This is a genomic window from Nocardioides sp. GCM10027114 (assembly GCF_042659625.1).
Lineage (GTDB): Bacteria > Actinomycetota > Actinomycetes > Propionibacteriales > Nocardioidaceae > Nocardioides.
In genome coordinates this window covers 162,136-215,938 of the sequence record NZ_JBHSSS010000026.1, presented here as the reverse complement: position 1 = coordinate 215,938, position 53,803 = coordinate 162,136, and the positions used below count along the sequence as shown (strand labels likewise).

Sequence of the window (53,803 nt, the reverse complement as noted above, 5' to 3'; positions counted from 1 at the left end):
GGGCCTGTGACAGGGTGCGGCTTCACCACGGTATGTGGGCCTGCCCGCACATCCCCCGGTGCACACACCACGGGATGTGCGGGTCCACCGACATACCGTGGTGAACCCGCATGGACGAGGCTCAGGCCGAGCCCTCGGCGAGGGCCCGGGACCGGTCACGGGCGGCCTCCATGGCCTCGAGGAAGGCCGCGCGCACCTTGTGGACCTCGAGCTCGCGCAGCGCGGCAGCGGTCGTGCCGCCGGGCGAGGTGACCTGCTCGCGGAGCACGACGGGGTGGGTGCCGGTCTCGCGCAGCATCTTGGCCGAGCCGACGACGGTCTGCACGACGAGGTCGGTCGCGGTCGCGCGCGGCAGGCCCAGGTGGACGCCGGCCTCGATCATCGACTCCACGACGAAGAAGATGTAGGCGGGCCCCGAGCCGGAGATGGCGGTGACGGCGTCCATCTGGCGCTCCGGGATGCGCAGCACCTTGCCGACCGAGGCCATGAGGGCCTCGGCCTCGGCGAGGTGGGCGTCGTCGCAGTGGGAGCCCGGCGCGATGGCGGCCATCCCCTCGTCGACGAGGGCGGGCGTGTTCGGCATGACCCGCACGACCGCGACACCGGCGGGCACCCGCGACTCGATGAAGGCCGTCGTGATGCCGGCGGCCAACGAGACGACGAGCTGGCCGGGTCGCAGCTCGGGGGCGATCTCGTCGAGGAGGTCGCCCATGTCCTGCGGCTTGACCACGATCGCGACCGTGTCGGCCTTGCGGGCCGCCTCCACGTTGGAGGCGACGGCGACGCCGTAGCGCTCCTCGAGTTCGCGCGCCCGCTCGGGACGCTTCTCGCCGACCAGCAGGTTGTCGACGCGGCGGCCGGCACGGACCAGGCCGGACAGCAGGGTCTCGCCCATGACCCCCGCACCGAGGATCGCGGTCTGAGCCACGGCTCCGCCTCTCCCCCGGTCCCGCGACCGGGCTACTTCTTCGAGATCAGGGACTTCACGAAGAATGACAGGTTCTGCGGCCGCTCCGCGAGGCGTCTCATGAGGTAGCCGTACCACTCGAGGCCGTAGGGGATGTAGACCCGCACGGACTCGCCGTTGTCGGCCAGCCGCTTCTGCTCGGCAGGGCGGATGCCGTAGAGCATCTGGAACTCGTAGGTCCCCTTGGCGCGGCCGAACCGGCTGGCGAGGGACGAGGCGATCTCGACCATCCGGGGGTCGTGGGTCGCGATCATCGGGTAGCCCTGGCCGGCCATCAGCACCTTGAGGCAGCGGACGTAGGACTTGTCGACGTCGAGGCGGCTCTGGAAGGCGACGGTCTCGGGCTCCTTGTAGGCGCCCTTGCACAGCCGCACCCGCGAGCCCTCGTAGGCGAGCGCCCGACAATCGGCCTCGGTGCGGTGGAGGTAGGCCTGCAGCACGGCGCCGGTCTCCGGGAAGTCCTTGCGCAGCTCGCGCAGGATAGCCAGCGTCGAGTCGGTGGTGGTGTGGTCCTCCATGTCGAGGGTCACCGTCGTCCCGGCGTTGCGGGCGGCCCGGCAGATGGTGCGGGCGTTCTCGAGCGCGACCTTGTGGCCGTTCTCCGGGAGCGCCTGGCCGATCGCCGACAGCTTGACCGAGACCTCGGCGCGGCGGGTGAGGCCGCGGTCGGAGAGCTGCTGGAGCAGGTCGAGGTAGGCCTGGACGGTGGCCTCCGCCTGCTCGAGGTCGAGGGTGTCCTCACCGAGGAAGTCGAGGGTGGAGTCGAGACCGTCCGCGGCCAGGGCGGCCGTGGCGTCGACGGCGGACCCGGTGGTCTCGCCGGGGACGTAGCTGGTGACGATGCCGGACGACACCGGCAGGGTGCTGACGAGCTTCTTCACCTGCTGGCTGCGCGCCAGGAGCAGGATCGGCTGACGGAGCAAGGACATGACGCACAGGCTACGTCCTGGCCGGTCGAACCGACGAAGCGGCGGCGACGGGCCGACACCGCCACCTCGGCGCGCCAACCCCGCCACTTCGCGGGGCCAAGCCTGCCACTTCGTGGTTCAGGCGGTACGACGGCGCAGGGTCGCCGCGCCGAGCGCGAGGCCGGCGAGCGCGAACCCGAGCACCACCCCCAGGTCGGCCCACACCGGCCCGGTGGCGGCGGAGCGGGTCAGCTCCTGCATCGCGTCCACGGCGTACGAGAGCGGGAGCAGGTCGCTGATCGCCTCGAGCACGTCGGGCAGCGCCGGCCGGGGCACGAACAGCCCGCACAGCAGCAGCTGGGGGATGACGACCACCGGCATGAACTGGACGGCCTGGAACTCGGTCCGGGCGAAGGCCGACACGAAGAGGCCCAGCGCCGAGCCGAGCACGGCGTCAGCCACGGCCACGAGGGTGAGCATCGAGACCGGTCCCTCGACGTCGAGGCCGAGGAGGGTGACGCTGAGGGCCACCGCGAGCGCGGACTGGACCGCGGCGACGAGCCCGAAGGCGAGCGCGTAGCCGAGGAGCAGGTCGAGCTTGCCCAGCGGCATCGCGAGGAGCCGCTCGAGGGTGCCCCCGGAGCGTTCGCGCAGCGTCGTCACCGACGTCACCAGGAACATGATCGTGAACGGGAAGAGGGCGAGCAGGCCGGGTCCGACGCGGTCGAAGACCTGGGGCGAGGAGGCGTCGAACATCCACCACAGCAGGCTGATCAGCAGGCACGGCACCACGAGCAGCATGGCGAGGGTGCGGTGGTCCCGGCGCAGCTGCCGCAGGACCCGTGCGGCCACGGCGAGGGTGATGCGCGGGCTCATGACAGCTCCTTCTGGGAGTCGACGAGTGCGAGGAACGCCTGCTCGACGTCCGTGGCCCCGGTGCGCTGCTTGATCCCGAGCGGGCTGTCGTCGGCGATGATCCGCCCCTCGCGCATCAGCAGCAGGCGGTCGCAGCGCTCCGCCTCGTCCATGACGTGGCTTGAGACCAGCACCGCCACTCCGCCTTCGGCGATCCGGTGGAAGAGGCCCCAGAGGTCCCGGCGGAGCACCGGGTCCAGCCCGACGGTCGGCTCGTCGAGCACCAGCAGCCGCGGGTCGCCGAGCAGCGCGACGGCGAGGCTGGCCCGCGAGCGCTGGCCGCCGCTGAGCCGGGCGACCACGACATCGGCATGGGAGCCGAGGTCGACGGCCTCGATGCTGCGCTCCACCTCACGAGAGCCGGCGCCGAGCACCCGGGCGAAGAAGGCGAGGTTCTCCGTGACCGTCAGGTCGGGGTAGACACTGGCGTCCTGGGTGACGTAGCCGACCTTGTCCCGCAGCGGGGCGGAACCCGCGTCGTGGCCGAGGACGCGCACCGACCCGGACGCCAGGCGCTGGACGCCGACCAGGGACCGCATCAGCGTCGTCTTGCCGCACCCCGAGGGGCCGAGCAGGCCGGTCACCATGCCGGCGTCGATGCCGAAGATGAGCGAGTGGAGCACCTCGCGCCCGCCACGCACGACCACGAGGTCGCTGACCTCGACCACGTTTTTCATCATGCGTTGAATTGTGCGCCTCGGACCTGCTCAGGGCAAGGGGTCGGCGAGGAACCGCTGGATGTTCGGCCCGACCACCGCGACGACGTCCTCGCGCGGCATCGACGCCAGGGGCTCGACCTCGAGCAGGTAGCGGGTCATGATCAGGCCGATCACCTGGCTCGCCACGAGCGTCATCCGCCGCTCCGGCTGGTCCACACCGAGGACCTGCGCGGCCGGCAGGACCACCGCCGGCAGGAATCCCTCGCGCATCAGCCGGTGCCCCTCCGGCTCCAGCATGGTCCGCGCCAGCGCCAGCAGGTGGGGCCGCACGTCCTCGTCGTCCCACATCTCCAGCAGCGCCCTGACGAGCCGCTCCCCCGCACCGTCGAGGCCCTCCGCCATCGCCGGCCCGATGACGGCGCGCGGGTCCACGGGGAGCTCCAGCGCGGAGACGAACAGATCGTCCTTGGAGCCGAAGTAGTGGTGCACCAGCGCCGGGTCGACCCCGGCCTCCGCCGCCACCGCCCGGATCGTCGTACGCCGGAACCCGTGCGCCGCGAACTGCTCGCGGGCCGCGGCGAGGATGGCGTTCCGGGTGTCGGGGGCGCCCGGTCGGCGGCCGCGGCGGACCGACCCCGCGGGGCCCGAGGAGCCTGCTCCGGCCGCCGCTGTCACGGCGTCGCCACGGGCAGGTGGGCGCGCGCGAACTCCAGCGACTCACGCAGGTCGGTCTCCCGCTCCTCCCGGGTGGTGCAGCGGCGGGTGTTGATCTCGAGGACGACGTCGCCGGCGAACCCGGTCGCCGCGAGGTGCTCGAGGAAGGCGGCGGCGCCGACCGTGCCCCGGCCGGGGACGAGGTGCTCGTCCTTGGCCGAGCCGGTGCCGTCGGTGAGGTGGATGTGGTGCAGTCGCTCGCCGAGCCGCTCGGCCATCGCCACCGGGTCGGAGTGGGCGATCGCGGCGTGCGACAGGTCGATCGTGGTGTTGGCGTAGGGCTCGTCGGACGGGTCCCAGCCGGGGAGGTACATCTCGACGCCGCGGCGCACCGCGCGGCGCGACGACGCCCGCCACGGGTACATGTTCTCGACCGCGAACGCGATGCCGGTCGACTCCTCCAGCGCCGCGATGCCCTCGACGAAGCTGGCGGCGTACTCCTTCTGCCACCGGAACGGCGGGTGCACGACGACGGTCCGCGCGCCCACCTCGGCGGCCATCTCGGCCGAGCGCTGCAGCTTGCCCCAGGGTTCGGTCCCCCAGACCCGCTGGGTGAAGAGCAGGCACGGGGCGTGGACCGCACACACCGGGACGGCATGGTGGTCACTGAGCTGCTTCACGGCGGTGACCTGCTGGCTCAGCGCGTCCATGCCGACCATCACCTCGACCGCGTCGTAGCCGCACGAGGCGGCGTACGCGAAGGCGTGCGCGGTCGACTCGGGGTAGACCGACGCCGTGGACAGGCCGATCCGCAGTCCCCCGGGAGCGGCCGCGCTCATGCGACGGGTACCTGTGCCACGGGGCTCACCCCGAGTCCCCGGAGCGGCTGATGCGATCTATGCGCTCGAGGATCACGCCCTCGCGCAGTGCCCACGGGCAGATCTCGAGCGCTGACAGGTCGAAGATGTCCATCACGGCGTCGGCCACGAGGGCGCCGGGGACGATCTGGTGGGTCCGTCGAGCCGAGACACCGGGGAGCTCGGCCAGCTCGTCGTGGCTCATCCGCACCAGCTTGGGCAGCCACTCGGCAAGCGTCCCCGCCTCGAGCAGCCGTGAGACCAGCAGCCCCGCGTCGGCCGGGGCGGCACCGCAGATGCGGGCCAGCGACCGGAAGGTCTTGGAGGTCGCCACCGCGTGGTCGGGGCGGCCGGCGCGCAGCAGGCTGCCCGCCTCGCGGGCGATCTCGGCGCGGATCTCCCTGCGCAGCGCGCGCACCGTGTCGTCGTCCGGTGGGCCACCGCGGAACCACTTCGCCGCGAGCCGGGCGGCGCCCAGCGGCAGCGACCACGCGACGTCCGGGGACTCGTCGCCGCCGGTGGCGACCTCGAGCGAGCCGCCGCCGATGTCGAAGACCGCGAGCCGGCCGGAGGACCAGCCGAACCAGCGGCGCACGGCGAGGAAGGTCAGGCGGGCCTCGTCCTCCCCGGAGAGCACCTCGACCGAGGCGCCCGTCGAGGTCCGCACGTGGTCGAGCACGGCCTCGGAGTTCGTCGCCTCGCGCACCGCGGAGGTGGCGAAGCCGAGCATCTCCTGGCAGCCCTTGTCCTCGGCCACGACCAGGGCCTTGGCGATGAAGCCGGTGAGCGCGTCGACGCCGGTCTGCGACACCGCACCGGAGTCGTCGAGGTGCTCCGCCAGGCGCAGCGGCTCCTTGTAGGAGAAGGCCGGCAGCGGCGCGGCACCGTCGTGCGCGTCCACCACGAGCAGGTGTCCGGTGTTGGAGCCGATGTCGAGCACGCCCAGGCGCATGGCAACCAAACTACCGGTCCGCCCCGGGGCCGTAGGCTTGCGAGGTGCCAGAAGTGGACCTCGTCTTCCCCCGCGCCTTCGTCGAGTTCGCCGACCCTGCCGACGACGAGCAGGTCTTCCGCTGCGACCTGACCTGGCTGACGTCGAGCTACATGTGCATCTTCGGGCAGGGCTGCCCCGGCATCTACGCCGATGCGCCGGACGTCGGCTGCTGCACGCTCGGCGCCCACTTCTCGGACAAGGACGACCAGAAGCGGGTGGCGGGGTTCGTCGCCCAGCTCGACGAGGAGACCTGGCAGTTCCACCCCGGCCGCACCGTCCGCCGCGCCGACTGGATCGAGACCGACGAGGACGGCGAGCCCAAGACCAAGGTGCACGAGGTCGACGGCCAGAGCGCCTGCGTCTTCCAGAACCGTCCCGACTTCCATAACGGCGCCGGCTGTGCACTGCACTCGCTGGCGCTGCGGCAGGGCCGCGAGCCGCTGGAGACCAAGCCGGACGTGTGCTGGCAGCTGCCGATCCGGCGCACCTACCGCACCGTTGAGCGGCCGGACGAGACGTCGTACCTCGAGGTCACGATCGGGGAGTACGACCGGCGCGGCTGGGGGCCCGGCGGCCACGACCTCGACTGGTACTGCTCCGGCAACACCGAGGCGCACGTCGGCGTGGAGCCGGTCTACGTGACCAACGAGCCGGAGCTCGTGGAGCTCATGGGACGCCCGGCGTACGACGAGCTGGTGCGGCACTGCGAGGCGCACCTGCGGTCCCGCTCGGCACTGGCGATCCACCCCGCCGACCCGCACTGACCTGCAACCCCCCGGTCCTGCCCGTCGAGACATCTCGACGTCGAGAGACCTCGACCCCGGTGACCGAGGCCACGTGGCGATTGCCCAGAATGCCTGTATGCGCCTGGACCATCTCTCGTACGCGGCCGGCCCCGACGGGCTCGCTGCCACCGCCAAGCGCCTCGGGGGACTGCTCGGCACGGAGTTCCACGACGGCGGCGTCCACCCCCGCTTCGGCACTCGCAACATGATCCTCCCGATGGCGGACCAGACCTACCTCGAGATCGTCGAGGTGCTGGACCACCCCGCCTCCGACAAGGCGCCGTTCGGCCAGGCCGTGCGCGCCCGCTCGGCCCTCGGTGGAGGCTGGCTCGGCTGGGTCGTCGCGGTCGACGACATCAACGTCGTCGAGAGCCGGCTGGGCCGTGAGGCCGTCAGCGGCAACCGCCACCGCCCCGACGGCACCGAGCTCACCTGGAAGCAGATCGGCATCAACGGCCTGATCGCCGACCCGCAGCTCCCCTTCTTCGTGGAGTGGCAGAGCCCCCGCGAGATGCACCCCAGCACGGGCGCCGACCCCGAGCTGTCCCTGGCCTGCCTGGAGATCGCGGGCGACCCGCTGCGCGTCAGCGAGTGGCTCGGCGAGCCGGTCGAGGCGCCGCTCGAGGACATCAAGGTCGAGTGGGTCGCGCCGCACGGCACCCCGGGCATCATCGCCGCGCAGGTGCAGACGCCCGCCGGCCTCGTGCGCATCTGAGCCGGACCGCAGGAGGCCGGCCCTGACGCTGCCGCCCGGCGCGGTGCCCAGCCCGAACATCTGGCAGCACCCCGCGACGTACGAGCTCGAGAACCGCGCCGCCGACCCCGACGGCCGGCTCGAGCAGGCGATGCGCGGCCTCGCCGGCTGGCAGGGACGCACCGTCCTCGACCTCGGCTGCGGCTCGGGCTACCACCTGCCCCGCTTCGCCGAGGAGGCGGCGCGGGTGATCGGCGTCGAGCCCCACCCCGACCTCGTCGCGCTCGCCCGACGCCGCACCAGGTCGCTCCCCCACGTCGAGGTCCACCAGGGCACCGCCCAGTCGCTCCCGCTGTCCGACGCGTCGGTGGACGTCGTCCACGTCCGGTGGGCCTACTTCTTCGGCCCCGGCTGCGAGCCCGGGCTCGCCGAGCTCGACCGCGTCGTACGCCGCGGCGGCACGGCGTTCGTCATCGACAACGACGCGACCCGGTCGACGTTCGGGGCGTGGTTCCGGCGCGGCTACCCGAACGTCGACCCCGTGGCCGTAGAGCGCTTCTGGTCGACCCGCGGCTGGACGCGCACCCCCGTCGACATCCGCTGGTCGTTCGCCAGCCGCGCCGACCTCGAGAGCGTGGTCCTCATCGAGTTCACCCGCGAGGTCGCCGACGAGGTGCTCTCGACCCACGAGGGCACGGAGGTGGACTACGCCGTGAACCTCTGGTCGAAGGACTTCTGAGCCGGCGGCGGACCCTCAGCTCGTGCCGCGGATCGCCAGCGTCGGCGCCAGCAGCACGCCGGGCCGGTTGACCGGCGGGTGGGCGAGCAGCCCCTCCAGCGCCTTCACGATCTCCATCGCCACCTGCTCGAGCGGCTGCCGCACCGACGTCAGCCCCGGCGGCACCGTCTGCGCCACCTGGGAGTCGTCGAAGCCGACCACCGCGACGTCGCGGCCCGGCACCAGGCCCCGGTCGGCCAGCGTGTGCAGCACGCCCATCGCGAGGGTGTCGGAGGCGCAGACGAACGCCGTCGGCGACGCCTCGTCGAGCAGCACGGCGGAGGCCTCGCGACCGCTGGCGACGGTGTCCTCGGAGCGCGAGGCGAGGCCGGTGGTGGCCAGGCCGCGCTCGCGCAGCGCCTGGCTCCAGCCGGAGCGGCGGTCCTCGCCGATCCGCGAGTCCTTTCGCCAGCCGATCCACGCGATCCGCTCGTGGCCGCGGTCGAGCAAGTGGTCGGTGGCGAGGCGGGTCCCGGCGGCACCGTCGACGTCGACCCAGGGGTGGGTGGAGTCCGGGTTCTCCCAAGGGCGCCCGAACGCCACGAACGGCGCCCGGCGCGACTGCAGCCAGGTGGCCTGCGGGTTGCCGAGGTAGGTGTCGGTGATGACGAACGCGTCGACGGCGGTGGCCCGCAGCAGGTCGTCGTACCCGGCGAGCGGGTCCTCGGGGTCGGCGGGGAAGAGCAGCACGTGGTAGCCGCTCTCGCCGGAGCTCTCCACGAGGGTGTGGACGAACCGGTCCATGGTCGCGTTGGCGGTGCCCTCCTGCGCGGGCGTGAAGCGCAGCCCGATCAGGTGGGAGGCGCGGGTGCGCAGGTTGCGGGCGGCCCGGTTGGGGATGTAGCCCAGCTCGTCGATGGCCTCCTGCACCCGCACGAGCGTGTCAGCGCGCAGCAGGTCGGGGTTGTTGACGGCGTTGGACACGGTCTGCCGGGAGACCCCCGCACGCTCGGCGACGTCGGCCAGCGTGGGTGGCACCGCCGGGGCACGACCCGGCATCGCACGGCCCGTGATCCGCGACATGCCTCCCCCTCCTTGATCGATCCAACGACAGCATAGCCACGGCTGTCGGCGGGGTGGCCTAGCGTGCCGCGCATGCCGAGAACGACCCGATCCAGCTACCGGTGCAGCGAGTGCGGCTGGGAGACCGCCAAGTGGGTGGGCCGCTGCGGTGAGTGCCAGGCCTGGGGCTCCGTCGCCGAGGCCGCCGCGACACCCACCGCACGCTCCGCGGCCGGGCCGGTGACCTCCGCCGCCGTGCCCATCGGGCAGGTCTCGGTCGAGGAGTCCTCGTTCCGCACCAGCGGGGTGCCCGAGCTCGACCGGGTGCTCGGCGGCGGCCTCGTGCCGGGCGCCGCCATCCTGCTCGCCGGCGAGCCAGGTGTCGGCAAGTCCACGCTGCTGCTGGAGGTGGCGGCGCAGACCGCGCGCTACCAGCGACGCACCCTCTACGTCACCGGCGAGGAGTCCGCCTCCCAGGTCCGGCTGCGCGCCGACCGGACGGGCGGCGTCCACGACCAGCTCTACCTCGCGGCCGAGACGGACCTCGGTGCGGTGCTGACCCACATCGAGCAGGTGCGGCCCGAGCTGCTCGTCATCGACTCGGTGCAGACGATCGGCGCCAGCGGCGTCGACGGCGTCCCCGGCGGCGTCACCCAGGTCAAGGAGGTGGCGGCCGCGCTGATCCGGGTCGCCAAGACCCGCAACATCGCGACGGTGATGGTCGGCCACGTCACCAAGGACGGCTCGATCGCCGGCCCGCGCGTCCTCGAGCACCTCGTCGACGTCGTGCTCCACTTCGAGGGCGACCGCAACAGCCGCTTCCGGATGGTGCGGGCCATGAAGAACCGATTCGGTCCGGTCGACGAGGTCGGCTGCTTCGACCTGTCCCGCGAGGGCATCACCGCCGTCACCGACCCGACCGGCCTGTTCGTCGAGACCCACCACCAGCAGGTCCCCGGCACCTGCGTGGCGGTCACCATGGAGGGACGGCGGCCGCTGCTCGCGGAGGTGCAGGCGCTGGTGACCCCGTCGGCCTCCGAGCGGCCGCGCCGCACCACCTCGGGCGTCGACTCCTCGCGCGTCGCGATGGTCCTCGCGGTCCTCCAGCAGCACTGCGGCATCCGGCTCCACGCCCACGACGTGTTCGTCTCCACCGTCGGGGGCGCCCGGCTCTCCGAGCCCGCCACCGACCTCGCCGTCGCGGTGGCGCTCACCTCGGCGACCACCGGCTTCCCCGCCCCGCGGGGGGTCGTCGCGATGGGCGAGATCGGGCTGGCCGGCGAGCTCCGCCGCGTACGCGACCTGCCGCAGCGCATCGCCGAGGCCGGACGGCTCGGCTTCACCACCGCCGTCGTGCCGGGCGAGCCCGGCGACGGCCCGCGCCGGGGCGGCACCCGCCGCGTCGACGGGATCACCGTCGCCGACGCCCCCGACGTCGCCTCGGCACTGCACCTGCTGCGGCTCGCCGAGCCCCGGCAGCGCCACCTCCGGGCGACCGACGTCCCCCCGGAGTTCTGAGCCCGACGCCGCGCCAGCGACGGCCGCCGCACCCCTGGCGTCCGCCTGCCCCCTCCGCGACGGCCGATCTCCTAGACTGACGCCGCGGCGACCCTCGCCGCTGCCAGGAGGAGGGACCGCGTGGTGGCCACGGACCGCTCGGACGACACGCTGCGCCTGCGCGCCACGCTGGCCTCGATCGCGCCCGGGACTGCGCTGCGCGACGGCCTGGAGCGCATCCTGCGCGGCCGCACCGGCGCGCTCATCGTGCTCGGCCACGACAAGACCGTGGAGTCCATCTCCACGGGCGGCTTCGCCCTCGACGTCCCGTTCACGGCCACCGGGCTGCGCGAGCTCGCCAAGATGGACGGCGGGATCATCGTCGACCGCGACGTCACCCGGATCATCCGCGCGGCCGTCCACCTGATGCCCGACCACCGCATCCACTCCGAGGAGACCGGCACCCGCCACCGCACCGCCGACCGGGTCGCCCGGCAGACCGGCTTCCCGGTGATCTCGGTGTCGCAGTCGATGCAGATCATCGCGGCGTACGTCGGCGAGACGCGGCACGTGCTCGAGGACTCCGGCCAGATCCTGTCGCGCGCCAACCAGGCGCTCGCGACGCTGGAGCGCTACAAGCTGCGCCTCGACGAGGTCGCCAGCACGCTGTCGGCGCTGGAGATCGAGGACCTCGTCACCGTCCGCGACGTCGCGGTCGTCGCGCAGCGACTCGAGATGGTCACCCGCATCGCCCGCGAGATCGAGGACTACGTGCTCGAGCTCGGCACCGACGGCCGGCTGCTGTCGCTGCAGCTCGAGGAGCTCGTGACCGGCGTCGACGCCGAGCGCGAGCTGGTGATCCGCGACTACCTGCCCCCGGGCCGTCGCACCCGCAGCCCCGCCGAGCTGCTCGCCCGGCTCGAGGCGCTCTCGCCGACCGAGCTGGTCGACCCGGCCGCGGCCGCGAAGGCGCTGGGGCTCGGCAGCTCCGAGCACCTCGACGGCGCGGTCGCGCCGCGCGGCTACCGGCTGCTGGCCAAGGTGCCGCGGCTGCCCAGCGCCGTCGTCGACCGGCTGGTCGACCACTTCGGCACGCTCCAGAAGCTGCTCTCCGCCGGCGTCGACGACCTGCAGGCGGTCGACGGGATCGGTGAGCTTCGGGCGCGCAGCGTCCGCGAGGGGCTCAGCCGGCTCGCGGAGTCGACCATCCTCGAGCGCTACGTCTGAGGCCCGGGCCGGTCGCGACCTCAGCCGTCGCGCTGCGCCACCTGCACGACGGCAGGGCCCTGCTGGTCGCTCGCCGGCAGCCGGAGCTCGGCGACGACGCGCAGCCCGGCCGCCTCGACGAGGACCGCGAGCTGCTCCGGTTGCCAGCGGTACGTCGTCCACTGCACCGGGACACCGCCGTACGCCTCCGTGCGCGGCACGTCACCCTCGCCGGCGTGCGTCGCGATGATGACCTGGCCGCGGGGCACGAGCGCTCGCCGGAAGCTCGTGAGCACGTCCGGCAGGACCTCGCGCGGGAGGTTGAAGAGGGACCACCAGCCGAGGATCCCGCCCCAGGAGGCCGGCCGCAGGTCCAGGTCGGTGGCGGAGCCGACGCCGAAGCGGCACTCCGGGTGGAGCCGCCGCGCGTGGTCGACCATCCGCGGGGAGAGGTCGACGCCCGTGGCGTCGAGGCCGCGCTCGCGCAGGTAGCCCGTCACCGTCCCCGGTCCGCAGCCGACCTCCAGCACGGGGCCGAGGTCGCGGACCGCGTCGGCGAAGGTGTCGAGGGCCGCCCGGAGCCACGGCTGGACCCGGACGTCACCCATCCCCGTCGTCTCCAGCAGCCGCACGTAGCTGTCGGCGACGCGGTCGTAGGAGGCCCGCACCGCGTCGAGGCCCGCCACCGGACGGGACGATGCCGCGGGTCGGGTCACCGGTGCTTGGGCTTGGGCTCGGTCTTGCGGTCGCGGTCCTGGCCGCCGTTGCTGCCGCCGCCCGCGTTGCCGGCGTCCCGGTTGCGCTTCTTGCCCTGGCGGGGCTCGGCGGGGACGGTCTGGGTGATGACGGGTCGTTCCGGGGCGACGAGCTCGAACTGCACGTCGCTCGGCTCGCCGGCCAGCGCGGCCGCGGTGACGTGGTACCAGCCGGGCAGCGCCCAGTCGGTGTAGCGCGAGCACTCCTCGTCGGAACGGCGACCGGACCACCGGACCGCCACCTTCGACGTGACCGCCGAGCGGACCACGACGTCGCGGGTTCGGACGGAGTGCGGGCACTGCCTGCTCGACCAGATCTCGTCGGAGCCGGAGGTGATCTTCAGCTGCAGCGACTCCGGGGAGACGCGCCAGGTGCACGCCTCGTCCTCGATGGTGCGCAGCTCGAGGGCGATCCGCACGCTGCGGCCGCCGACCGCCCGCTCCACGGTCGGCGTCACTGCGACGTCCTGGTCGATGCAGGGTCCGTCGGGCTCGGCCAGCACGGGCTCGGCCGGCTTGCGGTTCTTCTTGCGCTTCTGCTTCTCCCGGTCCCCCTGGTCGGCCGCGGCGGTCCCGCCCGGCGTACCGGTGGGCGCCTCGCTCGGCGCGGCGGTGGGCGTACCGGACACCTGCACCGCCTGCTCCTCCTCGCCGGCACCGCCGACGAGCCGGGCCATCCCGAGGACCAGCAGGAAGACCGTCCCGAGGACGAGGACACGCCGGGTCCAGTAGACGCGGGCCGGCAGCGGCCCCCGGGTCAGCGCGGTCATGCGGGGAACGTTAGTGAGCGGACCGCCGCAGGGCCCGCTGCCACACCGACCTCCCTCGGATCGGTGCCGGAACCTCCCCCCACGGCAGCCCGAGCTGCCGGGTCACCTGCCGCCGCCGGACCCGCCCGTGCGCCGGAGCAGGTCGGCGGCGCAGGCCACGTGATCGTCCAGGTGGGCCCGGGCCGCGAGCTCGAGCAGGGACCGGGCCCGGCTCGCCAGCCGCTCCTCGTCGCCGAGCCGGGCGCTGACCTCCACGTCGGTGGCGAGGATGGCAGCCTGCATCGCGACGTAGACGTCGGTCTCCCGCGCCACGCGTCGACCCGCCTCGTCCACCCAGCGGCAGGCCTCGGCAGCGTCGCCGGCCGCAAGGGCGCTCAGCGCGAGGGCACGGGCAGTGCTGCCCTCCCAGCACGGGTCGGACAGCTGGCAGCTCAGCGCGAACGCCTCCTGCAGGTCGGGCACCCTGCCCGCCCGGCCCGCCGTCAGCTCGACCTCGGCGAGCACGGCCTGCGGCCAGGGCCGGAAGGAGACCCAACCCGCCTCCCGGACGACGTCGAGGCACTCGCGCAGCCAGGGTCGCGCGTCGTCCGGGCGGCCGGCGCGGAGCCTGCCCCAGCCGCCCAGCCCGAGGGCCCACGCAAGACGACGCCGGTTCCCGGTGCTGCGGGCGAGGTCGAGCGCCTGCTCCCACTCGTCCAGCGCCGCGTCGTGCCGGCCCCAGTCCGTCAGGTTGAAGGCCCGCACCGAGCGCACGGCCGCGAGCAGGTCGGGGTCGTCGGCCAGCGACTCGGCCCGGCCCAGGTGCTCCTGGGCGGCCGGGCGGCGGCCGGCCAGCGCGTCGACGTACGCCAGCTCGCGGTGGGCCGAGGCTGCGGTGCCGGGGTCGTCCGCGTCGAGGGCGACTGCCGCAGCCCGCTCGAGGAGCAGCGCGCCCTTGTCGTCGTGGCTGCGCACGGCGTGGACGAGCGCGGCCCCGAGCGCCCGCAGGCTGGTGCCCAGCACCCGGTCGTCGCCGCACTCCTCGGCGAGCCGCACCGCCTGGCGGAGGCTCTCGAGCCCCGCGTCCACCGCACCCGCGGCCAAGGCGGCCTCGCCGGCCTCCAGGAGGGTGACGGCCCGTGCCCTCGGGGGCACCCCGGGCGGGGCCGCGGCGACGTCGGGCCGGACGGCGCTGCGCAGTGCCGGCGACGGCGGCGCCCCGAGCTCGGCGACGAAGCGCGCCTCGATCTCGTCGACGGCGGTCGCTGCGGCCTCGTGCCGGCCCGCCTGCCGCAGTCCCGCCACCAGCAGGATCTGGGTGCCCTCGTCGAGCGGCCGGCGCCGGGCGGCGACCTCGGCGAGGGCCAGCGCCCGGTCGACGTCACTCCGGGCGGCGGCCACCATGACCTCGCGGCGCAGCAGGGCGTCGACACGGCTGGCCACCCGCTGACGCTGCACCAGCAGCCAGAGGTCGAGCTCGACGCTCCCCCGCGCGTCGACCCCTTCGAGGAGCTCGCCGACGGCCGTCGGCTCCAGCCGGCCCTCCGCCAGGTCCCGCACGTCCGCGGTCACGCCGTCGGGCAGGTCGGCCCGCAGCGGGTCACCAGTGAGGAAGTCCGGCGCTCCGAGCGCCCGGCGCACCGCGGCGAGGCACCAGCGCACCGAGCCGAGCGGGTCGACGGTCTCCGGGAACAGCTCGGCAGCGAGCTCGCGGCGGGTGACCGGCCGCTCCGCCAGCAGCACCCGCGCGAGCAGCGCCCAGGGCTGGTGCCCCCGCACCGGGACGACGACGCCGTCGTCGTCCGTGACCTGCGGGCTGCCGATGAGCCGGATCCGCATCGTCACCTCCCTGCCTCGCCGCCGGTCGAGCGTCGTGTTCGAGCATCGCGGCCGACCGTGTGACCGGGCGTGTGACGGGCCTGGGCGGGACAGCCTGCTGCGTCCCACGCCGGGTCACACGTCCCCCGACCAGTCTGCTCCCACGACCGTGGACCACGGTCCCGAACGAGAGGAGACATCCCATGCCGACCTTCCTGATCGAGCGCCGGATCCCCGGTGCCAGCACGCTCAGCCACGACGAGCTCGCCGACATCACGGCCACGTCCAACGGCGTCGTCGCCGGGCTCGGCGTCCCCTACCGCTGGGTCACCAGCTACGTGGCCGGGGACAAGATCTACTGCGTCCACGAGACCGAGGACGAGGAGACGATCCGCGAGCACGCCCGCTGCGGCGGCTTCCCCGCGGACCTGGTCGTCGAGGTCACCGAGCAGCTCGACCCCGACTTCCGGTAGCCCCCCGCCCCGGTGCCACGGGCGGCGATGACCGGCCCCGACCTAGGATCGCCGCGATGACAGACCCAGATGGGCCGCCCGGGCCCACCGCGCTCGCGCACCCCGTCGTCGACCTGCACGACCGGGTGCTGCGCTGGTACGACGAGCACGCGCGGGACCTGCCCTGGCGACAGCCGTCGGCCACCGCCTGGTCCGTCATGGTCTCGGAGTTCATGCTCCAGCAGACCCCCGTCGCCCGGGTGCTGCCCGTCCACGAGGCCTGGCTGGACCGCTGGCCCTCCCCCGCCGACCTGGCGCCAGAGCCCGCCGGCGAGGCGGTGCGGGCGTGGGGGCGCCTCGGCTACCCCCGGCGGGCGCTGCGGCTCCACGCGGCCGCGGGCGCGATCGTGCGCGACCACGGGGGCGTCGTCCCCGCCGACTACGACGCGCTGCGGGCGCTCCCCGGCGTCGGGGACTACACGGCCGCGGCCGTCGCGGTCTTCGCCCACGGCCGGCGGCACGCCGTCCTCGACACCAATGTCCGCCGGGTCCATGCCCGGGTCCTCGACGGCGTCGCGCACCCGCCTGCCTCGGTGACCCGCGGGGAGCGGGTGCGCGCCGAGCAGCTGCTGCCCGCCGACGACGCCGACGCGGCCACCTGGTCCGTCGCGGTGATGGAGCTCGGCGCCCTGGTCTGCACGTCCGCCCGGCCGCGCTGCGCCGACTGCCCGGTCGCCGGACGATGCGCCTGGCGGGCGGCCGGCCACCCGGCGTACGACGGGCCGCCGCGGCGGGGCCAGGCCTGGGCCGGGACCGACCGGCAGTGTCGCGGCCGCCTGCTCGGCGTGGTCCGCGATGCCCACGCCGCCGTGCCGGCTGCTCGACTGGTCGAGGCCTGGTCGGACGAGACCCAGCGGGAGCGGTGCCTCGCGAGCCTCGTCGACGACGGCCTGCTCGTGCCCGTCGAGGGCAACGCCTACGCGCTTCCCTGATTGGCGGCCTCCGGTCAGCCCGGCTGGCCTCCGGCCGCGATCGCGGCGACGGCCACCGCGAGGTCGGCGACGGTACGCGTCGAGCGCTCCCCGGTCAGGGGCTGGTCGAGCTGCAGGCCCATGAAGGTGGCGTCGAGGAGCGCCACCGCCCGGCGGGCCCGGCGACGCTCCGCCCCGGAGGCGACGAGGTGGTCCACCAGCGCGTTCACCCAGCGCTCGTTGGCCTCGCCGACGACGCTGGCGTAGGGCTCCCGGCCCAGCAGCCCGAGGGCTGCGGCCTCGACGTAGACGCGCTCACACCGGTCCATGCGCGGGGTGGTGCTCAGCGCCCAGAGGTCGAGCACCGCGCGACGCACGTCCCGCGACGGCGCCAGCGCCCGCACCTGGGCCACCGCGATGTCGTTGGAGGTGCGCAGCACGGTCGCGACGAGGTCGTCCTTGCCGTCGAAGTGGTAGAGCAGCATCCGGTCGCTGGTGCCGACGGCCGCAGCCAGGGGCCGCAGGCTCAGCTCGAGCAGCCCGTGCTCCAGCACGTACTCGGTGGCGGCGTCGGCCAGCTCGGCCCGCCGCGAGGTCTCCCGCGTCATCGTCCTCCTCGATCGCCGTCTCGACGCCGATTGTAGCGACTGCTACATTTGTAGCAGTCGCTACACACAGGAGGAGGGGTCATGGTCGTCGCCTGGACGTTGTTGCTGTCCGCCATCGGGGTGGAGGTCGCGGCCACCGCGTCGCTGCCGCGCACCCAGGGGTTCCGCGACCCCGGCTGGACGGCGTTCGTGCTGGGCGGCTACGCGCTCTCCATCTGGCTCCTCGCCCTGGTGGTGCGCGACATCTCGGTGTCGATCGCGTACGCCGCCTGGTCCGGCCTCGGCACGGCCGGCATCGTGACGATCGGCCTGCTCTTCCTCGGCGAGCGGATCGACCTGGTGAAGGCGGCCGCCCTGGCGATGATCATCGTCGGCGTCGTGGTGCTCAACCTGCACAGCACTGCCCACTGACCCCGGAAATGCGCCGACCCGCCCGAAAGTCTCGGGCGGGTCGGCGTCGGGACTGCTCAGGCGTCAGTCGCCGGACTTCGGCACGTCGCTGCCGCTGTCGGAGTCGTCCGGACCCTCGGCAGGGGTCTCGCCCTGGCCGACCTCGGCCGCCTCGAACGGCGGCAGGTCGGGCAGCACGTCGACCTTCTGACCCTTGAAGGTGAACGTCGCGCCGGGGCCCTCGCCCTCGACGTCGACCAGCACGATCTGGCCGGGGCCCACCTCGCCGTACAGCATCTTCTCGGCCAGGACGTCCTCGACCTCGCGCTGCACGGTGCGACGCAGCGGCCGGGCACCCAGCACCGGGTCGAAGCCCCGCTCGGCGAGCAGGTTCTTGGCGTTCTGGGTCAGCTCGATCCGCATGTCGCGGTCCTTCAGGCGGGTCTCCACCGCGGCGATCATGTTGTCGACCATCGAGATGATCTGCTCCTGCGACAGCGGCGGGAACACGATGATCTCGTCGACGCGGTTGAGGAACTCCGGACGGAAGTGCTGCTTGAGCTCCTCCGAGACCTTGTTCTTCATCTTCTCGTAGGAGCCCGCGGCGTCGCCCGCGGCGGAGAAGCCGAGGTTGACGCCCTTGGCGATGTCGCGGGTGCCGAGGTTGGTGGTCATGATGATGACGGTGTTCTTGAAGTCGACCACCCGGCCCTGGGAGTCGGTCAGGCGACCCTCCTCCAGGATCTGCAGCAGGCTGTTGAAGATGTCCGGGTGGGCCTTCTCGACCTCGTCGAAGAGGACCACCGAGAACGGCTTGCGCCGCACCTTCTCGGTGAGCTGGCCGCCCTCCTCGTAGCCGACGTAGCCCGGGGGTGAGCCGAAAAGCCGCGAGACGGTGTGCTTCTCGCCGAACTCGCTCATGTCGAGCTGGATCAGCGCGTCCTCGTCGCCGAACAGGAACTCCGCCAGCGTCTTGGACAGCCAGGTCTTACCGACACCGGAGGGGCCGGCGAAGATGAACGAGCCGCCGGGACGCTTCGGGTCCTTCAGTCCGGCGCGGGTCCGACGGATGGCTCGGGAGAGCGCCTTGACGGCCTCCTCCTGGCCGATGACGCGCTTGTGGAGCTCGTCCTCCATCTTGAGCAGCCGGGTCGACTCCTCCTCGGAGAGCTTCACGATCGGGATGCCGGTGGCGACCGCGAGCACCTCGGCGATCAGCTCCTCGTCGACCTCCGCGACCTCGTCCATGTCGCCCGCGCGCCACTGCTTCTCGCGCTCTGCCTTGCGGGCGATGAGCTGCTTCTCCTCGTCGCGCAGCCGGGCGGCGGCCTCGAAGTCCTGGCCGTCGATGGCGGCCTCCTTGCGCTGCCGCACGTCGGCGATCTTGTCGTCGTACTCGCGCAGGTCGGCGGGGGCGGTCATCCGGCGGATCCGCAGCCGCGAGCCGGCCTCGTCGATCAGGTCGATGGCCTTGTCGGGCAGGAACCGGTCGGAGATGTAGCGGTCGGCCAGCGTCGCCGCCGAGACCAGCGCCTCGTCGGTGATCGTGACCCGGTGGTGGGCCTCGTACCGGTCGCGCAGGCCCTTGAGCATCTCGATCGTGTGGGCGATCGACGGCTCGGCGACCTGGATCGGCTGGAAGCGGCGCTCGAGCGCGGCATCCTTCTCGAGGTACTTGCGGTACTCGTCGAGGGTGGTGGCACCGATGGTCTGCAGCTCGCCGCGGGCCAGCATCGGCTTGAGGATGCTCGCCGCGTCGATCGCGCCCTCGGCCGCACCGGCGCCGACGAGGGTGTGGATCTCGTCGATGAAGAGCACGATGTCGCCGCGGGTGCGGATCTCCTTGAGGACCTTCTTGAGGCGCTCCTCGAAGTCACCGCGGTAGCGGGACCCGGCGACCAGTGCGCCGAGGTCGAGGGTGTAGATCTGCTTGTCCTTGAGCGTCTCGGGGACGTTGCCGCGGACGATGTCCTGGGCGAGCCCTTCGACGATGGTGGTCTTGCCGACGCCGGGCTCGCCGATGAGGACGGGGTTGTTCTTGGTGCGGCGGGACAGGATCTGCATGACCCGCTCGATCTCCTGCTCGCGGCCGATGACCGGGTCGAGCTTGCCCTCCCGCGCGTCCTGGGTGAGGTTGCGGCCGAACTGGTCGAGCACCAGCGACGACGACGGCGCGTCGCCACCCTGGCTGCCGGTCGCGGCGCCCGCCGACGCGGACTCCTTGCCCTGGAAGCCGGAGAGGAGCTGGATGACCTGCTGGCGCACCCGGTTGAGGTCGGCGCCGAGCTTCTGGAGCACCTGGGCGGCAACGCCCTCGCCCTCGCGGATGAGGCCGAGCAGGATGTGCTCGGTCCCGATGTAGCTGTGGCCGAGCTGCAGCGCCTCGCGCAGGGACAGCTCGAGCACCTTCTTGGCACGCGGGGTGAACGGGATGTGGCCGCTCGGGGCCTGCTGGCCCTGGCCGATGATCTCCTCGACCTGCGCGCGCACGGCCTCCAGGGAGATGTCGAGGCTCTCCAGGGCCTTGGCTGCCACTCCCTCGCCCTCGTGGATCAGGCCGAGCAGGATGTGCTCGGTCCCGATGTAGTTGTGGGAGAGCATGCGGGCCTCTTCCTGGGCCAGCACGACCACCCTGCGGGCTCGGTCAGTGAACCGCTCGAACATTGCGCATCTCTCCTGACAGTCCGGGGCCCTCGCCCGCCTGGTCGACGGGAAGGGGACATGAGGTTCAACCCCACGGACAGCCTACGCGTTCCCTCCGTGGGCCAAACCTGGTCCGCTCTCAGCGAACAAGGCCCCCACAAGAGGCGAGCTGCCACCAGTTTCCCGAGCGTTCGGGCAACTGGTGGCAGCTCGCGTGGACCACCGGGGGAACTGCTGGCAGTTCGCCGGGGGGTGGGTCAGTGGGCGGCGTCGTACGCCTGGCGGACCTCGGCGGAGACGCGGCCGCGGTCGGGGACGTCGTAGCCGTTCTCGCGGGCCCACTCGCGGACCTCGCGGGCGCTGGGGCCGGAGGCGGACGCGGAGGACGAGGAGGACGAGCTCTTGCGGCCGCGGCGGGAGGCGGAGCCGACCTTGCGGGCGTGGCCGACGTAGCCGGCGAGCGCGTCGCGCAGCGCGCCGGCGTTCGCGTCGTTGAGGTCGATCTCGTACGACGTGCCGTCGAGGCCGAAGGAGACGGTCTCGGTCGCCTCGCTGCCGTCGATATCGTCGACGAGGACGATGTTCACCTTCTGCGCCATATGTCTGCCTCTTTCCGTAATCACCGAGGGAATGCGGACACTATGGCAGCAATAGGTGGTGCCGTGCGAATTGAATCGCCAATTCCTGTGAATAGCAGAAAAGGTGTGGCAACTATTAGGAGGCGTTGCGCTCGAAGACCAGAGCGAGCCCGCGCAGCGTGAGCCAGGGGTCGTGGTCGGTGATGCAGCGGCACTCGTCGAGGACCAGCGGCGCGAGGTGGCCGGTCGCGACCACGCTCAGCGCGGAGGGGTCCTCGAGCCCGAGCTGCACGGCCATGCGCGAGACGAGGCCCTCGACCTGGCTGGCGACCCCGAACACCATTCCGGACTGCAGCGCCTCGACGGTGTTCTTGGCGATCACCGTGCGGGGCCGCAGCAATTCCACGGTGCGCAGCTGGGCACCGCGTCGACCGAGCGCCTCGAGCGAGATCTCCATCCCCGGTGCGATGGCGCCGCCGACGTACTGGCCGGCCCCGCTCACGACGTCGAATGTCGTCGCCGTCCCGCCGAAATCGACGACGATGGTCGGTCCGCCGTAGCGGCGGGCCGCGGCGAGGGCGTTGACGACGCGATCGGCGCCGACCTCACGAGGGTTGTCGACGAGCACCGGGATCCCGGTCTTCACGCCCGGCTCGACCACGACGTGCGGCACGTCCGCGAAGTGGCGGGGCAGCATCTCCCGCCACTCGTGCAGCACCGAGGGGACGGTCGCGCAGACGGCGACGCCGGTGACCCCGTCGGCTCCCGGCGACTCGCGGAGGAGCCCGCGCACCATGACCGCCCACTCGTCGGCGGTGCGGCGGGCGTCGGTCGCGACCCGCCAGTGCGCGACGACCTCGAAGCCGTCGAGCAGCCCGAGCACGGTGTGGCTGTTGCCGATGTCGACGGCGAGCAGCGGGCCGGACTGCCCCGGTCGGGCGGACTGGGTGGTCACGGCCGCAGGTCCATGCCGAGGTCGAAGACCGTCACGGAGTGGGTCAGCGCCCCCACGGAGATGAAGTCGACCCCGGTCCCGGCGACCTCGCGGGCGCGCTCGAGCGTCAGCCCGCCGGAGGCCTCCAGGCTCGCCCGGCCTGCCGTGATCCGGACCGCCTCGGCCATCGTCTCCGTCGACATGTTGTCGAGGAGGATCTCCTCGCAGCCGGCCTCGAGCAGCGCGCGGAGCTGGTCGAGGTCGGTGACCTCCACCTCGACGCGCAGGCCGGGCTGGGCGGCGCGCACGGCCCGGTAGGCCTCGACGACACCCCCGGCGGCGAGGACGTGGTTGTCCTTGACCATCGCCCGGTCGACCAGGCTGAAGCGGTGGTTGACGCCCCCGCCGCAGCGGACGGCGTACTTCTGGAGGGCCCGGTGGCCGGGCAGCGTCTTGCGGGTGTCGAGGACCCGGGCGCGGGTGCCCTCGAGCGCCTCGACCCAGCGTGAGGTCGCGGTGGCGATGCCGGACAGGTGGCTGGCGAAGTTGAGTGCGGTCCGCTCGGCGGTCAGCAGCCCCCGCAGCGGTCCGCCGACCCGCATCACGACGTCCCCGGCCGCCACCCGGCTGCCGTCGGCGAGCCGGTCGCGGACCTCGACGTCGTCGCCGAGGACGACGTGGAAGACCGCTGCGGCCACGCCCAGCCCGGCGACCACGCCGGGCTCGCGCGCCCCGAAGTCGGCCCAGCCGCGCGCGTCGGCGGGGATGGTCGCGGCGCTGGTGACGTCGTCGGCCCCGCCGGGCAGGTCCTCCTCCAGGCCGCGGTGGATGGCGTCGACGACCGCGGCGGGGTCGAGGCCCGCCGCGACGAGCTCCTCGTGGAGGGCGTCGGGCAGGGCGCGGGTGGAGGTCTGGGTCACGGGGCGGCTCCGTCGGTGGCGGCGGCGGGGGTGAAGGCCTGGGCCATCACGCCCTCGGTCATGGCGGTGTCGAAGTGGCCGGCCCAGCGCCCGTCGTCGCGGGCCGGGAAGTCCTCGCGCCAGTGCGAGCCGCGGGTCTCCTCCCGGCGCTCGGCGGCGGCGGCCAGCGCCGCCGCGACGGTGAGCAGGTTGGTGGTCTCCCAGGCGTCCTGGTCGACGACGTCGGACGGGGTGCCGACCAGCTTCTCGAGGAGCGCGCCTGCCTCGGCCAGCCCCTCGGCGGTGCGTAGCACGCCGACGCGTGAGGTCATGACCTCCTGGAGCTCGGTGCGGACCGAGCCCGACACCAGGCCCGGCGTCCGCTCGTCGTACGCCGGAGCGGCGGCGGGACGCAGCTCGCCCGGCAGCACCTCGGCGATCCGGCGCGAGAACACCAGCCCCTCGAGCAGCGAGTTCGAGGCCAGCCGGTTGGCGCCGTGGACGCCGGAGCAGGCGACCTCGCCGGTGGCGTACAGGCCGGGCACGCCGGTGCGGCCCCACAGGTCGGTGGCGACGCCGCCGGAGGCGTAGTGGCAGGCGGGGGCCACCGGCAGCAGCTCGCGAACCGGGTCGACGCCGTGCTGGCGGGCGGTGGCGAGGATCGTCGGGAACCGCCGCGCCCAGAACTCCGACCCGAGGTGACGCGCATCGAGCCACATGTGGGGTCGGCCGGTGGCGTGCATGCGGCGGGTGATCGCCTTGGCGACGACGTCGCGCGGCGCGAGGTCGGCGAGCTCGTGCTCGCCCTGCATGAAGCGGCGCCCCTCGAAGTCGACGAGGAACGCGCCCTCGCCCCGGACCGCCTCGGAGATGAGCGGCTGCTGGCCCGTGGAGTCGGGCCCGAGGTACATCACGGTCGGGTGGAACTGCACGAACTCGAGGTCGCGCAGCCGGGCGCCGGCGCGCAGCGCGAGGGCCATCCCGTCACCGGTCGCGACGGCGGGGTTGGTGGTCTGCGAGAAGACCTGGCCGAGCCCGCCGCTGGCGAGCACCACCGCGCGGCAGAGCACCGCGCCGACGCCGTCGCGCTGCCCCTCGCCCATGACGTGGAGCGTCACGCCGGCCACGCCGCCGGTCCCGGGAGGGCCGTCGAGCAGCAGGTCGACGGCGAGCGCGTGCGGGATCACCTCGATCTCGGGGGCCCGCTCCACCGCGGCGGTGAGTGCGCGCTGGATCTCGGCGCCGGTCGCGTCGCCGCCGGCGTGGGCGATCCGGTCGCGGAGGTGGCCGCCCTCGCGGGTCAGCGACAGGACGCCGTCGGGGTCGTGGTCGAAGCGGGTGCCGAGGGCGATCAGCTCGTGGACGGCGTCGGGACCCTCGGTGACCAGCGCCCGGACGGCGTCGACGTCACAGGCCCCGGCACCGGCGACGAGCGTGTCGTGGAGGTGCTGCTCGGGGGTGTCCTCCGGGCCGAGCGCGGCGGCGATGCCGCCCTGCGCCCACTGGGTGGAGCCCGCGCTCAGCACGTCCTTGGTGACGACGAGCACCTTGGCGGTCCGGCCCAGCTGTCCGCGCAGCCGCAGGGCCGCCGTGAGGCCGGCGATGCCGGAGCCGATGACGACGACGTCGGCGGTCGTCGTCCACCCGGGCTCGGGGGCCGTCAGGCGGCCCGGGAGCCGGCGGACGGCGTCGGAGGTCATCCTCGAAGGCTAGCGACCCGCACCCGGGGCGCCCGTCGCGACAGTGTCGCCGCGGACGAGGCCCTGGTCGCCGAACGTCTCGGCGGGGTCGAAGCCGGTGGCCATGATCTTGTTGTCGGCGTCGACGAAGACCACGTGCGGCTTGTGCTCGCGCGCCTCGGCGGTCTCCATCTGGCCGTAGCCGATGAGGATCACCAGGTCGCCGGGGTGCACCAGGCGCGCGGCGGCGCCGTTGATGCCGATCACGCCACTGCCCCGCTCCCCCGCGATCGTGTACGTCTCCAGCCGGGCGCCGTTGGTGATGTCGACGATGTGCACCAGCTCGCCCGCGAGCAGGTCGGCGGCGTCGAGCAGGTCCTCGTCGACGGTCACCGAGCCGACGTAGTGCAGGTCGGCCTGGGTGACCGTCGCCCGGTGGATCTTGCTCTTCATCATGGTGCGCAGCATCAGCTGCCTCCTTGCACTCGGTACTGGTCGTGCTGGTCCTGCTGGTCGTGCTGGTCCTGCTGCTCGTGCGGGTCGTGCGGGTCGTGCGGGCCGGTCGTCCCGGGCGCCGCACCGAAGACGAGCGGGAGGTTGTCGATGAGCCGGGTGCTGCCGACGCGGGCGGCGATGAGGACCCGGCCCTCGCTGCCGGCGGGGGCACCCTCGGGCAGCGGCGCGAGGTCCGGGTCGGTGATCTCGAGGTAGTCGAGGTCGACCCCCGTCGCGAGGCGCATCTCGGCGCGGGCAGCCTCCAGCGCGGCGGCGAAGCCCTCCTGCTCCGCGGCGGCCTGGGCGGCCAGCAGGGTCCGGCTGAGGGCGACGGCCTGCAGGCGCTGCTCGTCGTCGAGGTAGGCGTTGCGGCTCGACAGGGCGAGGCCGTCCTCCTCGCGCACGGTGGGCAGGCCGACGACCTCCACCGGCAGGCACAGGTCGCGCACCATCCGCCGCACCAGCACGAGCTGCTGGTAGTCCTTCTCGCCGAAGAGGGCGACGTCCGGCCCGACGAGGCCGAGCAGCTTGGCCACCACGGTCAGGACCCCGCGGAAGTGGCCGGGTCGGACACGCCCCTCGAGCTCGTCGGCGAGCGGGCCCGGGTCGACCTGCACCTGCGGGTCGCCGTCGGGGTAGACCTCGTCGACCGCGGGGGCGAACACCACGTCCGCGCCCGCACGCGCGCAGACGTCCAGATCGGCCTCGAGCGTGCGCGGGTAGCGGTCGAGGTCCTCCCCGGGGCCGAACTGGAGGGGGTTCACGAAGACCGAGACGACCACGAGGCCATCGCCGGCGCGCTCGCGGGCGGCCCGCACCAGGGCGGCGTGCCCCTCGTGGAGGGCGCCCATCGTGGGGACGAACGCGACGGTGCGCCCCTCGCGCCGGGCGGGCGCGAGCAGGCCGGAGAGCTCCTCGCGGTCGCGCGCGAGGAGGGGGCGGGCGCTCACCGCGGCTGCCGGTCTGTCTCAGCGGCCAGGTCGGCGGCCCGGTCGGCAGCATCGTCGAGGATGCGGCGGATCTTGGCCGCCCGGATGGGTAGCAGCCGGCCGTCGGTGACGACCCGGTCGACGGTCGCGCGCGCCATCGCGACGTACGACGGCAGCGTGTGCGGCGCGGTGGCCGCGATCTCCGCCAGGTGACCCCGCACCGTCTCGGCGTCGCCGCGGACGATGGGCCCCGTGAGCGCGTCGTCGCCCCGGGCCAGGGCGTTGTCGAGGGCGGCGGTGAGCAGCGGCCGCAGGGTCAGCGCGGGGTCGTCGGCGCCCGCGGCGGCGAGCAGCTCCATGGCCTCGGCGACCAGCGTGACGAGGTGGTTGGCGCCGTGGGCGAGCGAGGCGTGGTAGAGCGCCCGGCGCTGCTCCGTGATCCAGAGCGGACGGCCACCGACGGCGCCGACCAGCTCGGTGGCGAGGTCGCGCTCGGCGGCGTCGGCGGTGAGCCCGAAGACACAGCCCTCGAGCCGGCCCAGGTCGAGCGGCGTGCCCGTGAAGGTCATCGCCGGGTGGGCGGCGACGCCGCGGGCCCCGACCGCGCGGGCAGGGGCGAGGACGGCCAGCCCGTGGCGGCCCGACGTGTGCACGACGTACTGGCCCTCGCGGAGCGCGCCGCTGTCGCTGAGCACCGAGACGACGTTGGGGAGCATGTCGTCGGGCACCGTGAGCAGCAGCAGGTCACAGGCCCGCGCGACGGCGCTCGGCTTCATCACCGGGACGCCCGGCAGGAGCGTGGCGATGCGGTGCCGGGACGCGTCGGACTCGCCGGCAGCAGCGACGACCTCGTGGCCCGCCGAGCGGAGCGCCGCGGCAAGCACTGCGCCGACGCGCCCGGCGCCGATGACACCCACTCGGAGGGGTGCGCGGCCCGATGCGGGGTGGGGGGCGGCGGCCTGCGGGGCAGGCGCGGTGACCGGGTGGTCCAACGTGGTCCAACCTTCCGTTCCAGTCCCTCCTGACCCCGGGGGGCCGGTGCGGGTACCGGACGTGTGCTCGGACAGAACACCCAATACTGTAGGCGCTCGCCCCTGAGGCCCGGAACGCCCGGGCGGTGTGACGAGGACTACCCAGGACACGTCAGGCCCCCGGGGCGGACCAGGCGGAGGAGGGCCCGGGTGGCTGCTGCGAAGAAGGTCGGGCGGCGGATGCTGCAGTTCACCTTCTGCATCCCCGGCACCCAGAAGGCCGCCACCACGTCGCTCTCCAGCCTGCTCGACAAGCACCCCTCCGTGCGGCGCGCGCCGAAGAAGGAGATGCACTACTTCGACCAGGAGGACCGCGACTGGGACCACCCGGACTTCTCCGACTTCCGGGTCCGCGCCCGCCTGGACCGGGTGGCGCTGGGCGACGCGACGCCGCTCTACCTGTGGTGGCCGCAGGCGATGCAGCGGATCCACCGCTACAACCCGGACATGAAGTTCGTGGTCACCTTCCGCGACCCGCTCGACCGGCTCTTCTCCCAGTGGGCCATGAACCGCAGCCGCTGGCCCGACGTGGCCCTGGACTGGCCGGAGTTCCTCACCCGGCTCGCGCCCGACGGGCTCGAGGACCGGATCCCCGACGGGATCGACCCCGGCGCCTACCGGATGCACTCCGGCGTGGTGCGCGGCTACTACGGCGAGCAGCTCGAGCGCGGCTTCGCTCTCTTCGGTCGCGAGCGCTTCCACGCCGTCGAGTTCGGCGCCTTCCTGCGCGACCACGCCGGCCACCTCGACGCCGTCACCGACTTCCTCGGCCTTCCCCGCTACGAGCAGCACCCCGACCTGCCGCACGGGATGCGCGGCAAGGACGCCATCGTCGGCACCGCCCCGAGCGGGCGCGACATCGAGGCGCTCGCGGAGCGGTACCGCCACGACTTCGCCCGGTTCCGGGAGCTGTCGGGACTCGACGTCAGCGGCTGGTCGCTGAGCCGGGTGCTCGACGGGACGCTGGAGCCCGACGAGCTCGCGGCGTCCTACGCGCGCAAGGTGGTCCCGCCCGAGGGGTCCTGAGCGGACGCCCGGCGAACCTGCTGCTCCGGCGGCACCGCCACCGGCCGCGGCCGTCGCGGCAGCCACCACTCGCTGGCGTAGCGGATCACGTGGTCCCACTCCGGCGGCGCCTCGAGCCGCACCACGCCGTCGAGGTCGTCCACGCGGCCCTCGCGCAGCGCCTGGAAGACCTCCCACTCGCGCAGCTTGCGCATGGTGCGGTCGGTGGCGCCCCAGGTCTCCTGGTCGGCCCAGTGGTCGAACTCGTCGCTGTCGAGGTACTTCAGCTCCAGGCACAGCCCCTCGGGCAGCCGCATCCGCCGGGTCTCGACCGGGATGGTGCGCAGCTCCCACTCGAACGCCTTCACGTAGCGGAAGCGGTCGCTCATCGGGAAGACGTAGTCCTCGTTGTTGATCATCCAGAGGTCCACGTAGGCGACCCGGTCGCTCTCCACGAACAGCGGGTGGCGCGGCATCCCCACGACCGCCTCGACGCCCTCGAGCTGCCAGGACAGGTCGGCGTACGTGGCGACGCCCTCGGGGGTGAGGACCATGTCGCCGTCCCACTTCATCGAGTAGGCGGTCGGCACGTGGGAGAACGACCAGTTGTAGAAGTAGGCGAGGTTGTGGACCGACTCCTCGGGGGTGGAGAGGTGCTCGGAGCCGCAGCGGCTCACCTGGAAGGGGTACGACGCCACGGTCAGCCGGTCCGCGGCGCCGACCTCCTCGGCGGTGCGGCGCGCGACGTCGGGCGTGCCGTCGTCGCTGAGGTTGTCGACGAGGACGACGTGCTGGACCGCACGGAACAGTGGCGGCAGCACCCACGGGAGGTTGCGGGCCTCGTTGCGCACCCGCAGCACCGCCGTCATCCCCGGCTCCTGGTCGTGCCAGTCCAGCGGCCAGTCGACCTCGAAGTCGGTGCGGCCCTCGAGGTTGCGGATCCGGCGGTGGCGGCCGGTCACCGCCGCTCCCGGCCCGCGCCCCGGACGACCCGGCCGGCGAGCCGCCGGGTGCGCAGGTAGGCACGGCGGACCGCGGAGCCATCCTCCGGCGCGCCGCCGACGGCGGGCCCGGCCGGGGCCGCCCCCTGCCGATCCGCCCGCTCCTGCTCGGCCCGTCGCACGGCGGCCGGACCGGCCGCGGCGATGCTGGAGTCCGCCAGCGCCTCCGCCTCGGCGTACAGGTCGGCGTAGGCGCGGCGCAGCTCGTCGAGGGTGCGGTGGCGCTCCGGGGTGTCCTCGGCCGGGTCGACCAGCGGGCTGAGCTGCTCCCAGGTCTCGGCCGCCAGCTCACGCAGCGAGGCCGGCACGTCGAGGTCGTCCCAGGTGGCGCGCACGCGGTGCAGCCCCGGGTCGACGAGCTGGTGGATCTCCTGCAGCGCCCGCAGGCCCGCGCCGGTCACCTCGGGCAGGGCGAGCTGCTCACCGACGCCGACGACGGTGCGGGTCCAGTCGTCGAGCAGGTCGTGGTAGGCCACGAAGGAGCGCGGCGTGCTGCGGGTGGCGCGCTCGGTGAAGAGCATGACGTTGGTCCAGCCGGCCAGCCGGGAGATGTCGCCGAGCCGTCCGCCGTAGTAGGTGTTCTTGCTGGCGACGACCTCGGCCGGCGGCCGCAGCATCGTGATCGTGGCGGTCCGGGCGTCGTTGCGGGCGGCGGCGACCCGCCACAGCCCCAAGAACCACGCGATCCGTGGGTCCTTCACGACCAGCGACGGCGACTCCTCGAACTGCCGGCCCAGCCAGTCGGTGACCCGCTGCCGGTTGGCCTCGCGGGTGCCGGCCTTGCCGGTGTCGTACCAGGCGCTGGGCCGCGCGTCGCCGGGGTGGACGTTGACACGCTTGAGAACCCGGTCGTGGAAGTCGACGACCCACTGCGGCTCGCCGAAGCCCTTGGGGTTGGTGCGGTCCGCGGAGACCTCGGGCTGCGGGACGTGGAGCCCGGTCTGCTTGAGGATGCCGGACATCAGGCTGGTGCCGCTGCGACCGGAGCCGGCGACCACCACGAGGGTGCGGGCCGGGTCCTCCGGCTGCGGGGTCGCGGCCATGCCCAACTCGCCGGCCAGATCGTCGGCCAGCTCGTCCGTCAGCTGGTCGGAGGGCCGGCCCGTCGGCTGTCCCGCTCGCGGGGCCGCACCGGTGGTGTCGGACATGGAGTCGTCTCCTGCGCAGGGGTCGTGGTGGCGCCGCGCACGGGCGGCGGCCGGTGAGCCACAATAGCCCGACCCGGACCCGTGCCGGCTCCCCCCGGGAGGCCGCTGCGGGCCACCCCGGCACGGCACGACGTGGCGGGGCCGACGGACCGAGGAGACCCGATGCCCGACTCGCCCGACACCGGCAGCCCCGCAGGCAGCCCGGCCAGCGGCACCGGGCAGCGACTGGTCCTCGTCGCCGGCGCCGGCCGCTCCGGCACGAGCACGGTCGCCGGCATCCTGCGCCGGCTCGGGCTCCACGTCCCGCAGCCCGAGGTGGTCTCCGACAGCACCAACCCCCGCGGCTTCGGGGAGCCGCAGTGGGTGGTCGACTTCCACGACGACCTGCTCGAGCACGCACGGGTGCAGGTCTCCGACGCCCGCCCGGTCGCCTGGGAGAAGGCCGGCGTCTTCGCCGACCGCCCCGGTGCGCGCGGCAAGCTCGGCCGCTGGCTCGAGGGCGAGCTGTCCGGCGCGGACCAGCTGCTCGTCAAGGACCCCCGGCTGGCGTGGTTCCTGCCGCTGTGGACGGCCGCCGCCCGCCACCACGGCGCCGCGCCGTCGTACCTCACGATGCTGCGGCCGCCGGCCGAGGTCGTCGGCAGCAAGCGCACCTACTACAACGACCGGCTGCAGGACGCCCACGGCGTCGCCGCCTGGCTGAACATGATGGTCGGCACCGAGCGGGCGACCCGGGACGGCGAGCGTACCTTCGTCCGCTACCACGACCTGCTCGACGCGTGGGAGCCCGTCGTGACCCGGGCGATGGCAGACCTGGGCGCCCGGCACGAGCCGGTCGACGTCACCCTCCGCGCCGATGTCGACGCCTTCGTCGACCCCGGGCTGCGGCGGATCCAGCTCACCTGGGACGACCTCGACCTGCCGGACCGCCTCGGCACGCTGGCCCGCGACGCGTGGTCCGCGCTCGACGCGCTGGCCGACGACCCGCGAGACGCTGCGGCCGTGGCGACGCTCGACCGGGTCCACGACGAGTACGCCGACTACTACGCCGAGTGCGAGGAGGTCTCCCGCTCCACCGTCATCGCGGTGCGCGCGGCCCGGCCCGACAAGCCCGGCAACAAGCACCGCAGGCCCGGCGTCGCCGCCGGCAGCCCCGCCCCGGCCGCGACCGAGCCGCCGACCGCGCGTGAGGCCGGCCGCGCGCTGGCCGTCGCGGTGGCCCGCAGGCTGCCCCGCCCGGTGCGTCGGCTGCTGCCGCGCAGCGCCCGTGAGCGACTCCTGGCGCGGTCGGCGCTGCCCCGGGACTGAGCAACACCCGGTTGGGCGGCCCCTAGACTCCGCCGCATGAGGCTGCGCCGTCGAGAGCCGGACCCGCTGCTCAGCGTGGTGGTCCCGGCGTACCAGGTCCGCGACTACCTCGCCGACTGCCTGGCCAGCATCCTCGACCAGTCGTGGCGCCACCTCGAGGTCGTCGTGGTCGACGACGGCTCCACCGACGGCACCGGTGACATCGCCGACGAGATCGCGGCGCGCGACCCGCGGGTCACCGTTGTCCACCAGGCCAACGCCGGGCTCGGCGCGGCCCGCAACGCCGGCGTCCGCCACGCCACCGGCGAGTACCTCACCTTCGCCGACAGCGACGACCTGCTCGTCCCGGGGGCGTACGCCGCCATGGTCGGCAGCCTGCAGCGCAGCGGCTCCGACATCGCCATCGGCGCCGTCGAGCGGCTGCGCGGCGAGGAGCGGTTCATGACCCCGCTCATGAAGGAGAACCACCGCGCCGGCGGCGAAGCGGTGCGGCTGGAGGAGCGGCCGCTGCTGCTCGCCGACGTCTTCGCGTGGAACAAGGTCTACCGGCGCCGCTTCTGGGACGAGGCGAAGCTCGAGTTCCCCGCCGGCGTCCGCTACGAGGACCAGCCGGCGCTGACGCGGGCGCTCGTGGCCGCCGGCACCCTCGACGTGCTCACCGAGCCGGTCTACCTGTGGCGGGTCCGGGAGGACGGAAGCTCGATCAGCCAGCAGCGGTCGGACCCGCGCGACCTGGCGGACCGGCTGCTGACCAAGAGGTGGAGCACCGAGACGGTGCTGGCCGGCTGCTCCGGCGCCACCCGCCACGTCTGGTTCGCTCGGGTGCTGCCGATCGACATGTGGGAGTACTTCCGTGCGGTCCCCGGCTGCGCGGACGACTACTGGGCGATGCTGCGCGACGGCGTCCGCGAGCTCTGGAACGACGCGACGGTGCCGTTCGAGGAGACCGCGCTGCCGCTGCGGCAGCGGCTGATGGGCTGGCTGGTGGGCCGGGACCGCCGCACCGACCTCGAGGCGCTGCTCGAGCACCTGGACCGCAACCCGGGCCCGCTCCCCCATCGCGAGCTCGACGGCCGCACCGTCGTGGACCACCCGTTCGCCGACGACCCCGACCTGCCGGCCGCACTGCTGCGCCCCTGACGACCAGGGACCGACGTAGGGGGCTGACCCGGGGTGGCGGGCCCGGCCCGCCACCCCGGGAGTCAGTCAGCCGACCAGACCCTCCTCGGCGAGGAAGTCGGCGGCGACGTCCTCGGGGGTCTCTCGGTCCACGGCGACCCGGCCGTTGAGCTCGGTGAGCTTCTCGGTGGTGAGCGCCGCCATGAGCGAGTTGAGGAGCTCCTCGATCTCGGGGTTCTCGTCGAGGAACTCGGTGCTGACGGCCGGCACGAGGTTCTGCGCCGGCTGGATCTGCTGGTCGTCCTCGAGGAGGACGAGGCCCTGCTCCTCGAGCGTGCCGTCGGTGGTGCTGGTCAGGCCGAGCTGCGACTCGCCGTCGAGCACCGAGCGGTAGGTGTCCTGGCTCGCGAAGCCCAGCGGCAGGATCTTCTCCACGTCGATGCCGTAGACGTCGGTCAGCCCACCCTCGCAGTCGGGGCGCCCCTCGCAGTCGGGGGCGGCGGCCAGCGTCACGGTCTTGCCCTCGAGGTCGGACAGCGTGCTGACGCCCTCGGACTCGGCGTACTCCTGCGTCACGAAGAACGCGTTGGTGTCGGTGGCGGCGGAGGGGTCGAGCAGCGTGATCCCCTGCTCCTCGAGCAGGGCCTCGGCGTTGCTGATGGTCTCCGCGGCGTCGGAGGTCGTCAGCCGCTCGGCGTCCTCACCGTTGGTGGTGGTCTGCAGGTAGTCGACGATGCCGCCGACGTACTCCGGGACGACGTCGACGTCGCCCGGGAAGATCTGCATGTACACGTCGCGGGTGTCGACGAGGTCGACCTGGGGCTCGTAGCCGGCGTCGGCGAGCAGCTGCTCGTACATCGCGGCGACGAGCACCGCCTCGGGCGAGAAGTTCTGCCCCGATATGCGGACCTCGCCACCGCCGCCCGCGGGGGACTCGTCCCCGGCGGCGCCGTTGTCGAGGTCGTCGCCGGCGCACCCGGCGAGGGCGAGCAGGCCCGCCGCGGCGACCGCGGCCAGGGAACGTCGTGCGTGCATTGGTGTCACCTTCTGTGTCCCGCGGCCGTGCCGCGCGTGTCCGGTTGTAGCCCCGTCAGGCACCCATCATGTCGTGGTCCCGGTGACTGGCCGCGCATCCGTCCCGTCCGCGGACCGGCCCGGCGTCGGGTCCGCCATCCGCTGGGCGGTCGCCGCCAGCAGCTCCAGCACCAGCGCCACCACCGCGACGACCACCGCGCCGGCGATCCCCTTGGAGTAGTTGGAGCGGAAGAAGCCGTCGGTGATGACCCGGCCGAGCCCCGGGCCGGCGACCAGCGCGGCGATGGTCGCCGTCGCCCAGACCTGCACGAGCGCGAGGCGCACGCCGGAGATGATCAGCGGCAGGCCCAGCGGGAGCTCGACGCGGAAGAACTTCTGGGCGCCCGTCATCCCCATGCCGTCGGCCGCCTGCCGCACGTCGGCGTCGACCTCGCGGATCGCGACGTACCCGTTGGTGATGATGGGCGGCAGCGCGAAGAGCGTGAGCGCGATGAGGGTGGCCAGCCCGGCCCGTCCGTAGGGGCCGAACGACTGCACGCCCGGCCAGTCGGCGGTGACCAGCAGCGCGAGCAGCGCGAAGGTCGGGATCGCGCGGCCGATGTTGGAGATGTTGATGGCGAGGAAGCCGCCGCGGCCGAGATGGCCGAGCCACAGCGCGACCGGCAGGCCGACGGCGACCGACAGGCCGAGGGCCGTGAAGCTGAGCAGCAGCTGCTGGAGCATGAGCCGCAGCAGGCCGCGGTTGCCCTGCCAGCTCGCCGGGTCGACGAGGTACTCCCAGGTGTCCACGAAGATGTTCACGGCGCGGCCACCCCCCGGGTCCAGGGGGTCAGTGCCTTCTCGGTCAGCACCAGCACCACGTCGAGCAGCACCGCCAGCACGACGCACAGCAGGGCGGCGGTGAAGAGCTGGGCGCGGAAGTTGGTGGTGACGCCCTCGCGGATCAGGTTGCCGAGGCCGCCGTACGCGACCAGCGACCCGACGGTCGTCAGCGCCACGGTCGAGACGGTGGCGACGCGGAGCCCGGCCATGATCACCGGCAGGGCGAGGGGAACCTCGATTCGGAACAGCAGCCGCGCCTGGCCGTACCCCAGGCCGGTGGCGGACTCGCGCACGTCGTCGGGCACGCCGCGCAGGCCCTCGAGCATGCTGCGCACCAGGATCGTGAGGGCGTAGAGCGCCAGGCCGATCACCACGGTCGTGGGGCTCAGGCCGGTGAACGGCACCAGCAGCGGGAAGAGCGCCAGCGACGGCACGGTGTAGATGCCGGTGCTCACGCCGAGCACCGAGGCCTCCAGCCGCGGGAAGCGGCGGGCCAGCAGCGCCAGCGGGAAGGCGATGAGGACGCCGGCGAGCACCGATGCGACGGTGATCAGCACGTGCTCGGTGGTGGCGTCGAGGATCTGCTCCTGCCGGTCGGTGACGTACTGCAGGCAGACCCACTCGTTGACCGTCCTGCTGTAGCAGCTCGGCTCGGCCGCCTGGACGAGTAGGGTCACGGGCATGGACGTTACCGCGGCCGAGCCGGAGACGCCCCCGATGATCCGGCTCAACGGCGTGGGAAAGACCTATCCGGACGGGACCGTGGCGGTCCAGCAGCTCGATCTCGAGGTGCGGCGCGGCGAGCTCGTCGTGCTCGTCGGGCCGTCGGGGTGCGGCAAGTCGACGACGCTGAAGATGATCAACCGGCTGATCGAGCCGACCACCGGCACGATCGAGATCGACGGCCGCGACGTCACCCACCAGGACCCGGTGCAGCTGCGGCGGGGCATCGGCTACGTCATCCAGCAGGTGGGGCTCTTCCCCCACCAGAAGATCGTCACCAACGTGATGACGGTGCCGCTGCTGTACGGCGAGTCGAAGGCGCACGCCCGCGAGCGCGCCCACGAGCTGATGGAGATGGTCGGTCTCGACGCCGCGACGTACGCCGACCGCTACCCGCACCAGCTGTCCGGCGGGCAGCGGCAGCGGGTCGGGGTGGCCCGCGCGCTCGCCGCGGACCCGCCGGTGCTGCTGATGGACGAGCCGTTCGGGGCGGTCGACCCGGTGGTCCGGGTGCGGCTGCAGGACGAGTTCCTGCGGCTGCAGCGCGAGCTCGACAAGACCGTCGTGCTGGTCACCCACGACATCGACGAGGCCGTCCGCATGGGCGACCGGGTCGCGGTCTTCGCCGAGGGCGGGCGGCTGGCGCAGTACGCCACACCGGTCGAGCTGCTCGGCCGGCCGGCCGACGACTTCGTGGCCGACTTCGTCGGGTCGACGCGCGGGCTGCGGCGGCTGACGGTCACCCCCATCGACCCGGCCCACCTCGAGCCGATCGACGACGTCAGCACCGGCGACCTCGCCGCGGCGATCGACGTCGACGCCACGCTCGAGGAGGCGCTGGCGGTGCTGCTGCGCGACGACCGGCCCATGGTGGGCGTCAAGGACGGCGCGCGGTTCGTCGGCGTGCTGACGCCGAACGGGATCCACCGGGCGCTGCGGGCGTCGCTGCGGGAGCCGGCCGAGCCGGCTGGCTGAGGCCCGCCGCCCTGTCGGGTGCTGGCGGGTCGCCCCTGGCGCCCCTCGCGTCACACCGCTCGGCCACTCCCGGCGCTTCTCGGGCACTGCAGTGGCCGAGGAGCGAGGCGATCCCCGGATATCCGGGGATCGCTACGCCACCGGCCGTCAGCCCTCCGCGACCGTCACGTCCCGGTGCCAGGACTCGGTGACGTACCGCGTCTGCCAGCCCATCGAGGTGTAGAGGCCGGCGGCGCCGGTGGGCGAGTCGGCATCGACCTCGAGGCCGACGCGGTCGCGGCCGCGGGCGGCGGCGTCGGCGATGATCGTGTTGAGCAGGCCCTTGGCGACGCCCCGGCCGCGGGCGGCCTCGAGGACGCCGAGGTAGGCGACGTAGGAGCCGTCGGGGCCGGTGTTGCTCTCCGAGACGGTGCCGACGAGCGCACCGATCGGCTCACGGTCCTCGCCGGTGCCGAGCTCGGCCAGCCACCAGTGGTCCCAGCGGTGGCCGGGGTCCTCGCGCAGCCGGTACAGGAACTCCTCGAAGGTCTCCTCGTAGGAGTTGAAGTGGTCGACGAAGGCGCCCTCCAGCACCTCGTGGAGCTCACGCAGGTCGGTCTCCTCGGGCATCCCCGAGCCGGCGCGGCGGACCCGGCGGAAGACGACCTCGCCCTTCTGCCAGTGGGCAGGGTCGTCGACGAGCGTCGCCTCGTCGGGCGTCACCGGGCGGCTCATCTGCCACCAGGTGCGGACCCGCTCGAAGCCGGCGCCGGCCAGCCAGCGGTGCTGGCGCTCGTCGTCGGCGAACGCGCCCGTGTCGATCTGCTGCACCTCGAGGCCGCGGGCCCTCCCGACCTCGCGGGCCTGACCCACCGCCCACTCGAAGAGCACCGTGGAGCAGCGGTCCGCGACGTCCTCCGGGATGTCGCGCTCGACGATGTGCACGAACAGCATCCGGCCCTCGGCGCGGTCGTGGACGCTGCCCCACGCCCGGATCTCGCCGTCCGCGTCGCGCAGGACGACGTTCTCGCGGGTCCGCAGCCCCTGCTCGGACACCTCGACGAGGACGTCGTCGACCGAGGCGCCCGCCCAGCCGCGGCCGTGGCGCTCGTGGGCGCGCAGCAGCTGGGTCAGCCGGGCGACGACGAAGCGGTCGCTCGGGTCGGGCGGCTCGACGGTCCACCCCCGGGGCAGTGGCGCGTCGTCCGGAAGGACTTCGTCGGGATCGCTCTCGAAACGGTTGTCCTCGGGAATCACCCGCCCATCCTGCCGTATCCGGGGAAGCACGAAGCCACCCGGCACGGCCGGGTGGCTTCGTGTGTGGGGCTTTCGGGCGCGAGCCGCGCGCCCGGATCAGGCGTGGCGGACGACCGGGGCCTGCTCCCAGGCGAGGAGCTCGGCCTGCAGGACGTCGATCTCCTTCTCGAGCTCGGCAACCCGCAGCGCTGCCTCGGTGGCCCGCTTTTCGGCGGCCTCGAGACGCGCGAGGGTCTCGCGGCCGTGCTTCTCGGCGACCTCGGCGCGACGCGCCTCGGCGTTGAACTTGCGGGTGGCGTCGACGGCGCGCTTCTGGGCGGCGGTCAGCGCCTGCTCGAGCTCGCCCAGGGCGTGCTCCTGGCGCTCGACGCGCTGGCGCATGCTCGTGGCGAACGTGTGGTGCTCGGCGGTGCGCTGCTCGGTGAGCTCGCGGTAGGCCTGGGCCTGCTCGGCCCGGTCGCGGGCGGCGTCACGCCGCGTCTGCATCAGCTCGGAGTGGGTGATCCGGGTGGCGGCGGCCCCGAGCGCCACCGAGAGGACCGCAGCGGAGGTGACGACGAGCCACGCTCCGTGCACGACGGCGCCGGCCACTGCCGACGCCGCGAGGACGATCAGTGCGACAGCGACGGTGAGCCTGGCGCTCCGCTGTCGTCGACGAGCCTGAGGGGAAGCCATGTTCTCAGGTTAGGGCTCGCGGGGCCCGGAACGGACGCGACACGCGCGCTCGAGCAGGAGTGCCGTGACGGCGATGCCGAGGCCCCCGACGGCGGCCACCGCCGAGCGCCACACCCGCTGGGTGCCGAGCTCGGTGTCGACGCCCAGCCAGCTGACCGCGTAGCCGGCGTACGCCCCCGCCACCAGGGCGCCCACGAGCGCGCAGGCCCGCGCCAGCACCAGCCGGTTCACGGCCCGGTGAGGCTCGAGGTACTCGCGGCGCACGTGCACCGTGCGCCAGGTCAGCCACGCAGTCGCCCCGAGGATCGCGGTGACGAACAGCAGCCCCATCGGCTGCAGCCACGTCACGATCGGCGCCGTGCCGAGGGCGCGCTCCCCCAGCGGCCGCAGCAGCCAGCCGCCGATGAGGCCGGCGACCGCCCACGGCAGCAGGGCCCGCGGCGGCGTCGGCTCGAGGTGCCCCTCGGGCTCGGGCGGCTGCCCGTCCTCCGACAGCTCGTCGTCGGACGGGTCGCGGCTCACTGCAGCTCGATGGTCAGGTCGTCGCGGCGGGTGACGCCCGACCGGTCGACCTTCTCCAGGAGCTCGGCGATCGGGCCGTGGTCGGGCAGCACGGCGTCGGGCTCGAGGTCGTGCCACGGCTGGAGCACGAAGGCCCGCTCGTGCGCGCGCGGGTGCGGAAGCTGCAGCGAGTCCTCGTCGGCGCGGCGGTCGCCCACCACGATCAGGTCGACGTCGAGCGTCCGGGGCGCGTTGTGGACGTCGCTGCGCTCACGGCCGTAGGCGTCCTCTATCGCCAGCGCACGGTCCAGCAGCCGGTTGGCGGCGAGGGTGGTGTCGGCCAGCACGACGAGGTTGAGGTAGGGCTTGGCGTCCTCCGGGCTGTCGACCGGCTGGGTCTCGTAGACCGCCGACACCGCCGTCACCCACACGTCCGGGGTGTCCGCCAGTGCGTCGACGGCCCCCTGCAGGGTCACCTTCCGCTCGCCCAGGTTGGAGCCCAGGGAGAGCACCACGCGGCGGATGGGACGCATCTCGCCGGTGAGCGTGTCCGCGTCGACGATGTGCGGGTTGGGGGTCTCAGTCACGGTCGGCCCTCGCGTTTCCGGGTGATCGTCAGGGCGACGTCGGTGAACGTCGCGTCGATGGGTGCTTCCGGCTTGTGAACGGTGACCCGGACCCATTGAACCCCGGCGTCCAAAAGGCAGACGTCCGCGACGCGCTGGGCAAGGGTCTCGATCAGGTCGACCGGATCTCTCTCCACGGCGGTCTTCACCGCGGCGACGAGACTTCCGTAGTCGACCGTGTCATGCAAGTCGTCCGAGGACGCCGCCTGCGTGGAGTCGACCCCCATCGTGAGATCGATCACGAACGGTTGGCCCTCCCGCCGCTCCGCCTCGAAGACGCCGTGGTGGGCGAAGCACTCGATGCCCGTCACGCTCAGCTCGTCGGTCCCGATCGGCGTGCTGCCGAGATCTTCGGTCACGGGTCTCCTCCCATCGCGGCCACGACGCGCAGCGCGTCGCGGTGGGCGCGTACGTCGTGCACGCGCAGCCCCCAGAGCCCCTCGCGGGCCAGCAGCACGCTGAGCGCCACGCCGGCGGCCTCCCGGTCGTCGACGGGGCGGGGCGTGCCGTCCTCGTCCGCCAGCAGGTGGCCCAGGAACGTCTTGCGGCTCGCGCCGACCAGCAGTGGGTGGCCGAGCCCGCGCAGCTCCGCCAAGCCGCGCAGCAGCGCCCAGTTGTGCTCGGCGGTCTTCGCGAACCCGAGGCCCGGGTCGAGCACGATCCGCTCGGCGGCGACCCCGGCCGCCAGCATCGCGTCGACCCGTCCCGCCAGCTCGTCGCGCACGCCCGCCACGGCGCCGCCGGGGCCGTCGTACACGGCCCGCTCCTGCATCCGGTCGCTGTGGCCGCGCCAGTGCATCGCGACGTAGGTGACGCCCGCGTCCGCCACGGCCGGCAGCATCGCGGGGTCGGCGAGCCCGCCGGAAACGTCGTTGACGATGGTCGCGCCCGCCTCGACCGCGGCCCGCGCCACCTCGGCGCGCATGGTGTCGACGGAGACGGTGGCCCCGGCACCGGCAAGCGCGCTGATCACGGGGACGACGCGGGCGAGCTCCTCCTCGATCAGCGGCCGGGTGGCGCCCGGGCGGGTGGACTCGCCGCCGATGTCGAGGACGTCGGCGCCCTGGCGCACCAGCTCGAGGCCGTGCGCGACGGCGGCGTCGGTGTCGGCCCAGCGGCCGCCGTCCGAGAACGAGTCGGGGGTGACGTTGACGACGCCCATCAGCCGCGGCAGCGCGGCCGCGGGCCGGGTCGCGGGCGTCGGGTCGCGTCCGAGGGGGGTGTCCACCAGGCTCCCCGGCTCAGTGGTTGCGGTGGATCAGCGCCATCGCCTCGGCCCGGGTGGCGGCGTTGTGCATCATGCCGCGCACCGCGGAGGTGATGGTGCGGGCGCCGGCCTTGCGCACCCCGCGCATCGTCATGCACAGGTGCTCGGCCTCGATGACCACGATGACGCCCTTGGGCTCGAGGATCTCCATGAGCGCGTCGGCGACCTGCGTGGTGAGCCGCTCCTGGACCTGCGGGCGCTTGGCGTAGACGTCGACCAGCCGCGCCAGCTTGGAGAGCCCGGTGATCTTGCCGGAGTCCGAGGGGATGTAGCCGACGTGCGCGACCCCGGTGAAGGGGACCAGGTGGTGCTCGCACATCGACCACAGCTCGATGTCGCGCACCAGCACCATCTCGTCGTGACCGAGGTCGAAGGTGGTGGTGAGGACGTCCTCGGGCTTCATCCGCAGCCCGCCGGTCAGCTCGGCGTACGCCCGGGCGACGCGCGCCGGGGTGTCCTTGAGGCCGTCGCGTTCGGGGTCCTCGCCGATCGCGAGCAGCAGCTCGCGGACCGCCCGCTCCGCCCGCTCGTGGTCGAAGTCGGGGAGGTCGTCCCGCGGCGGGAGGTGGATCGGGTCGGTCATCGCGGACCCTCGCCCGACGGACCCGGCGGCTCGCTCGGCGGCACGCCGAGACCGGGGTCGCCGTGGACGTCGCCGCCGGCGCCCGGGGGCGTGATGATGACGCCGCCCTCGCCGTGACCGTCGGCACCGTCGGCCCCGTTGGCCCCGTCGGCCCCGCGGGCGCCGTTGGCGACGGCCCGGTCGCGAATCTCCTGGGGGACCTCGATCGGCGGGATCGTCGACGGGATGCGGTGGGGCGAGCCCGTCCAGGCCGGCCGCGCCTCGCGCCGCCGCAGCGGCTCGAAGATCCGGGCGACCTCCTCCTTGTCGAGGGTCTCCTTGTCCATCAGCGCCAGCACGAGGGCGTCGAGGACGTCGCGGTTCTCCTCGAGGATGTCGAAGGCCTCCTGGTGGGCGTCGGCGAGCAGCCGCTTGGTCTCCTCGTCGACCACCGCGGCGACGTCCTCGGAGTAGTTCCGGGCGTGGCCGAGGTCGCGGCCGAGGAACGGCTCGGAGTTGGACTCGCCGAGCTTGATCGCGCCGAGCCGCTCGGTCATGCCGTACTGGGTGACCATCGCGCGGGCCAGGTTGGTGGCCTTCTCGATGTCGTTGCCGGCGCCGGTGGTCGGGTCGTGGAAGACCATCTCCTCCGCGGCGCGGCCGCCCAGCATGTAGGCGAGCTTGTCCAGCATCTCGGAGCGGGTCTGGGAGTACTTGTCCTCGTCGGGCAGCACCATCGTGTAGCCCAGCGCCCGGCCGCGCGGCAGGATCGTCACCTTGTGCACCGGGTCGGTGCCGGGGAGCGCCGCGGCGACGAGGGCGTGGCCGCCCTCGTGGTAGGCGGTGATGAGCTTCTCCTTCTCGCTCATCAGGCGGGTACGGCGCTGCGGGCCCGCGATCACCCGGTCGATCGCCTCGTCGAGCGACTCGTTGCTGATGAGCTTCTGGTTCTGCCGGGCGGTCAGCAGCGCCGCCTCGTTGAGCACGTTGGCCAGGTCGGCGCCGGTGAAGCCGGGGGTCCGGCGGGCCACGCTCATCAGGTCGATGCCCTCGGCCATCGGCTTGCCGCGGGAATGGACCTTCAGGATCAGGTGACGGCCGTTGAGGTCGGGAGCGTCGACCTGGATCTGGCGGTCGAAGCGGCCCGGCCGCAGCAGGGCCGGGTCGAGCACGTCGGGCCGGTTGGTCGCGGCGATGAGGATGACGCCGCCGCGCACGTCGAAGCCGTCCATCTCGACGAGCAGCTGGTTGAGGGTCTGCTCGCGCTCGTCGTGGCCGCCGCCCATGCCGGCGCCGCGGTGGCGGCCTACGGCATCGATCTCGTCGATGAAGACGATAGCGGGGGCGTTCTCCTTGGCCTGCTCGAACAGGTCGCGGACCCGGGAGGCGCCGACACCGACGAACATCTCGACGAAGTCGGAGCCGGAGATGGAGTAGAAGGGAACGCCGGCCTCACCCGCGACGGCGCGGGCGAGCAGCGTCTTGCCGGTGCCCGGGGGCCCGTAGAGCAGCACGCCCTTGGGGATCTTGGCGCCGACGGCCTGGAACTTGGCGGGCTCCTGGAGGAACTCCTTGATCTCGCCGAGCTCCTCGATGGCCTCCTCGCAGCCGGCGACGTCGGTGAACGTCGACTTCGGCATGTCCTTGGAGATCAGCTTGGCGCGCGACTTGGCGAACTGCATGACGCCGCGGCCGCCGCCGCTCTGCACGTTGTTCATCAGCCACAGGAAGACCAGGATGATCAGCAGGAACGGCAGCACCGTGGCGAGGATCGAGCCGATGACGCTCGGCTTCGGCACCTCGGTGTTGTACTCCTCAATCTCGCCGGCCTCGACCTGGTCGGAGACGAGGGCCTCGAGCTCGTCCTGGGTCTCGCTCAGCCAGAACGACGTGACCTGGCGCCCGCCCTCGCGGTCGACCGAGTCGTCCAGGGTGGCCCGGATCTGCTGGTCGCCGTCGATGAACGTGAGCTCCTTCACCTCTCCCGAGGCGATGTAGTCGTTCATCTGGGACGTGGTGATCTCGTCGTACTCGCTGCCGCTGGCGAAGTACTGCAGGGCGAGGAGCACGCCGATGACGGCGAGCAGGCTCCACACCCACGGACCCTTGAATATGCGCTTCACAGGCTTCTCTCGAATCAGGATCTGCTGAACCCACGACGGTACACGTCGTCGGCAATCACGATTCTCTCAGGAAATGCGGCGGAACCGGAGGGCCGACCGGACGGCGCCGGACCGGAGGGTGCTCAGGAGTAGACGTGGGGCGCGAGCGTGCCGATGTCGCGCAGGTTGCGGTACCGCTCGCGGTAGTCGAGTCCGTAGCCGACGACGAACTCGTTGGGGATGTCCCAGCCGACGTACTTGACGTCGACGGGCATCTGCAGCGCCTCCGGCTTGCGCAGGAGGGTGCAGATCTCGACGCTCGCGGGCTCGCGGGAGTTGAGGTTGGACGTCAGCCACGACAGCGTCAGGCCGGTGTCGATGATCTCGTCGACGATCACGACGTGGCGGCCCGAGATGTCGGTGTCGAGGTCCTTGAGGATCCGGACGACGCCGCTCGACTTGGTGCCGGAGCCGTACGACGAGACGGCCATCCAGTCCATCTCGATGTGGCGGCTGAAGCTGCGGGCGAGGTCGGCCATCACCATGACCGCACCGCGCAGGATCCCGACGATGAGGAGGTCCTGCCCCTCGTAGTCGGCCTCGATGTCCTTGGCCAGCTGGCCGAGCCGCTCCTGGATCTGGGCCTCCGTGAAGAGGACGTTGACCAGGTCGTTCTCCACGTGGGATGCGTCCATGCCCCGGGAGCCTACGTTCAGCCGATCCAGGCCCTCGCGTTGGGGCGCGTCCGGCTGGGCCTCGTCACCTTCAGGGTGACCGCCCGGGAGCCCGAGGCCTTCAGGAACTCGTCGCCCTTGTACGACGCCCGGAGGGCGTAGCTGCCCCTGCCGAGCTTCCCGAGCACGATGGTCAGCTTGCCCTTGTTGGCAGGACGCAGCACCCCGGAGCCGAGCACGTCCCCGTCGCTGGTCACGGTCACCTTGCCGGTCGGCACCAGGCCGTCGCAGGCGACGTCGTCACAGCCGACGCTCACGGTGACCCTGCCCTTCTCCGAGGTCGTGATGCTGCTGTCCGCGAGCTTGGCGCTGGTCTTCGACTCCTGCGGCTTGCGCTGCAGCACCACGTCGCCGAGGGCGCGGACCCAGCCTCCCCTCGCAACGGTGACCTCTTCGACGGTCCTCGAGAAGTACCCCTTCTTGGAGAAGGTCACGTCGTAGGTGCCCTTGCCACCGACGAAGAGGCCGAAGTAGCCGGGCCGGGGGGCGCTGTTGCCGTCGGGGTCGTCGTAGGAGAGGTCGGATGCGGCCACCACGCCGCGCTGGTTGACCGCCTGGACCGTCACGTCGAGGACCGGGCGGTTGCCCTGGTCGACGACCACTCCCCAGATCTTCGGCTCAGGAGCGGCCGCGGCAGGCGTGACGGCGAGGCCGGACAGGGTCAGGCCGAGGGCCGAGACAGCGAGTGCGCACACTCGCACAGAGGACGAACGGACCATGGAAGGCCTCCTGGAGAGGCCCGGCAGCTGCCGGGAGGGGGGGGAGCGGAGCGAGTACATGATCGGCACGCCGCCGGCTACCTCGAGGCGTTTCGTCCATTTCTTCACTTTCTCGCTCATCCCCGGCCGACGCCTTCCGGGGGCGGGGCTCGAAGACCCCGCCCCCGTTCGGTGAGTCAGCCCAGCGACGGCATGGGTCGACCGTGTGCCTTGCGGACATTCAGGACGACCGCTTCGGACCGGGAGCGTTCGAACCGTTCGGTCCCGGCGTACACCGCCAGCACCCGGTGCGAGCCGGCACTCAGCAGTGGCAGCCGAACCGTCAACCGTCCGTCGTCGGACCGCTCGACGTCGACCGTCCGCATCGTCATGCCGTCGACGCGCAGTCGCACCTGACCGACCACCGGCCTGTTGCCAGGACTGCTGACGTTGACCTTGACCAGTGCTCGCTCGCCCGCCCGCACGACCGGGTCCGGGATGCGGACCCTGGTCCGCGTCGGCGACGCGGGCGGCTCGGGGACCGCCACTTCGTCGCTGCTCGCCGACCCGTCGGCGTGCCCGTCCCTCGCGGCGGTGACCACGGCCATGAGGTCGCGACCCTGGTCGGCCCTCGTCACGGCGTACGTCGCGGCCGTCCCTCCGGCGATGGGCTCGCCGTCCCGGAACCACTGGTAGCCGAACTGCAGGCCGGTTGCGTCCCACCTGCCGTCGCTGACGGTCAGCGTGTCGCCGAGTCCCGTGTCGCCGGTGATCACCGGCGAGGAGAGCGCGGTCGCGGCGTCGCCGATCCCGACCAGCACGGCGGTCGAGGCTGCGCGGCCCTCGGGACGTCCCTCGGCCGTGGCCGTGACAGACACCGACAGCTGGCGGCCGCGGTCGGCGGGCATGGCCCGGTAGTCCGCCCCGGTCGCGCCGGCGATCGGCTCACCGTCCCGGCGCCACTGGTAGGCGAAGGCCAGCCCGTCGACGTCCCAGGTGCCGGGGTGGGCGGTCAGCACGCGGCCGACCTTGGCCACGCCCGTGACGGACGGGGATGCGGTGGCCTTAGGTGCCTGCGGGGGCTCCGGGGTCCCGCCACCGCCGCCACCGCCGCCCGGGGCAGCCTCGACGGTCGCCGACTGCAGCTCGAACGACACCGGGTCGAAGCCGACGACCGCGCCCGTGCCGTTCTCCTGCACGTAGTCGGGACGCCGCGCGATCGAACGGACCGTGATCCTCTTGCCCTGGTCGGCTCCGGTCAGGGTGTATCTGTCTCCCGTCCCGACGACCTCACCGTCGCGCACCCACTCGATGCGCTCGTGCTCCAGGCCGCCGTTCCACCCGCCGGGGGTTGCCGTGAGCACCTGTCCCACGCGAGGCGTGCCGGTGAGCACGGGCGCATCCTTCGGCTGGGGCTGCTGGGCACCGGGGCACTGCACCTTGATGAGCAGGTCGAGCCGCGGCGGCGGCACCGTCATCGCGTTGGTCGTCGTGACGTCGCAGAGGACACCGCCGCTGCGGGCGTCTGACACGGAGACCTTGTAGTCGTCGGGCGTGACGTCCCAGCGGAAGAAGCCGGTCTCCGTCGTCCGGGACGGGTTGGCGACGTTCACCGTCGGGTCCATCACCGACTCGTCGCCGTCCTCGACCGGGAGGAAGGCACCGTTCTCCTCCTTGAGCAGCGTCACCATCGCACCCGGGATCGGCCGGCCGTACTGGTCAGCGACGATGCCGGACGGGTCGATGTAGACGGTGAAGCTGGTCGGCTTCTCGGCACACTCACCGTCGATCTCGGCCGGCACGTTGGTCTGGATGGTCGCCAGTCCCGTCGCACTGAAGCCGGGGATCGTGCCCGTGTACTGGCCCTCGGGGTCCTCGGTCATCGTTCCGGTCATGGAAGGGGCGCCGTTGCTGAAGACGACGGTCCAGGTCGGGTCCTCGACGCCGGCACAGCCGCTGACCTGCAGTGTCTGCGACGTGGCGTAGAACAGAGACGGGATCGTCTCGTCCTCGTCGTAGAACCGTCGACCGCTGTCGGGAAGCTCCGCCGACGGCGGCATGGGAACCAGCCCCTCGAGCTCGATCGGCAGCGAAGCGACCTCGCCGCGCCGCACCACGACCTCCTGGACGGTGCCGAACAGATCGCTGCGCCACGGGGCGTCGACCCGGACGGAGTACCTGATTCCGGCGTCGGTGGCCAGCAGGGTCGGGGCAGCACCGTCGGCGCCCACCGCCTGTCCGTCCTCGTTGGTCGTCAGGTGCTGGCAGTCCCAGGCACGCACTCGGCAGACGGTCACGGAGGCTCCCTGGACCGGGTTTCGAGGCGCAGTGGCACGCTGCACGCTCAGGTCGAGCGTGCCGACCCCCTCATCGGCACCCAGGATCCGGCCGACGTGGGCGTAGCCCCACCCGTCACGGTGTTCGGCCTTCCGGGCGGCGACGAAGACGGAGAGCCACTTCCCGCCGTCGGCCGCCACCGGCGTGTAGCTGTCACCGGTCCCGACCCGGTCACCGCCGACGTACCACTCGTAGGTGTACCCGTCCGGCTCGACCTCCCGGCGATCGGGGTCGTACGAGACCCAGGTGCCAAGGTCGAGAGTGAGGAGGCTGCCCACCCTGGGCGTCCCGGCGATGACGGGGCTCTTCTCGTTGTAGAGCGCGGGAATGTCCGTGACCAGTCCGGTGGGCGCTGAGGCCACGGTCACGGGCGCCGTACCGGCGGCGCCGGCTGCGGTCTCCTCGACGTGGATGCGGTATCCGGCCAGCCAGGACGGGATCTCGTAGGAGTCGCTCTCGACCCCCCACAGACGGAACCGGAAGTCACGAGCGCTGTCGCCGTCGGCCCACCCGGGCACGGCGTACCACTCATAGGAGAGGTCGACATCTGCGGGCGACCAGGTGCCCGGCTCGATCGTCAGCATCCTGCCGGCCTTCGCCTCGCCGGACAGTGCGGGAGCCACGAGGTTGTCGGCCGCCCGGGACCCGACCACGACCGAGTCGGACTCGGCCGAACCGTTCTCGTGGCCGATCTTGGTTGCGGTCACCGAGACGGAGATGCTGTCCCCGGCCTCGACGCCGTCCGCGGACGCGACCGTGTAGGTGTCACCGGTCGCGCCAAGGATCGGCGAACCGTTGTTGACCCACTGGAACTGGAAGGCGAGCTGACGGTCCGGGAACGACCACTCACCTGGGTCTGCCGCCAGCGTCTCTGCCTCGGCGGCAACGCCGCTGATGGACGGCTTCACGAAGTTCGTGGGCGCAGCCGAACGGAGCACGTCGGCGCCGTTGGAGGTGGCCTCTCCGCTGGAGTGGCCGGCCCGATGTGCCAGGACCCGCACCGACAGCACCCCGTCGACATCTGCGCTGCGCACGATGTGGTGCCTCGAGTTCGCACCGGCGATCGCGGCTCCATCCAGCAGCCACTGGTAGGAGTAGCGGTCCGCCGTCGGGGACCAGGTCCCAGGCTGAGCCGTGACGCGCTCGCCGGCGCGGAGAGCCGTCGGAATGTACGGTCCCGCTCCCGGCGTGCTGACGGGCGCTGTCCCCTTCTCAATCAGCAGGGCAGTCGAGTCGGCGGGGACGGGCGCCGCACCAGCGCGACGGGCTGTCACCCGGGCCGCGACCTCGGCGCCGAGGTCAGCGACCGTCGGCACGTAGTCGCGCTCGGTGGCACCCGCGATCGGCTGACCGTCACGCAGCCACTGGTACCCGAAGACCAGGTCCTCGCGGTCCCAGTCCCCGTCAGAGGTCGTGAGCAGGCCGCCCACGCGCGGCTCACCCGTGACCTGCGGCTGGGCCACGTTCTCCGCAGCCGCTGCCGGATGGACCGTGACCACGACCTCGCCCTCGTCGGTGCCGCCGGCGCCGTCGGTCACCTCATAGGTGAACCGGTCGGTGCCGGTGAAGTCGGCCTCGCTGGTGTAGCTGCAGACGCCGCCTTCGCAGGTCACGGAGCCGTGCTCAGGCTCCGAGACCGAGCCCGGCACCAGCGACAGCACGTCGCCGCGGTCGGGATCGGTGTCGTTGGCGAGGACGTCAACGGACGCGGTCTCGCCGCTGATCGCGTCGAGCGTGTCGTCGACCGCCGTCGGCGGCCGCAGGACGGGGCTGCCGCCCACGCCTGCGAAGCCGAACAGGAAGGTGTTCGGCGTGCCGAGGGTCGGCCCATCCTCGGTGCTCGGCTGTCCGAGCGAGTAGGCCTCCGCCTTCACCGCGGCGAGCCCGGCCAGAGCGGCCTGCTCGTCACCGGCAGCACCGTAGAACGTCCGGAACTCCTGGGTCTCACCCGGCGCGAGCGCGGGGAACTGGAAGTCGAACAGGGCACCGTGGTCGTCCGGTCCCGCGTCGGAGAAGTCGCCTGTGAGCCCTCTCCGGGAAGGCTTGCGCAGCGGATTGGCCGACGCGAAGCCGTCATTCGAGTTGTAGACGAGCTCACGGGCCTCGCCAGTCACCATCGTGACGTACTCGTTGAAGGCCGTCGGTTCGATGTCCCAGTCCATGACTCGGCGATAGCGAAGGTCCATGGGCGCGTCGGAGATGTTCTGAACGCTGACCTTGACGTCGTAGACGTTGTCACTCTCTTCCGAGGGCACGTAAACGTGGGTGACCCGGAAGGTGTCGTCGACGTTCACAACCGACTTGGCGGACCTGCCATCGGCAGAGACGTCAAAGCCTTCGAGCATCAGGTTCTTCGAGATGCCAGCGCTATTGTTCGCGAAGCCTCTGACACGTGACTCTGCGTCGGCGACGCCCCATCCTTCGCACTCGCACCCGGCCTGCGTGCCGTCGTTCCCGGTCGCGTCGTACTGCAGACCGATCTTTGGGCCAGCCAGGTTGAGCTGCCCAAGGCAGTTGACACCGAGCGAGACGGTGCCGTTGCTGATGACCTCTCCTTGGCAGGGGTCGAAGAAGATGGGGTCTACCCGGTAGGACTCGATGTCGGCCGACACCTCAAACGTGTCCGCTTCGCGGCCCGAGGCAGCACCCCCGAGCCACCGGACCTCGTCGTCGTGGACGGCCCGAATCGTGTAGATACCGCCGCGGTCGACGTGGTCGAAGCGGTAGTTGCTCACGCCGTCGGCCGCCGTCGCAGATCGCGCAGGGAGATCGGCCGCCTCGCTGGGGTGGTCGCCGGCGCTCCAGACTGCCTCCTGACGTTCCAACCCCTCGGGAGTCGCACGGAAGAGCGTGAGATGAGCCGCGAGCGGGATGCCTTCCGTGTCCACTACGGAACCCTCAACGACTGCAGTCTCGCGCGCGGTGAGCGCGATCGCCCCCAATGCCAAGGTCTCGAAGGACGCGATAGTGATTGTCTCGCCATCCAGGTACGCGGCCCCCTTGTAGGCGACACCATCGACATTGCCGCCCCGAACCTCCACCGCGTACGTGCCGGGGGTGAGCGCCCTACTGAATGACCCGGGCTGCTCCGCGGTGGCGTCACCGGTCCGAGCGGTGAAGGCATAACCGCGATCGACCTCGCGGAAGATCACGCGAAGTCCGCCGAGGCCAGAGCCTTCCGCGTCCGTCACTCGACCCGTCAGCGTGCCGTTGGCGGGATACATCGTTTGAACGCCAAGCCACCGCGACTCGCCCCCTTCAAGCCGAATCGGGCCAAGCTCACTGGGCTCGAGAGCGCGCTCGTCCTCGGGAACCGTCGAGAATCGGACGACGTACTTGCCGGGCGGCAGCTCGAAGCCGTAGAAGCCGTGCTGGTCCCCACCCTCACGCGGATCGGCATAGGTCAGCTCGGTCGCCACCGGAGTGTCGAGATCGTCCTCGGAGAACACCTGGACCTGGATGCCGTCCAGCGGCTTCCCGTCCTCGTCACGCACCACACCGAACATGCGCGTGACCTGCTCAGGCAGCGCGACCGTGTCGAGCGTGAGGGTCTGACGCCCCACCACGTCGACCGGCTCCCCGCCGTTGTAGCTGACTCGCCCGTATCGCGTCTCCCCGTCGACCCAGCGGCCATCGAACGTGACGGTGTAGCGGCCCGCGGGGAGGTCGAGCCGGAAGAAGCCGGCCTGGGTCTCGTCGCCTGCGAAGCGCGGACCCGTTTGGGCCCAGTAGGTGTGCCCGTTGTCGACGTTCTCAAGCTCAACCTGAACGCCATTGAGCGGCTGACCCAGCTCGTCGGTGACCGCGCCCTCGACCGACCCGGGCCGCCGCGGCATCGTCACGTCGTCGATGTGCAACGTCTCCCCGTCAGCGACGGTGAGCGTGCCCCCGTCCTCCGGACGCCAGGTCGAACCGAGGTCGCGCTCGTCGTCGGGGAGGACCTCGAAGCTCAGCCAGTAATCGCCGGCCGGGACGTGGAGACGGAAGAAGCCGTGCTGCGGCCCACCGGGGGTCTCCGAGGCGTAGGTCAGCTCGCTGACCGCCTGGTAGCCGTGGTTCCCCTCGACCTCGAACGCCCTCACCTGGATGTTGTCCAGAGCCTGACCCGTCTGATCGCGAACCACGCCGGTGATCTGCGAGGTCGTCGGCGGCGCGACTGTCAGCCTCGCGTGCACCGAAATGGATCCACTCGTCGAGTCGTCGATCGTGAAGGTGCCGGGCTCACCCCGATCGGGCATGTGGCGCGTCCCGTCTCCGAACGCCGGCCTGTACTGCCCGCTGTCGTCGTTGTAGCCCAAGACGTACTCGCCGGGTTCAGCGATCTCCAGGGTCGCTTCACCAGCATCGGTTCGCACCCAGCTGCCGTCGACGTAGTCCCACCATTGATCGGCCTCGTTCCAGCGGAACAGGGAGACGTCGATCCCGTCGAGGGGACCGCCCTCCCGGTCCGTCACGAGAACCTGGACCGTTCGACTGGCTGCAGTCGTCGCGGCACCCGCGATCGATGGCAGCGCGGAGACGACCAGCAGAAAGCTGGTGAGGACGAGCAGGAGCGCTTTGGGCGCGCGGCGATACCAGGACATTGCTTCCCCCGTATGTGCAGAGCTGGTGTGGCGCGGTGCCGCCGAGTCGCGCAGCCGTGCGGGCGGATTCAACTCCCGCCGACCGGTCGCGGGGAAGGGCTTTGGGGCCGAACCACCCGTTGTGACTACCTGCGGGTAACGACTGGGGTCATACGCGGTCCAGACCTCTCATCGCGACGCGCGGTCGGTCCGGCGTGGTCCTTGCCAAGGTGGCTCGGGACGGTGTCCGATTATCGGTTGATCACGACCTGGCCGGTTGACGCTCGAACCCGAGCATCCGCTCGCGGCGCAGGAACCGCAGATGCCCGGGCAGGTCGACCCACCGCTGGCCGTGCCAGTCGGTGACGAGGGCGTCCATCGCGAGGACGTGCTCGTGGAAGAGCTCGGCGGGCGGCGACCCGGCCGCCAGCGCGGCGAGCCGCAGCACCCGGCGGCGCACCGGGTCGGGCATCACCTCGAGGTCGGCGACCGGAAGCCGGTCCCCCAGTCCCGCCAGGGCCTGGTCGGCGAGGTCGTCGAGCAGCTCCATGTCGCTGCGCAACAGGTCGGCCGTGCGCGCCAGGCTCGCCGCCACACCGGGCCCCAGCTCCTCCTCGAGCACCGGCAGCACCCGGTCGCGCACCCGCACCCGGGCGTAGCGATGGTCGGCGTTGTGGGGGTCGTCCCAGACCTCGAGGCCCTCGACCTCGCACGCGGCCAGCGTCTCGGCGCGCGACAGGTCGAGCAGCGGCCGCCGGTAGCGGTCGAACGCGCGGCGCATCCCGGCCAGCGACCGGCCCCCCGAGCCGCGGGCCAGGCCCAGCAGCACGGTCTCGGCCTGGTCGTCGCGGGTGTGGCCGAGCAGCACGGCGGCCGCGTCGAGCCGCTCGGCCAGCTCGCCGAGCACGGCGTACCGGGCCTGCCGCGCGGCGGCCTCGGGGCCGAGGCCGCGGACCCCGACCTCGACCCGCGCGGACACGGTCTCGTCCACGCCCAGCGCCGCCATCCGCGCGACAACCCGCTCGGCGTGCGCTGCCGACCCATCCTGCAGGCCGTGGTCGACCGTCGCGCCGACCACCCGCCAGCCTGCCTTGCGGGCCTCGAAGACGGTGGCGGCCAGCAGCGCCGTCGAGTCGGCCCCGCCGGAGCAGGCGACGACCACGGTGCGACCCGGGTCGACGTCGGCGAGGCCGCGGCGTACGGCGAGGCGTACGGCCGCGACGGCCGGGTGCAGGGTCACGGCCCCGGACCTAGAGGACCCGGGCGACCCAGGCGTCGGGGTCCTTGATCTCGGCCTTGCCGGGGAGGTTCTCGGGGCGCTCCCACACGGCGTTGAAGTCGTCCATGCCGACCCGGTCGACGACGCCCCGCACGAAGCGGGCGCCGTCGCGGTACTGCGCCATCTTCGCGTCGAGGCCGAGCAGCTTGCGCAGCATCTTGTCGAGGGTGCCGACGCCGCGGCGGCGCTTGTCGAACTTGCGGCGGATCTCGGCGACGGACGGGATGACGGAGGGCCCGACGCCGTCCATCACCACGTCGGCGTGGCCCTCGAGCAGCGACATGACGCCGGTGACGCGGTCGAGGATCTCGCGCTGCTCGGGCGTGCCGAGCACCTCCATGAGGTTGCCGCTGCCGCCGCGGACCACCTCGCCGATCCGCTTGAGCCCCTCGTCGAGGAAGCGGCTCGGCTCGACGGTGTCGGCGAGGGCGTTCATCTCGGAGAAGAGGTGGTCCCGCATCCACGGCACGGCCGTGAACTGGACGCGGTGGGTCTCCTCGTGAAGGCAGACCCAGAGCCGGAAGTCGGTCGGGTCGCAGCCGAGCTCCCGCTCGACCTGCACGACGTTGGGGGCGACGAGCAGCAGCCGGCCCGACGGGTCGTGGAACGGGTCGAACTGCCCCAGGACCTTGCCGGCCAGGAAGCCGAGCAGGAGGCCCACCTCCGCCCCGGTGACCCGGGAGCCGACCGCCAAGGAGACGCCGCCCGGCGGCCCCTTCTTGTCGGCGAGCTTCTCGATCACGGGGCCGAGGATCTTGGCGAAGCCGTCGGCGTTGGCCTGCACCCAGCCCGGCCGGTCGACGACCAGCACCGGGGCGGTGAAGTCCTCGGCGACCAGGCCGGTGAACTCCTTGACCAGGCCGGTGGAGCGCTCGGCGTCGGCGCGCAGCTCGGCCACCGCCTCGGCTGCCTCCTCCGCGGTGACCGTCGGGCCGTCGCCGGCGAAACGCGTCCCCAGCGCCACGGCGAGGTCCCAGTCGACCATGGAGGTGCTCATGCGGCGACCCTACGCGCGGCCGGCAACCGCAGGTCCCGGGTGTCCCGCCCACGGCGCGTCGCCCCCCCCACGGGGTCGAGCCGCCGAGACCCGGTGACGCCACGGAGGTCGGGCCCGTCGAGACCCCTGGCATCGTGGGGTGCGGACCTGCCACGGTTGCGTGGCGTGGAGGATCGGCGCCGGGGCGCCTCGCACCTCAGCCACCGACTGGAGCGGGTCCCCAGAATTCTTTACCTTCTCCTTT

50 protein-coding genes are annotated in these 53,803 nt (G+C 72.7%); 12 read left to right on the top strand and 38 right to left on the bottom strand.

Going from position 1 to position 53,803, the window contains the following annotated elements:
• Nucleotides 1-121: 121 nt before the first annotated feature.
• The 7 genes from proC to ACFP2E_RS15375 all read right to left on the bottom strand — a co-directional run bounded on the left by proC (nucleotide 122) and on the right by ACFP2E_RS15375 (nucleotide 5,912).
• Nucleotides 122-928 (bottom strand): pyrroline-5-carboxylate reductase, encoded by an 807-nt coding sequence (gene proC / locus ACFP2E_RS15405; protein WP_378523692.1) that lies wholly within the window; start codon nucleotides 926-928, stop codon nucleotides 122-124.
• Nucleotides 929-960: 32 nt separating this feature from the next.
• Nucleotides 961-1,890, bottom strand: a complete 930-nt coding sequence (locus tag ACFP2E_RS15400; RefSeq protein WP_378524170.1) for a proline dehydrogenase family protein — start codon at nucleotides 1,888-1,890, stop codon at nucleotides 961-963.
• 123 nt (nucleotides 1,891-2,013) lie between these two features.
• The gene (locus tag ACFP2E_RS15395; protein WP_378523691.1) at nucleotides 2,014-2,751 is read right to left on the bottom strand and encodes an ABC transporter permease; all 738 of its coding nucleotides are present in this window, start codon (nucleotides 2,749-2,751) and stop codon (nucleotides 2,014-2,016) included.
• The gene (locus ACFP2E_RS15390; RefSeq protein ID WP_378523690.1) at nucleotides 2,748-3,470 is read right to left on the bottom strand and encodes an ABC transporter ATP-binding protein; all 723 of its coding nucleotides are present in this window, start codon (nucleotides 3,468-3,470) and stop codon (nucleotides 2,748-2,750) included. The genes ACFP2E_RS15395 and ACFP2E_RS15390 overlap by 4 nt, the downstream gene beginning before the upstream one ends.
• Before the next feature lie 27 nt (nucleotides 3,471-3,497).
• Nucleotides 3,498-4,124 (bottom strand): TetR family transcriptional regulator, encoded by a 627-nt coding sequence (locus tag ACFP2E_RS15385; protein ID WP_378523689.1) that lies wholly within the window; start codon nucleotides 4,122-4,124, stop codon nucleotides 3,498-3,500.
• On the bottom strand, nucleotides 4,121-4,942 hold the full coding sequence (locus ACFP2E_RS15380) for a sugar phosphate isomerase/epimerase family protein (protein ID WP_378523688.1): 822 nt from the start codon (nucleotides 4,940-4,942) through the stop codon (nucleotides 4,121-4,123). Before ACFP2E_RS15380 ends, ACFP2E_RS15385 begins: the two co-directional genes overlap by 4 nt.
• 25 nt (nucleotides 4,943-4,967) lie before the next feature.
• Nucleotides 4,968-5,912: a Ppx/GppA family phosphatase gene (locus tag ACFP2E_RS15375; RefSeq protein WP_378523687.1), complete on the bottom strand. Its 945-nt coding sequence runs from the start codon at nucleotides 5,910-5,912 to the stop codon at nucleotides 4,968-4,970.
• A 44-nt stretch (nucleotides 5,913-5,956) separates the two neighbouring features.
• Here ACFP2E_RS15375 and ACFP2E_RS15370 point away from each other — a divergent pair, with 44 nt between their 5' ends.
• From ACFP2E_RS15370 to ACFP2E_RS15360, 3 genes are all read left to right on the top strand, one after another.
• Nucleotides 5,957-6,718, top strand: a complete 762-nt coding sequence (locus ACFP2E_RS15370) for a hypothetical protein (RefSeq protein ID WP_378523686.1) — start codon at nucleotides 5,957-5,959, stop codon at nucleotides 6,716-6,718.
• Between the two features lie 97 nt (nucleotides 6,719-6,815).
• Complete coding sequence (locus tag ACFP2E_RS15365) at nucleotides 6,816-7,454, top strand: VOC family protein (protein ID WP_378523685.1); 639 nt, start codon at nucleotides 6,816-6,818, stop codon at nucleotides 7,452-7,454.
• Between the two features lie 43 nt (nucleotides 7,455-7,497).
• On the top strand, nucleotides 7,498-8,172 hold the full coding sequence (locus tag ACFP2E_RS15360; RefSeq protein ID WP_378523684.1) for a class I SAM-dependent methyltransferase: 675 nt from the start codon (nucleotides 7,498-7,500) through the stop codon (nucleotides 8,170-8,172).
• A gap of 15 nt (nucleotides 8,173-8,187) precedes the next feature.
• Here the strand turns inward: ACFP2E_RS15360 and ACFP2E_RS15355 are convergent, their stop codons facing one another.
• Nucleotides 8,188-9,234 carry a LacI family DNA-binding transcriptional regulator gene (locus ACFP2E_RS15355; protein WP_378523683.1) on the bottom strand — a complete coding sequence of 349 codons (1,047 nt, stop codon included), beginning with the start codon at nucleotides 9,232-9,234 and terminating at the stop codon, nucleotides 8,188-8,190.
• 72 nt (nucleotides 9,235-9,306) lie between these two features.
• Here ACFP2E_RS15355 and radA point away from each other — a divergent pair, with 72 nt between their 5' ends.
• On the top strand, nucleotides 9,307-10,731 hold the full coding sequence (gene radA / locus ACFP2E_RS15350) for a DNA repair protein RadA (RefSeq protein WP_378523682.1): 1,425 nt from the start codon (nucleotides 9,307-9,309) through the stop codon (nucleotides 10,729-10,731).
• 123 nt (nucleotides 10,732-10,854) lie between these two features.
• A complete protein-coding gene (disA, locus tag ACFP2E_RS15345) occupies nucleotides 10,855-11,937 on the top strand; it encodes a DNA integrity scanning diadenylate cyclase DisA (RefSeq protein WP_378524169.1) in 1,083 nt (360 codons plus the stop codon).
• A 20-nt stretch (nucleotides 11,938-11,957) separates the two neighbouring features.
• Here the strand turns inward: disA and ACFP2E_RS15340 are convergent, their stop codons facing one another.
• From ACFP2E_RS15340 to ACFP2E_RS15330, 3 genes are all read right to left on the bottom strand, one after another.
• Nucleotides 11,958-12,602, bottom strand: a complete 645-nt coding sequence (locus ACFP2E_RS15340) for a class I SAM-dependent DNA methyltransferase (RefSeq protein ID WP_378523681.1) — start codon at nucleotides 12,600-12,602, stop codon at nucleotides 11,958-11,960.
• Between the two features lie 26 nt (nucleotides 12,603-12,628).
• Nucleotides 12,629-13,441, bottom strand: a complete 813-nt coding sequence (locus ACFP2E_RS15335; protein WP_378523680.1) for a hypothetical protein — start codon at nucleotides 13,439-13,441, stop codon at nucleotides 12,629-12,631.
• 102 nt (nucleotides 13,442-13,543) lie between these two features.
• On the bottom strand, nucleotides 13,544-15,259 hold the full coding sequence (locus ACFP2E_RS15330; RefSeq protein WP_378523679.1) for a tetratricopeptide repeat protein: 1,716 nt from the start codon (nucleotides 15,257-15,259) through the stop codon (nucleotides 13,544-13,546).
• Nucleotides 15,260-15,441: 182 nt separating this feature from the next.
• Between ACFP2E_RS15330 and ACFP2E_RS15325 the strand changes: the two genes are divergently transcribed.
• Together ACFP2E_RS15325 and ACFP2E_RS15320 are read left to right on the top strand one after the other, a co-directional pair.
• Nucleotides 15,442-15,711 (top strand): DUF4242 domain-containing protein, encoded by a 270-nt coding sequence (locus tag ACFP2E_RS15325; RefSeq protein WP_378523678.1) that lies wholly within the window; start codon nucleotides 15,442-15,444, stop codon nucleotides 15,709-15,711.
• Between the two features lie 56 nt (nucleotides 15,712-15,767).
• Complete coding sequence (locus ACFP2E_RS15320; RefSeq protein ID WP_378523677.1) at nucleotides 15,768-16,682, top strand: A/G-specific adenine glycosylase; 915 nt, start codon at nucleotides 15,768-15,770, stop codon at nucleotides 16,680-16,682.
• 14 nt (nucleotides 16,683-16,696) lie between these two features.
• Here the strand turns inward: ACFP2E_RS15320 and ACFP2E_RS15315 are convergent, their stop codons facing one another.
• Nucleotides 16,697-17,269 carry a TetR/AcrR family transcriptional regulator gene (locus ACFP2E_RS15315; RefSeq protein ID WP_378523676.1) on the bottom strand — a complete coding sequence of 191 codons (573 nt, stop codon included), beginning with the start codon at nucleotides 17,267-17,269 and terminating at the stop codon, nucleotides 16,697-16,699.
• 81 nt (nucleotides 17,270-17,350) lie between these two features.
• Between ACFP2E_RS15315 and ACFP2E_RS15310 the strand changes: the two genes are divergently transcribed.
• The gene (locus ACFP2E_RS15310; protein WP_378523675.1) at nucleotides 17,351-17,680 is read left to right on the top strand and encodes a DMT family transporter; all 330 of its coding nucleotides are present in this window, start codon (nucleotides 17,351-17,353) and stop codon (nucleotides 17,678-17,680) included.
• A 63-nt stretch (nucleotides 17,681-17,743) separates the two neighbouring features.
• On the opposite strand, the gene ACFP2E_RS15305 is transcribed toward ACFP2E_RS15310, so the two are convergent.
• The 8 genes from ACFP2E_RS15305 to ACFP2E_RS15270 form a co-directional block, all read right to left on the bottom strand.
• Nucleotides 17,744-20,323, bottom strand: a complete 2,580-nt coding sequence (locus tag ACFP2E_RS15305) for an ATP-dependent Clp protease ATP-binding subunit (RefSeq protein WP_378523674.1) — start codon at nucleotides 20,321-20,323, stop codon at nucleotides 17,744-17,746.
• 236 nt (nucleotides 20,324-20,559) lie between these two features.
• The gene (locus ACFP2E_RS15300) at nucleotides 20,560-20,901 is read right to left on the bottom strand and encodes an Lsr2 family protein (protein ID WP_378523673.1); all 342 of its coding nucleotides are present in this window, start codon (nucleotides 20,899-20,901) and stop codon (nucleotides 20,560-20,562) included.
• A gap of 115 nt (nucleotides 20,902-21,016) precedes the next feature.
• The gene (locus tag ACFP2E_RS15295; protein ID WP_378523672.1) at nucleotides 21,017-21,835 is read right to left on the bottom strand and encodes a type III pantothenate kinase; all 819 of its coding nucleotides are present in this window, start codon (nucleotides 21,833-21,835) and stop codon (nucleotides 21,017-21,019) included.
• Entirely contained in the window at nucleotides 21,832-22,734 is a 903-nt protein-coding gene (gene nadC, locus ACFP2E_RS15290) for a carboxylating nicotinate-nucleotide diphosphorylase (RefSeq protein ID WP_378523671.1), read from the bottom strand. Before nadC ends, ACFP2E_RS15295 begins: the two co-directional genes overlap by 4 nt.
• Nucleotides 22,731-24,413 (bottom strand): L-aspartate oxidase, encoded by a 1,683-nt coding sequence (locus ACFP2E_RS15285; protein WP_378523670.1) that lies wholly within the window; start codon nucleotides 24,411-24,413, stop codon nucleotides 22,731-22,733. The genes nadC and ACFP2E_RS15285 overlap by 4 nt, the downstream gene beginning before the upstream one ends.
• A 9-nt stretch (nucleotides 24,414-24,422) precedes the next feature.
• Nucleotides 24,423-24,860, bottom strand: coding sequence for an aspartate 1-decarboxylase (panD, locus tag ACFP2E_RS15280; protein WP_378523669.1), 438 nt, complete (start codon nucleotides 24,858-24,860; stop codon nucleotides 24,423-24,425).
• Complete coding sequence (gene panC / locus ACFP2E_RS15275) at nucleotides 24,860-25,837, bottom strand: pantoate--beta-alanine ligase (RefSeq protein ID WP_378523668.1); 978 nt, start codon at nucleotides 25,835-25,837, stop codon at nucleotides 24,860-24,862. The genes panD and panC overlap by 1 nt, the downstream gene beginning before the upstream one ends.
• Nucleotides 25,834-26,808 (bottom strand): Rossmann-like and DUF2520 domain-containing protein, encoded by a 975-nt coding sequence (locus ACFP2E_RS15270; RefSeq protein WP_378523667.1) that lies wholly within the window; start codon nucleotides 26,806-26,808, stop codon nucleotides 25,834-25,836. Before ACFP2E_RS15270 ends, panC begins: the two co-directional genes overlap by 4 nt.
• 189 nt (nucleotides 26,809-26,997) lie before the next feature.
• On the opposite strand from ACFP2E_RS15270, the gene ACFP2E_RS15265 reads away from it, so the two are divergent.
• Nucleotides 26,998-27,873: a sulfotransferase family protein gene (locus ACFP2E_RS15265; protein ID WP_378523666.1), complete on the top strand. Its 876-nt coding sequence runs from the start codon at nucleotides 26,998-27,000 to the stop codon at nucleotides 27,871-27,873.
• Here the strand turns inward: ACFP2E_RS15265 and ACFP2E_RS15260 are convergent.
• A complete protein-coding gene (locus tag ACFP2E_RS15260; RefSeq protein ID WP_378523665.1) occupies nucleotides 27,837-28,814 on the bottom strand; it encodes a hypothetical protein in 978 nt (325 codons plus the stop codon). The two genes, ACFP2E_RS15265 and ACFP2E_RS15260, sit on opposite strands and share 37 nt — an antisense overlap.
• Nucleotides 28,811-30,001 (bottom strand): sulfotransferase family protein, encoded by a 1,191-nt coding sequence (locus ACFP2E_RS15255; protein ID WP_378523664.1) that lies wholly within the window; start codon nucleotides 29,999-30,001, stop codon nucleotides 28,811-28,813. The genes ACFP2E_RS15260 and ACFP2E_RS15255 overlap by 4 nt, the downstream gene beginning before the upstream one ends.
• A 162-nt stretch (nucleotides 30,002-30,163) precedes the next feature.
• On the opposite strand from ACFP2E_RS15255, the gene ACFP2E_RS15250 reads away from it, so the two are divergent.
• Together ACFP2E_RS15250 and ACFP2E_RS15245 are read left to right on the top strand one after the other, a co-directional pair.
• Nucleotides 30,164-31,309 (top strand): sulfotransferase family protein, encoded by a 1,146-nt coding sequence (locus ACFP2E_RS15250; RefSeq protein ID WP_378523663.1) that lies wholly within the window; start codon nucleotides 30,164-30,166, stop codon nucleotides 31,307-31,309.
• A 36-nt stretch (nucleotides 31,310-31,345) separates the two neighbouring features.
• Entirely contained in the window at nucleotides 31,346-32,449 is a 1,104-nt protein-coding gene (locus ACFP2E_RS15245) for a glycosyltransferase family 2 protein (RefSeq protein WP_378523662.1), read from the top strand.
• Nucleotides 32,450-32,515: 66 nt separating this feature from the next.
• Here ACFP2E_RS15245 and ACFP2E_RS15240 read toward each other — a convergent pair whose 3' ends face one another.
• From ACFP2E_RS15240 to ACFP2E_RS15230, 3 genes are all read right to left on the bottom strand, one after another.
• The gene (locus tag ACFP2E_RS15240) at nucleotides 32,516-33,463 is read right to left on the bottom strand and encodes a glycine betaine ABC transporter substrate-binding protein (RefSeq protein ID WP_378523661.1); all 948 of its coding nucleotides are present in this window, start codon (nucleotides 33,461-33,463) and stop codon (nucleotides 32,516-32,518) included.
• A 66-nt stretch (nucleotides 33,464-33,529) separates the two neighbouring features.
• Nucleotides 33,530-34,264, bottom strand: coding sequence for an ABC transporter permease (locus ACFP2E_RS15235; RefSeq protein WP_378523660.1), 735 nt, complete (start codon nucleotides 34,262-34,264; stop codon nucleotides 33,530-33,532).
• Complete coding sequence (locus ACFP2E_RS15230) at nucleotides 34,261-34,962, bottom strand: ABC transporter permease (protein ID WP_378523659.1); 702 nt, start codon at nucleotides 34,960-34,962, stop codon at nucleotides 34,261-34,263. The genes ACFP2E_RS15235 and ACFP2E_RS15230 overlap by 4 nt, the downstream gene beginning before the upstream one ends.
• 4 nt (nucleotides 34,963-34,966) lie before the next feature.
• On the opposite strand from ACFP2E_RS15230, the gene ACFP2E_RS15225 reads away from it, so the two are divergent.
• Nucleotides 34,967-35,983, top strand: a complete 1,017-nt coding sequence (locus tag ACFP2E_RS15225) for an ABC transporter ATP-binding protein (protein WP_378523658.1) — start codon at nucleotides 34,967-34,969, stop codon at nucleotides 35,981-35,983.
• Between the two features lie 147 nt (nucleotides 35,984-36,130).
• Here the strand turns inward: ACFP2E_RS15225 and ACFP2E_RS15220 are convergent, their stop codons facing one another.
• The 13 genes from ACFP2E_RS15220 to ACFP2E_RS15160 all read right to left on the bottom strand — a co-directional run bounded on the left by ACFP2E_RS15220 (nucleotide 36,131) and on the right by ACFP2E_RS15160 (nucleotide 53,559).
• Nucleotides 36,131-37,219, bottom strand: a complete 1,089-nt coding sequence (locus ACFP2E_RS15220; protein WP_378523657.1) for a GNAT family N-acetyltransferase — start codon at nucleotides 37,217-37,219, stop codon at nucleotides 36,131-36,133.
• 96 nt (nucleotides 37,220-37,315) lie between these two features.
• Complete coding sequence (locus tag ACFP2E_RS15215) at nucleotides 37,316-37,894, bottom strand: hypothetical protein (protein WP_378523656.1); 579 nt, start codon at nucleotides 37,892-37,894, stop codon at nucleotides 37,316-37,318.
• 9 nt (nucleotides 37,895-37,903) lie between these two features.
• On the bottom strand, nucleotides 37,904-38,416 hold the full coding sequence (locus ACFP2E_RS15210) for a DUF3180 domain-containing protein (RefSeq protein ID WP_378523655.1): 513 nt from the start codon (nucleotides 38,414-38,416) through the stop codon (nucleotides 37,904-37,906).
• On the bottom strand, nucleotides 38,413-38,982 hold the full coding sequence (folK, locus tag ACFP2E_RS15205; RefSeq protein WP_378523654.1) for a 2-amino-4-hydroxy-6-hydroxymethyldihydropteridine diphosphokinase: 570 nt from the start codon (nucleotides 38,980-38,982) through the stop codon (nucleotides 38,413-38,415). Before folK ends, ACFP2E_RS15210 begins: the two co-directional genes overlap by 4 nt.
• Nucleotides 38,979-39,380: a dihydroneopterin aldolase gene (gene folB, locus ACFP2E_RS15200; protein ID WP_378523653.1), complete on the bottom strand. Its 402-nt coding sequence runs from the start codon at nucleotides 39,378-39,380 to the stop codon at nucleotides 38,979-38,981. The genes folK and folB overlap by 4 nt, the downstream gene beginning before the upstream one ends.
• Nucleotides 39,377-40,183 (bottom strand): dihydropteroate synthase, encoded by an 807-nt coding sequence (gene folP / locus ACFP2E_RS15195; RefSeq protein ID WP_378524168.1) that lies wholly within the window; start codon nucleotides 40,181-40,183, stop codon nucleotides 39,377-39,379. The genes folB and folP overlap by 4 nt, the downstream gene beginning before the upstream one ends.
• 79 nt (nucleotides 40,184-40,262) lie before the next feature.
• The gene (gene folE / locus ACFP2E_RS15190) at nucleotides 40,263-40,871 is read right to left on the bottom strand and encodes a GTP cyclohydrolase I FolE (RefSeq protein ID WP_378523652.1); all 609 of its coding nucleotides are present in this window, start codon (nucleotides 40,869-40,871) and stop codon (nucleotides 40,263-40,265) included.
• On the bottom strand, nucleotides 40,868-42,973 hold the full coding sequence (gene ftsH, locus ACFP2E_RS15185; protein ID WP_378523651.1) for an ATP-dependent zinc metalloprotease FtsH: 2,106 nt from the start codon (nucleotides 42,971-42,973) through the stop codon (nucleotides 40,868-40,870). Before ftsH ends, folE begins: the two co-directional genes overlap by 4 nt.
• A gap of 122 nt (nucleotides 42,974-43,095) precedes the next feature.
• Nucleotides 43,096-43,647 (bottom strand): hypoxanthine phosphoribosyltransferase, encoded by a 552-nt coding sequence (gene hpt, locus ACFP2E_RS15180; RefSeq protein WP_378523650.1) that lies wholly within the window; start codon nucleotides 43,645-43,647, stop codon nucleotides 43,096-43,098.
• Nucleotides 43,648-43,664: 17 nt separating this feature from the next.
• The gene (locus ACFP2E_RS15175; protein WP_378523649.1) at nucleotides 43,665-44,381 is read right to left on the bottom strand and encodes an Ig-like domain repeat protein; all 717 of its coding nucleotides are present in this window, start codon (nucleotides 44,379-44,381) and stop codon (nucleotides 43,665-43,667) included.
• Nucleotides 44,382-44,581: 200 nt separating this feature from the next.
• The gene (locus tag ACFP2E_RS15170) at nucleotides 44,582-51,175 is read right to left on the bottom strand and encodes an Ig-like domain-containing protein (RefSeq protein ID WP_378523648.1); all 6,594 of its coding nucleotides are present in this window, start codon (nucleotides 51,173-51,175) and stop codon (nucleotides 44,582-44,584) included.
• Between the two features lie 370 nt (nucleotides 51,176-51,545).
• Nucleotides 51,546-52,523, bottom strand: coding sequence for a tRNA lysidine(34) synthetase TilS (gene tilS / locus ACFP2E_RS15165; RefSeq protein ID WP_378523647.1), 978 nt, complete (start codon nucleotides 52,521-52,523; stop codon nucleotides 51,546-51,548).
• A 10-nt stretch (nucleotides 52,524-52,533) separates the two neighbouring features.
• Nucleotides 52,534-53,559, bottom strand: coding sequence for a zinc-dependent metalloprotease (locus ACFP2E_RS15160; RefSeq protein ID WP_378523646.1), 1,026 nt, complete (start codon nucleotides 53,557-53,559; stop codon nucleotides 52,534-52,536).
• Nucleotides 53,560-53,803 lie beyond the last annotated feature (244 nt).

Bases quoted from the DNA above. Each gene is read 5' to 3' on its own strand.
- ACFP2E_RS15395 (WP_378523691.1), bottom strand. From the start codon at position 2,751: ATGAGCCCGCGCATCACCCTCGCCGTGGCCGCACGGGTCCTGCGGCAG.
- ACFP2E_RS15390 (WP_378523690.1), bottom strand. From the start codon at position 3,470: ATGATGAAAAACGTGGTCGAGGTCAGCGACCTCGTGGTCGTGCGTGGC.
- ACFP2E_RS15380 (WP_378523688.1), bottom strand. From the start codon at position 4,942: ATGAGCGCGGCCGCTCCCGGGGGACTGCGGATCGGCCTGTCCACGGCG.
- ACFP2E_RS15375 (WP_378523687.1), bottom strand. From the start codon at position 5,912: ATGCGCCTGGGCGTGCTCGACATCGGCTCCAACACCGGACACCTGCTC.
- ACFP2E_RS15365 (WP_378523685.1), top strand. From the start codon at position 6,816: ATGCGCCTGGACCATCTCTCGTACGCGGCCGGCCCCGACGGGCTCGCT.
- ACFP2E_RS15355 (WP_378523683.1), bottom strand. From the start codon at position 9,234: ATGTCGCGGATCACGGGCCGTGCGATGCCGGGTCGTGCCCCGGCGGTG.
- radA (WP_378523682.1), top strand. From the start codon at position 9,307: ATGCCGAGAACGACCCGATCCAGCTACCGGTGCAGCGAGTGCGGCTGG.
- ACFP2E_RS15335 (WP_378523680.1), bottom strand. From the start codon at position 13,441: ATGACCGCGCTGACCCGGGGGCCGCTGCCGGCCCGCGTCTACTGGACC.
- ACFP2E_RS15330 (WP_378523679.1), bottom strand. From the start codon at position 15,259: ATGCGGATCCGGCTCATCGGCAGCCCGCAGGTCACGGACGACGACGGC.
- ACFP2E_RS15325 (WP_378523678.1), top strand. From the start codon at position 15,442: ATGCCGACCTTCCTGATCGAGCGCCGGATCCCCGGTGCCAGCACGCTC.
- ACFP2E_RS15320 (WP_378523677.1), top strand. From the start codon at position 15,768: ATGACAGACCCAGATGGGCCGCCCGGGCCCACCGCGCTCGCGCACCCC.
- ACFP2E_RS15315 (WP_378523676.1), bottom strand. From the start codon at position 17,269: ATGACGCGGGAGACCTCGCGGCGGGCCGAGCTGGCCGACGCCGCCACC.
- ACFP2E_RS15310 (WP_378523675.1), top strand. From the start codon at position 17,351: ATGGTCGTCGCCTGGACGTTGTTGCTGTCCGCCATCGGGGTGGAGGTC.
- ACFP2E_RS15305 (WP_378523674.1), bottom strand. From the start codon at position 20,323: ATGTTCGAGCGGTTCACTGACCGAGCCCGCAGGGTGGTCGTGCTGGCC.
- ACFP2E_RS15300 (WP_378523673.1), bottom strand. From the start codon at position 20,901: ATGGCGCAGAAGGTGAACATCGTCCTCGTCGACGATATCGACGGCAGC.
- ACFP2E_RS15285 (WP_378523670.1), bottom strand. From the start codon at position 24,413: ATGACCTCCGACGCCGTCCGCCGGCTCCCGGGCCGCCTGACGGCCCCC.
- panD (WP_378523669.1), bottom strand. From the start codon at position 24,860: ATGCTGCGCACCATGATGAAGAGCAAGATCCACCGGGCGACGGTCACC.
- ACFP2E_RS15255 (WP_378523664.1), bottom strand. From the start codon at position 30,001: ATGTCCGACACCACCGGTGCGGCCCCGCGAGCGGGACAGCCGACGGGC.
- ACFP2E_RS15250 (WP_378523663.1), top strand. From the start codon at position 30,164: ATGCCCGACTCGCCCGACACCGGCAGCCCCGCAGGCAGCCCGGCCAGC.
- ACFP2E_RS15245 (WP_378523662.1), top strand. From the start codon at position 31,346: ATGAGGCTGCGCCGTCGAGAGCCGGACCCGCTGCTCAGCGTGGTGGTC.
- ACFP2E_RS15240 (WP_378523661.1), bottom strand. From the start codon at position 33,463: ATGCACGCACGACGTTCCCTGGCCGCGGTCGCCGCGGCGGGCCTGCTC.
- ACFP2E_RS15225 (WP_378523658.1), top strand. From the start codon at position 34,967: ATGGACGTTACCGCGGCCGAGCCGGAGACGCCCCCGATGATCCGGCTC.
- ACFP2E_RS15215 (WP_378523656.1), bottom strand. From the start codon at position 37,894: ATGGCTTCCCCTCAGGCTCGTCGACGACAGCGGAGCGCCAGGCTCACC.
- folP (WP_378524168.1), bottom strand. From the start codon at position 40,183: ATGGGCGTCGTCAACGTCACCCCCGACTCGTTCTCGGACGGCGGCCGC.
- folE (WP_378523652.1), bottom strand. From the start codon at position 40,871: ATGACCGACCCGATCCACCTCCCGCCGCGGGACGACCTCCCCGACTTC.
- hpt (WP_378523650.1), bottom strand. From the start codon at position 43,647: ATGGACGCATCCCACGTGGAGAACGACCTGGTCAACGTCCTCTTCACG.
- ACFP2E_RS15160 (WP_378523646.1), bottom strand. From the start codon at position 53,559: ATGAGCACCTCCATGGTCGACTGGGACCTCGCCGTGGCGCTGGGGACG.